This is a genomic window from Tropicimonas sp. TH_r6 (assembly GCF_033101155.1).
Taxonomy (GTDB): Bacteria; Pseudomonadota; Alphaproteobacteria; order Rhodobacterales; family Rhodobacteraceae; genus Tropicimonas.
The window spans coordinates 56707-105720 of sequence record NZ_JAWMPX010000018.1; the positions used below are offsets into that span (position 1 = coordinate 56707).

General features: G+C 61.4%; 41 protein-coding genes, 1 tRNA gene and 2 pseudogenes (1 of these 44 only partly in view). 17 read left to right on the forward strand and 27 right to left on the reverse strand.

From position 1 onward, the window contains the following. Positions 1-444: the 5' portion of a DeoR/GlpR family DNA-binding transcription regulator gene (locus tag R3X27_RS16765; protein ID WP_317710025.1), read on the reverse strand. It extends 363 nt beyond the left edge of the window; only the first 444 of its 807 coding nucleotides appear in the window; the start codon lies at positions 442-444; its stop codon lies off the left edge, out of view. A 186-nt stretch (positions 445-630) separates the two neighbouring features. Between R3X27_RS16765 and R3X27_RS16770 the strand changes: the two genes are divergently transcribed. Further along, positions 631-2733, forward strand: coding sequence for a bifunctional rhamnulose-1-phosphate aldolase/short-chain dehydrogenase (locus R3X27_RS16770; protein WP_317710026.1), 2103 nt, complete (start codon positions 631-633; stop codon positions 2731-2733). Between the two features lie 147 nt (positions 2734-2880). On the opposite strand, the gene R3X27_RS16775 is transcribed toward R3X27_RS16770, so the two are convergent. From R3X27_RS16775 to R3X27_RS16785, 3 genes are read right to left on the reverse strand one after another with little or no spacing between them, the layout of a single operon-like run. Further along, positions 2881-3732 (reverse strand): hypothetical protein, encoded by an 852-nt coding sequence (locus R3X27_RS16775; protein ID WP_411572508.1) that lies wholly within the window; start codon positions 3730-3732, stop codon positions 2881-2883. Positions 3733-3785: 53 nt separating this feature from the next. Then, positions 3786-4715: a hypothetical protein gene (locus R3X27_RS16780; protein WP_317710028.1), complete on the reverse strand. Its 930-nt coding sequence runs from the start codon at positions 4713-4715 to the stop codon at positions 3786-3788. Continuing rightward, a complete protein-coding gene (locus R3X27_RS16785) occupies positions 4652-6115 on the reverse strand; it encodes a glycosyltransferase family 1 protein (protein WP_317710029.1) in 1464 nt (487 codons plus the stop codon). The genes R3X27_RS16780 and R3X27_RS16785 overlap by 64 nt, the downstream gene beginning before the upstream one ends. A 77-nt stretch (positions 6116-6192) precedes the next feature. Here R3X27_RS16785 and R3X27_RS16790 point away from each other — a divergent pair, with 77 nt between their 5' ends. After that, on the forward strand, positions 6193-6480 hold the full coding sequence (locus R3X27_RS16790) for a hypothetical protein (RefSeq protein WP_317710030.1): 288 nt from the start codon (positions 6193-6195) through the stop codon (positions 6478-6480). Positions 6481-6488: 8 nt separating this feature from the next. Further along, on the forward strand, positions 6489-8021 hold the full coding sequence (locus R3X27_RS16795) for a hypothetical protein (RefSeq protein ID WP_317710031.1): 1533 nt from the start codon (positions 6489-6491) through the stop codon (positions 8019-8021). A 278-nt stretch (positions 8022-8299) separates the two neighbouring features. Here R3X27_RS16795 and R3X27_RS16800 read toward each other — a convergent pair whose 3' ends face one another. Beyond that, positions 8300-10594 (reverse strand): AsmA family protein, encoded by a 2295-nt coding sequence (locus tag R3X27_RS16800; protein ID WP_317710032.1) that lies wholly within the window; start codon positions 10592-10594, stop codon positions 8300-8302. Positions 10595-10952: 358 nt separating this feature from the next. Between R3X27_RS16800 and R3X27_RS16805 the strand changes: the two genes are divergently transcribed. Continuing rightward, positions 10953-12059: an AI-2E family transporter gene (locus tag R3X27_RS16805; protein WP_317710033.1), complete on the forward strand. Its 1107-nt coding sequence runs from the start codon at positions 10953-10955 to the stop codon at positions 12057-12059. Positions 12060-12182: 123 nt separating this feature from the next. Here the strand turns inward: R3X27_RS16805 and R3X27_RS16810 are convergent, their stop codons facing one another. The 4 genes from R3X27_RS16810 to R3X27_RS16825 all read right to left on the reverse strand — a co-directional run bounded on the left by R3X27_RS16810 (position 12183) and on the right by R3X27_RS16825 (position 16097). Beyond that, positions 12183-13112: an aminotransferase class IV gene (locus R3X27_RS16810; RefSeq protein ID WP_317710034.1), complete on the reverse strand. Its 930-nt coding sequence runs from the start codon at positions 13110-13112 to the stop codon at positions 12183-12185. Positions 13113-13301: 189 nt separating this feature from the next. Continuing rightward, positions 13302-14339, reverse strand: coding sequence for an Ldh family oxidoreductase (locus R3X27_RS16815; RefSeq protein WP_317710035.1), 1038 nt, complete (start codon positions 14337-14339; stop codon positions 13302-13304). 247 nt (positions 14340-14586) lie between these two features. After that, a complete protein-coding gene (locus R3X27_RS16820; protein ID WP_317710036.1) occupies positions 14587-15327 on the reverse strand; it encodes an SDR family NAD(P)-dependent oxidoreductase in 741 nt (246 codons plus the stop codon). Further along, entirely contained in the window at positions 15324-16097 is a 774-nt protein-coding gene (locus R3X27_RS16825; RefSeq protein ID WP_317710037.1) for a DUF1365 domain-containing protein, read from the reverse strand. The genes R3X27_RS16820 and R3X27_RS16825 overlap by 4 nt, the downstream gene beginning before the upstream one ends. A gap of 174 nt (positions 16098-16271) precedes the next feature. Between R3X27_RS16825 and R3X27_RS16830 the strand changes: the two genes are divergently transcribed. From R3X27_RS16830 to R3X27_RS16855, 6 genes are read left to right on the forward strand one after another with little or no spacing between them, the layout of a single operon-like run. Beyond that, positions 16272-17600 (forward strand): NAD(P)/FAD-dependent oxidoreductase, encoded by a 1329-nt coding sequence (locus R3X27_RS16830; RefSeq protein ID WP_317710038.1) that lies wholly within the window; start codon positions 16272-16274, stop codon positions 17598-17600. Further along, on the forward strand, positions 17551-18708 hold the full coding sequence (locus R3X27_RS16835) for a cyclopropane-fatty-acyl-phospholipid synthase family protein (protein WP_317710039.1): 1158 nt from the start codon (positions 17551-17553) through the stop codon (positions 18706-18708). The genes R3X27_RS16830 and R3X27_RS16835 overlap by 50 nt, the downstream gene beginning before the upstream one ends. After that, positions 18701-19195, forward strand: coding sequence for a hypothetical protein (locus R3X27_RS16840; protein ID WP_317710040.1), 495 nt, complete (start codon positions 18701-18703; stop codon positions 19193-19195). Before R3X27_RS16835 ends, R3X27_RS16840 begins: the two co-directional genes overlap by 8 nt. After that, on the forward strand, positions 19192-20457 hold the full coding sequence (locus tag R3X27_RS16845; RefSeq protein ID WP_317710041.1) for an MFS transporter: 1266 nt from the start codon (positions 19192-19194) through the stop codon (positions 20455-20457). The genes R3X27_RS16840 and R3X27_RS16845 overlap by 4 nt, the downstream gene beginning before the upstream one ends. Further along, entirely contained in the window at positions 20454-21038 is a 585-nt protein-coding gene (locus R3X27_RS16850; protein WP_317710042.1) for a DUF3833 domain-containing protein, read from the forward strand. The genes R3X27_RS16845 and R3X27_RS16850 overlap by 4 nt, the downstream gene beginning before the upstream one ends. Positions 21039-21047: 9 nt before the next feature. After that, positions 21048-21590: a DUF3833 domain-containing protein gene (locus tag R3X27_RS16855; RefSeq protein WP_317710043.1), complete on the forward strand. Its 543-nt coding sequence runs from the start codon at positions 21048-21050 to the stop codon at positions 21588-21590. A 130-nt stretch (positions 21591-21720) separates the two neighbouring features. Here R3X27_RS16855 and R3X27_RS16860 read toward each other — a convergent pair whose 3' ends face one another. After that, positions 21721-22482, reverse strand: a complete 762-nt coding sequence (locus tag R3X27_RS16860; protein ID WP_317710044.1) for a hypothetical protein — start codon at positions 22480-22482, stop codon at positions 21721-21723. On the opposite strand from R3X27_RS16860, the gene R3X27_RS16865 reads away from it, so the two are divergent. Further along, positions 22429-24222 carry an ATP-binding protein gene (locus R3X27_RS16865; protein WP_317710045.1) on the forward strand — a complete coding sequence of 598 codons (1794 nt, stop codon included), beginning with the start codon at positions 22429-22431 and terminating at the stop codon, positions 24220-24222. The genes R3X27_RS16860 and R3X27_RS16865 overlap by 54 nt on opposite strands. Positions 24223-24416: 194 nt before the next feature. Next, on the forward strand, positions 24417-26684 hold the full coding sequence (locus tag R3X27_RS16870) for a polysaccharide lyase family 7 protein (protein WP_317710046.1): 2268 nt from the start codon (positions 24417-24419) through the stop codon (positions 26682-26684). 97 nt (positions 26685-26781) lie between these two features. Here R3X27_RS16870 and R3X27_RS16875 read toward each other — a convergent pair whose 3' ends face one another. Both R3X27_RS16875 and R3X27_RS16880 read right to left on the reverse strand, forming a co-directional pair. Then, positions 26782-27765 carry a hypothetical protein gene (locus R3X27_RS16875; protein WP_317710047.1) on the reverse strand — a complete coding sequence of 328 codons (984 nt, stop codon included), beginning with the start codon at positions 27763-27765 and terminating at the stop codon, positions 26782-26784. A gap of 117 nt (positions 27766-27882) precedes the next feature. Further along, the gene (locus R3X27_RS16880) at positions 27883-28248 is read right to left on the reverse strand and encodes a rhodanese-like domain-containing protein (RefSeq protein WP_317710048.1); all 366 of its coding nucleotides are present in this window, start codon (positions 28246-28248) and stop codon (positions 27883-27885) included. A gap of 311 nt (positions 28249-28559) precedes the next feature. Between R3X27_RS16880 and R3X27_RS16885 the strand changes: the two are divergent. Further along, a pseudogene (locus R3X27_RS16885) lies at positions 28560-28752 on the forward strand (cytochrome C peroxidase); the annotation flags it as partial. 112 nt (positions 28753-28864) lie between these two features. Continuing rightward, complete coding sequence (locus R3X27_RS16890; protein WP_317710049.1) at positions 28865-29122, forward strand: hypothetical protein; 258 nt, start codon at positions 28865-28867, stop codon at positions 29120-29122. Between the two features lie 76 nt (positions 29123-29198). Here R3X27_RS16890 and R3X27_RS16895 read toward each other — a convergent pair whose 3' ends face one another. The 9 genes from R3X27_RS16895 to R3X27_RS16935 form a co-directional block, all read right to left on the reverse strand. After that, a complete protein-coding gene (locus R3X27_RS16895) occupies positions 29199-30029 on the reverse strand; it encodes an ABC transporter ATP-binding protein (RefSeq protein ID WP_317710050.1) in 831 nt (276 codons plus the stop codon). A 75-nt stretch (positions 30030-30104) separates the two neighbouring features. Next, complete coding sequence (locus R3X27_RS16900; protein ID WP_317710051.1) at positions 30105-31391, reverse strand: ABC transporter substrate-binding protein; 1287 nt, start codon at positions 31389-31391, stop codon at positions 30105-30107. Between the two features lie 69 nt (positions 31392-31460). After that, a complete protein-coding gene (locus tag R3X27_RS16905; RefSeq protein ID WP_317710052.1) occupies positions 31461-32537 on the reverse strand; it encodes a branched-chain amino acid ABC transporter permease in 1077 nt (358 codons plus the stop codon). After that, positions 32537-32803 (reverse strand): hypothetical protein, encoded by a 267-nt coding sequence (locus tag R3X27_RS16910; protein ID WP_317710053.1) that lies wholly within the window; start codon positions 32801-32803, stop codon positions 32537-32539. Before R3X27_RS16910 ends, R3X27_RS16905 begins: the two co-directional genes overlap by 1 nt. Before the next feature lie 126 nt (positions 32804-32929). Continuing rightward, positions 32930-33889, reverse strand: a complete 960-nt coding sequence (locus R3X27_RS16915) for a branched-chain amino acid ABC transporter permease (protein WP_411572509.1) — start codon at positions 33887-33889, stop codon at positions 32930-32932. A 21-nt stretch (positions 33890-33910) separates the two neighbouring features. Continuing rightward, positions 33911-34720, reverse strand: coding sequence for an ABC transporter ATP-binding protein (locus R3X27_RS16920; protein ID WP_317710067.1), 810 nt, complete (start codon positions 34718-34720; stop codon positions 33911-33913). Positions 34721-34725: 5 nt separating this feature from the next. After that, positions 34726-34971: a hypothetical protein gene (locus tag R3X27_RS16925; RefSeq protein ID WP_317710054.1), complete on the reverse strand. Its 246-nt coding sequence runs from the start codon at positions 34969-34971 to the stop codon at positions 34726-34728. After that, entirely contained in the window at positions 34968-36920 is a 1953-nt protein-coding gene (locus R3X27_RS16930) for an AMP-binding protein (RefSeq protein WP_317710068.1), read from the reverse strand. Before R3X27_RS16930 ends, R3X27_RS16925 begins: the two co-directional genes overlap by 4 nt. Before the next feature lie 186 nt (positions 36921-37106). Further along, positions 37107-37679 carry a L,D-transpeptidase gene (locus tag R3X27_RS16935; protein ID WP_317710055.1) on the reverse strand — a complete coding sequence of 191 codons (573 nt, stop codon included), beginning with the start codon at positions 37677-37679 and terminating at the stop codon, positions 37107-37109. A gap of 200 nt (positions 37680-37879) precedes the next feature. Between R3X27_RS16935 and R3X27_RS16940 the strand changes: the two genes are divergently transcribed. Beyond that, a complete protein-coding gene (locus tag R3X27_RS16940) occupies positions 37880-38992 on the forward strand; it encodes an FAD-dependent oxidoreductase (protein ID WP_317710056.1) in 1113 nt (370 codons plus the stop codon). A 69-nt stretch (positions 38993-39061) separates the two neighbouring features. On the opposite strand, the gene R3X27_RS16945 is transcribed toward R3X27_RS16940, so the two are convergent. The 6 genes from R3X27_RS16945 to R3X27_RS16970 form a co-directional block, all read right to left on the reverse strand. Then, complete coding sequence (locus R3X27_RS16945) at positions 39062-39715, reverse strand: exopolysaccharide biosynthesis protein (RefSeq protein ID WP_317710057.1); 654 nt, start codon at positions 39713-39715, stop codon at positions 39062-39064. A gap of 142 nt (positions 39716-39857) precedes the next feature. Further along, positions 39858-40850 carry a hypothetical protein gene (locus R3X27_RS16950; RefSeq protein WP_317710058.1) on the reverse strand — a complete coding sequence of 331 codons (993 nt, stop codon included), beginning with the start codon at positions 40848-40850 and terminating at the stop codon, positions 39858-39860. A 115-nt stretch (positions 40851-40965) separates the two neighbouring features. Continuing rightward, complete coding sequence (locus tag R3X27_RS16955; protein WP_317710059.1) at positions 40966-42168, reverse strand: O-antigen ligase family protein; 1203 nt, start codon at positions 42166-42168, stop codon at positions 40966-40968. Further along, positions 42168-42812, reverse strand: a complete 645-nt coding sequence (locus R3X27_RS16960; RefSeq protein ID WP_317710060.1) for an acyltransferase — start codon at positions 42810-42812, stop codon at positions 42168-42170. Before R3X27_RS16960 ends, R3X27_RS16955 begins: the two co-directional genes overlap by 1 nt. Before the next feature lie 4 nt (positions 42813-42816). Continuing rightward, positions 42817-44064, reverse strand: coding sequence for a glycosyltransferase family 4 protein (locus tag R3X27_RS16965; RefSeq protein ID WP_317710061.1), 1248 nt, complete (start codon positions 44062-44064; stop codon positions 42817-42819). A 95-nt stretch (positions 44065-44159) separates the two neighbouring features. After that, the gene (locus R3X27_RS16970) at positions 44160-45428 is read right to left on the reverse strand and encodes a lipopolysaccharide biosynthesis protein (protein WP_317710062.1); all 1269 of its coding nucleotides are present in this window, start codon (positions 45426-45428) and stop codon (positions 44160-44162) included. Positions 45429-45756: 328 nt separating this feature from the next. Here R3X27_RS16970 and R3X27_RS16975 point away from each other — a divergent pair. Continuing rightward, positions 45757-45832 (forward strand) — tRNA-Thr (locus R3X27_RS16975). 960 nt (positions 45833-46792) lie between these two features. After that, positions 46793-49014: pseudogene (locus R3X27_RS16980) on the forward strand (hypothetical protein); the annotation flags it as partial.

Consider the following 49014-nt stretch of genomic DNA (forward strand, 5'->3'; position numbering starts at 1 on the left):
GATGACACCACCGGGAACCATCACCGTATTCTTGGAATTCTTCAGCAGGTGCTCTGCGATGGGAAAGCTGTTGGTGAAGACCTGCAACCGGCGATTGGCCAACGGGTGCACCATCTGGAAGGTCGTCGTCCCGCCATTGATGATGATCGAGTCGCCATCCTCGCAGAGATCGGCCGCAGCCAGTGCAATCGCCTGCTTCTCCACCATCTTGCGGATCTCGTTCATGGCGAAGGGGTGCCCGGCCAGCCCGACGAATTTCGGCGGCGCAATGGCCTCGGCACCACCGCGCACCCGGCGCAGTTTCTTTTGCATGTGCAGGGCTGCGATATCGCGCCTGACAGTTGCCTCCGAGGCTCCGGTCAGGGTGCACAGATCTGCCACGGTAACCACCGGCCTGTCCTGGACAGCCGATAGAATGACCCTGTGGCGTTCCGACTCGTGCATTTCGTCCTCCTTGTTGCATACGTTGATCTTCCAAACGCTCACTGTCAATCATTTTCAATCATCAATTTTCGATTTTCGCTCAATCACGGCTGACAGTGATTGTTTTTGATTGACTTTGAGCGGAGAGCTTACCAGCCTTGTGTCAGCTTTGACAGGTTTCGCGCGCTCTGGGGAGGAGCAGGACAAGTGACAAATTCGACGGATAACAAGCTTCTGAGCAATCAATGGGACACGGGTCACGCTGTGGGCTTGAGCGAATCGGAGTTGCTGCTCTATCGCTCGAATTTGCTCGGTTCTGACAAGCGCGTGACCAATTATGGCGGCGGAAACACCTCGGCCAAGATCACGGAGACCGACCCGTTGACCGGCCAGCCCTGCGATGTGCTCTGGGTCAAGGGCTCGGGCGGCGATCTCGGCTCCATCGCCCGGTCCGGCTTCTCGACCCTCTACATGGACAAGCTCGTCGCCCTGAAGGGGCTCTATCGTGGGCCTGAACATGAAGACGAGATGGTGGGTTACCTGCCTCACTGCACCTTCGACCTGAACCCGCGCGCAGCGTCCATCGACACGCCCTTGCATGCCTATGTGCCCAAAGCCCATGTCGATCATGTCCACCCCGATGCGATCATCGCCATCGCGGCGTCGGCTGGTTCGAAGGTGCTCACCGAGGAGATCTTCGGCGGCGAGATCGGTTGGCTGCCCTGGAAGCGGCCGGGCTACGAGCTTGGGCTCTGGCTTGAGACATTCTGCCTCGAAAACCCCGACGCCAAGGGCGTCATCCTTGAATCCCACGGGCTGTTCACATGGGCCGATAGCGCCGAAGACTGCTACGCGCTGACAATTGACAGCATCAATCGCGCCATCACCTGGTTCGACGCCAGGACGGAGGGCAAGCCGTCTTTCGGTGGCGCAATCCATGCCTCTCTTGAAGCAGAGGCGCGCGCCGCCGTCGCGTCCGAGCTGATGCCGGCGATTCGCGGCATGATCTCCGGCGCCCACCACATGGTCGGCCATTTCGATGACCAACCCGCGGTTCTGGACTTCGTGAATGCCGCGGACATGCCGACGCTCGCCGCGCTCGGGACAAGCTGCCCGGATCACTTCCTGCGCACCAAGATCTGTCCGCTGGTGGTGGATTTTGACCCGGCCAAACCGGATGTGAGCGCCCTGCTCGACGGGTTGGCGGCATCGGTGGTCACCTATCGAGAGAACTACGCGGCCTATTACGAGCGCTGCAAACGCGACAACAGCCCGGCCATGCGCGATCCCAACGCGGTGGTCTACCTCGTGCCCGGTGTCGGCATGATCACTTTTGCCAAGGACAAGGCGACGGCGCGCATTTCAGGCGAGTTTTATGTCAACGCGATCAACGTGATGCGTGGCGCTTCGGCGGTTTCAGACTATTGCGGCCTGCCGGAACAGGAGGCCTTCGATATCGAGTACTGGCTGCTGGAAGAGGCCAAGCTGCAACGCATGCCGACGCCGAAACCGCTGGCTGGCAGGGTTGCGCTCGTTACAGGCGCCGCCGGCGGCATCGGTTCGGCCACAGCGGAGCGCTTCCTGCGCGAAGGCGCCTGCGTCGTGCTCACCGACATCGCGCGTGACACGCTGGAGGAGACACGGGTTGCCCTGGCGTCGCGGCACTCCGCCGACGTTGTCCGCGCTGTTGAACTGGATGTGACCGACGAAACCGCCGTGGACACGGCCTTCGCCACCGCTGCGCGGGAATTCGGCGGGGTGGACCTGCTGGTGTCCAATGCCGGCATCGCGTCTTCAGCGCCGATCGAGGAGACCAGCCTCGAGCTGTGGAATCGCAACATGTCGATCCTCTCCACGGGGTATTTTCTCGTCTCGCGCGCGGCCTTCCGGCTGATGAAAACGCAGTCCATTGGTGGCGCCGTAGTCTTTGTCGCCTCCAAGAACGGTCTTGCCGCCTCGCCCAATGCCTCGGCCTATTGCACCGCCAAGGCCAGCGAGATCCACCTCGCCCGCTGCCTCGCGCTCGAAGGCGCACCTGAGGGGATCCGGGTCAACGTGGTCAACCCGGACGCGGTCCTGCGCGGCTCCCGGATTTGGTCCGGCGAATGGCTCGACCAACGCGCCGGGACCTATGGCACCGACAAGGAAGGGCTGGAGGAAATGTACCGTCAGCGCTCGTTGCTCAAACGCTCGGTCCTGCCCGAGGACATCGCCGAGGCCGCCTACTTCCTCGTCTCGGAGGCCTCGGCCAAGTCCACCGGAAATATCCTGAACGTCGATGCCGGGAATGTGCAGTCGTTCACACGGTAGGCCAAAAGCGGGCCACGGCGGGCCGCGCACGAAAATGCTGGAACCATTCCCAAACGGGTTCACTCGCTTGGGAAGGTTCCCCTAAAATGCAAAGAACAGGTTCGTTCGAGACGCCGGCGCCAGTCGCGGGATCATTAAAATGAAAGATCATGCCCCGCGCTGAAGAGCCTCAAGGTCGGCCATCCAAGGAGAAAGATCGAGCCCGGTCAGGATCTGGCATCGCTCGGCATCCCGCGCCATGTTCTCGAGGAGGGCTTCGGGAAGGTCAACGAGAGCGGTCTCGTCGTTCTCGGTGATAGGTTGCTGGTTCAACCCATCGATCATTTTGAAGATGCCCGCCTTGACGGAGCCCGGCAAAAGCCCTGTCACGGCACGTCGCAGGTCGGATCGTCCCTTGTTCGCGTAGATGAAATCACGCAACCTGACAAACCGGGGCTGGCTGGCCACGTTGCTCTGTATTCCCTGTTGGAGAAGCTCCGGCCGAGGGGAGGTTCCCACGAACTGGCAGAACTGGTTGTAGCCCGATGTCTCGATATCGGACGTCAACGTGTCGGACAGAAGGAACAAAGGTTCCACCTTCTTGATTTCTCTCAAGAACCTTTCGATCTGAACGGTGTAGTTGCTACGGGCTGAATAGCTCCAGTTATCGTAGGCAAAGCTGGCATCTTCCCCGGACAGGCGATCCTGTTCGGCCAGTAGTGCTTCACGAAACGACAGGGGCTCATAGCCGCGCCGTACGCTCATGAGATATTGCGAATAGGCCCTGCGGATCGGATTTCGCAGTATGAACACGATCTTCTTTGCCGAGGTTTCCTCTGCGATACGCCATGGCGCACAAGGGGAATACATATATTCGGGGTCAATCTCGCCCGTCAGTGTCGCCGCGCGATCCGGAAATTGGCCCCGATACCACTCAGGGCCGCGTTCGCGACGGTCTGAGTGACTGAAATAGTGCGTCTCCTTGATTTTCGGAAGCCGGATGTCGGCATGCTGGCTCAAGATGTCATGAAGGCTGGTCGTTCCGGCTTTCTGCGTTCCGACAACAAGGAAATCTATTTCGAACATGCGCTGTCTTCCCGATCCGGGACCTTGCTCTCGATCCCGATGGCGCGCTCGAGAAAGGCTGCTCGTTCTCCCGCTGCTGTCGACAGGAACGACAGTCGTTGCAGCATCCGGAGACGTCGCCGAGCCAGATCAGGGTGCCCGATCACATCTCCATATGTGACCATGCTCATCGCTTCCTGTTCATACGTGAAATCGGAACTGCCCTGCGTCCCGAACGCTTGGTGATGAATCTTGATCGTCGGGAGAAGAACAGGCGGACCTAGCGCGCCCTGGAGGCGGCGGCTGAGTTCCGCTTCTTCGTAGTAGAGGAAGAACCGCTCATCAAAGCCCCCAGTGGCTTCGAAAGCGGCATGCGGGACAACCATGAAGGATCCCACCGGATAAACATATCGATGCAGGGCTTTCAGCCGATGGCAGAACCGGTAGACGCGCAGCAGCTCGGTCAGGACGCTGCGATATTCGGGCAGAAGATCGAAGGCATAGATCTTCCCGTCTTCGCCGGTCTGCGCAACGGTTCCCCATTTTGAGGTTCCGAACACGGCTTTCAACCCGCAGATATTTGACATGAAGCGCATGTCTGGATTCGCGAAGACCAGAAGTTCGCCACTGGCCAGCGCAGCTCCCAAATTGCATCCAGCGCCAAACCCGCGGTTCTCGGAAAGCTCCCATCGGGTTGCGAACCCCGCCTCCCGCAACCGACATGCATGTTCGGCAATCCGCTCGTCCCCGGAATTCTCAATGAAGACGAATTCGATCTGAACCAAGGCATCTCGACCGGAATGGTGCGTGAGGAAGCTTTCGACGTAGTCAGACAGCAGATCGTAGGACTTGTGAGAAACGGTTACGACAGAGATCATGCCGCCGAGTGTCCCAGTTCCAGAACTGCCGTCGCGTAGACATCCGCAACGTTCGACCACTGGTAGCGGTCAGCAATTTCATGACGTCTTGTTGCGGCCTGGTCGAGACAGATCTCGATATCGGCAGCAACCCTTTCGACAGCTGAAAGGAACGCTTCCTCATTTTCCGCTGGAAAGGACTCGCCTTCAAAGAGTCCGTCAAATTCAGCGAGAGCACCGCCATCGGAAACCACGCAAGGTGTACCAGCAGCAGCGGCTTCAATAACGGGAATACCAAAGCCCTCTGACTCACTTGGGCAGAGGAACAGATCCGCACGGGAATATGCCGCGACCAGGTCCCGGAAAGAGACACCGCCCTTGAGGTCGACAGACAATCCAGCCTCACGCGCAGACGCAACCTCGGCCTCCAGCCTGTCCGCGTAAGGGCCCTCACCGCCACCAATTATCAGGTATTCTGCAGCGATCCCCGCCTGTTTCAGCCTTTCGACGGCACGGATACCCCATTCATGTCGTTTGCGTCGCTCCAGCCGCGATACTGAAAGCAGTCTCAAAGGGCGTTGGCCGGTGCTGTTCCTCGGTCGTTCGGCGCTGGCAAAAGCCGGGTCGACCGAGTTGGGAGTCAGGAGGATGCTCTCGGAAGGAATGCCGAAATGCGCTTCAATCCGCTCTGCCGAATACCGGGAAACGGTCGCAACCATGGTCGAATGACGCGCTGACCAGCCAAATACCAGTTCGCGGATCTTGCGAAACGTCCAGGAGAAGTTGTCGGGATAATCCAGGAACAGGACATCGTGGATCACGCTGAGCGTCGGACAGGAACTGCGGAAGGGTCGCACATACTGGCTCACGACAAGATCCGCGCCAACCTCCGCAGCGACCCTTGGAATATCGACCGCGTTTCGCGCAATGAAGCCGGTGCGGATCGGAATGAAGGTGTACGGAGTGGTCACCGATTGGGAGATCGGCTCCGCAGCCGCGGCGGCGCAAAAGATTTCAACCTTCTGACCGGGAGCTTGCCGTTCCATGGCTTCAGGCAGGGCGTTCAGCACTCCGGCAAGATAGGTCGTCGTCCCCTGCCAGCCTGCATCGAAAGTGTGAGCATCGAAAAGAATGCGGAAGGGACGACTCATGTCGCCCCCGCTCTTCGTCCAGGACTGGAAGCTATGGAACAAATCATATCGCACATCTCTTCCGGACAATTCTTGAGCGGATGTTGTAGGGAAGATGCCCCGCATTGGAAACTCAAATAAGGTTTCCGGCGCTTGGCTGGGGGCAAAGCCGCCCTGCCCCGGTCGGTCCGCCTGGGTTTGAGCCGCTGGCAGGCCGTTTCCGTGTTCGGCGACATCGCGCTCATGTTCCGGCAGCACGGATAACAGATAGGCGAAGAGATGCTCTCGCTGCCAAGCTTGCCCAACACAGAACGCATCGGGAACGTGCAACGCACGGTTCGGTGGGATCATGTTAACGATCTCGAAGGATTCTCTCCGTGCTTTTCTGGCTGCGATCTTGCGGCCATACCCGATAGTGGAGTGATACCATGAGCAATTGGCGCAATACCGCCATAACTCTCCCAGGCTGGGTTGAGAACACGGACCTGCCAACCGACCTGAACGACCTGAAGGGTTTCGAACACCATGCCAAGGATGTCGCGCTCGACATCGAGGTCGGCGGCTCGGTCGAATTGCAGCGCATCGACCCGGACGGACTATGGGAGACATTCGAGACAGCCACTGGCGCCGCCGACATCGTGATCGTCGCGAACCGCTCCACAATTCGTTTCAATCCGGTCGATGCATGCACCTTCCGTGTGTGCTGGAATCAGTGAGGTAATTCATGTCGATTATTCGTGGAAACGCAGAAGCCTTTTCCAAGAGGTTTGTTGCGGACCTGCCGACACTGATCACCTCGGTGGAGAGCTACTCGGAAGGGGATGCCATCGTCCTGTTCAAGGAGGGTTTCACCTACGAAGTCGCTGCGTCGGACGCGGTTGATCATCATCTGGCCACGGAGTGTGGCACACGATTGCGTGTGCCGATCCAGCCAGGCCGTCGCCCAACCATGGAACAATTTGGCGTCAAAGGGGACGGCTCAGACGAAAGTGCGGCTGTCCAGGCGGCAATCGATTTCATCCACGAGAACCGTCTCGGCGAACTTGGGGTCGGGGACCTTACGATCAAGTGCAATGTCGTGATGAAATCCGACGTTCGGATCGTTGGAACATCCATCTACAAGACCAAGTTCTATCCGTTTTCCGATGCCCCGGTGTTCTCGGTGAGCGACACGGTAAGTACCGTTCGGATCGGGTGGCGGGATCTTTCCATTTACGGAGATAGCTCGATGTCGTCGCAGGACGGCATTTCATTGATTCCAATGGCCGCCTCCACCTGGGTGGACACTGTGGACATCGAGGATTGCCATATTCAGGGCTGCGGCCGCTATGGCATCGACGCGGTGGGCGCGAGTACGTCAGGTCCATTCGTGCAGAACCTTCGAACCAGAAATACGGTCGTCAAATTGTGCAAGGCGTCCGCCCTCCGATTGTATGGCACCGTCCTGGAGTGCCATTTCGACAACTCGTGGTTTTCCGGCTCGGGATCCGGCGACGCAGAGCTTTCCAATGTGGTGATACTCAGTGACGGGGCCACACAGTGCCCTGCCCGCGTCTTGTTCACGGGCGGCGGAATGGGAGGACGGTCCCATTACGGCGAGGACGTGACCGCGTTCTACAACGAGGGGCACGAAGTGCAGCTCTTCAACGGAGCTTCGGAAAACGCCGAGAAATTCGTTCACGTTGCCCGTGCGACGGCCCGGAATTTCAAGATTTCCAACTACAAGCTCGCTTCGTCCTACTCCGCGTCTGACTACATCTGGCTCGAATCTGTGGACGGCGCCGAGGTCGAGAACGTCGCATTCGTTTCCGGCAACACGTTTGATCGACATATCAACGTCTCCAACACGACGACAGCGGTCAACGTCAGGATCGGCAGCACTACTCACGGCGGCGCATTCGAACCGGATGTCGATTACATCTCGATGGACAATTTCGTGACGGTCTCGGAGAGCTCCGAGGTGGATCTGCCGAATGTTGCGACCTGCTACTCGCTGGCCTCTGTTGGCGGGGCAGGACAGAACCTGGACACGATCAACAGCATTGTCTCGAAGGGCAAAACCTCCAGCAAGCATCTTCCCAACACGACCATAACTCTGGTGGCCTATAGCGGCCCGACCGATCCCATCACGGTTCGTTCCGCCGCCGGCAACATCGTTCTATCGGGTGGGAATTACACTCTGGACGACAATCTCAAGTCGATCACGCTGACATGGGACAGCAAGAGGCGCCGGTTCATCGAAGTGTCCCGGGCCTGACCGGACTCGAACCGTTCGGTGCGTTTCGGAACGCTACGTGCCAGCTCGATGGCGAAACCGAAGGGCAAACCCCTCCTCCCCGGTTCGGGAGCGAGGGGTTTGTCTTCTATCGGCGACAATGGGAGCTGTCGCCCAGGACCTGCCCGTATCCTTTCGTGACGACGATTCAAACGGCAACCAACCCAGAGATCCAGTCATTGGCACGACCCAGCGCTCGGCGACACTTGAGGCCGGTGTCAATGCCAGTTTGAGACGCTCTGGAACAGCTTTGAGGCCGCCTAGTTGTTCCCAAACAATCCCGTTCCTCCGAGCAGATCACCAAGCCCTTCCCGCAACTCGTCGTCCACTCTCTCGCGCAGCGTGTCCTCGAGCCCCTCGCGTAGCGTGTCCTCGAGAGTCTCACGGCGCTCGAGTTCGACACCGAGTTCTTCTTCGACCCGCTCCAGAACCCGCTCTTCGGCCTTGGCCCGGAGCCGTTCGGTCTCCTCTTTCAACCGCTGTTCCGCCACACTCTCCAGATCAAGAGAGACACGCGGCGCATCCCACGTGCCGGCGATCCGGACCGGGATCAGGACGTCCTGGCCTTCATAGAGTTTCGGCGTGATCCGGTAGTCGAGGGTTTGCGCACCAATGCCCAGCTGCCCAGCACCCGTCGCCTCGAAGAGCGGCGCGGTGGCGACGAGGTCGTCATTTGTCAGAAGCCCTTTCTCGACAGTGAAGCTTCCTGCGATCCGGTCGAAAATCGTCTTCGATCCCGGCCCTACATAGGACGGGTCCATGGTTCGGACCATGCCAACGAGGTCCAGCCCGACCAACTCACCCGCGCCAATTTCGACCGATCCATCTCCCGAGAGGCTGTGGGCGAGCGCATGCACCGAATCCCCGATGCCGAGCAGATTGAACGTCACGTCGCCCGAAGCCCGCAACCGGTCGAAATCCGCGACCTGTGTCAGGAACGGCTGCAGCGCGATGTCCCGTCCTGCCAGATTGGTCCGAATTGACAACCCTCCCCGGCTATTGACGACGAAGCTTCCACCGATATTGCCTTCATAAGCGCCGAATTTCCGCAGCTCGGTCACCGCGCGCCCTGCGTCCAAACGGCTGGAGGTCTCGAACGGAGCGATCCGAAGAAATCCGAGATCGACGCTGTCAGCCGCGATCACGATGTCCGCGTCGAGCATCTGCAGAGCCGAAACGTCGATGACGTCCTGTGGCCAGCCTAAATCCCCTGCGTCTGCCTCCGCGCCGTCGTCATTATCGACGAAACGCGAGAGGTCCAGCGCGCCCGCGTCAATCCGCGCCGTCAGCATTGGGCGCTTGAACAGAGTCAAGTCGGCCGACACGAGGGCGGTGGTGTCGTCCAGGGTCACACTGGCATCGCTGAGGTTGAAGGCCGTTCCAGTGAAGATCACGCCACCGTCAATGGCGATACGTTGACCGACCCCGGCGGGCAGGCCTGGCGCGGCCTCGCCCGCGAGCCTGAAAAGCCGGTCAAGATCGGAGATCTCCGCCACAACCTGGCCCTCGACGACCGGCGCGGTGCCTACACGCCCGTCAAAGCGCCCGCGATTGCCGGCGGCTTTCACATCCGCACCGAGTGCCACGACATTGCCCGCAAGCAGTTCGGTGACCGAACCCACCCGCGCTGTCAGCTCCAAATTCTGGTCGTTTACCACGCCTGAGAACGCGAGATCGGCTGGGCCGTTGGCCGAGGGTGAATCGACCACGAGCCGGAAGCCCCCCAGCCGGTATTTCGAGCGCACCGCGTCCGGCACAACCGAGCCGTCGAGCCCCGCGACCGCGAGCAACCGGTCGAGATCGGCGATATCGGCTTCAAGCCGGCCCTCGGGCATCGCCGCGCGACCGCCCTGCCCGTCGAAGCGGGCCGTGCTGCCAGCCGCCGCCAAATCGACAGCAAGACCCACGGTGGCGCCCTCTATCAGCCCCGTAACCGAGCCGAGCCGCGCTTTGGTTTCGAAGGCTTCTCCGTTGATCTGTCCCGAAAGCGCCAGATCGAACGGTCCGTCGGCGTCCGGCATTGCCATCACCGCGTCAACTCCAGACGCCTCAAATTGCTGTCCGGAAACGTGGTCGATATAGCCAATGTCGGCATCCGAGATCTCGGCGCGGTCCAGCGTCACCATCCACGGCGCACTACCGTCCGCTGGAGTATCGCCGCTCTCCCCGCCAATATCGAACTCCCAGTTTGCGCGTCCATCCGCAGCTCTTTCCAACCGAATGCGTGGGGCTGTCGCCTCGATCCGGCGAACCCGCACCGCACCGCCGAAGAGGCTCTGAAAATCGACGCCGATGGCCAACGCGTCTGCGGAAAAGAACGCCCCACCCTCGGCCCAGTCGGCATTGGCCAGCGTTACCGGCCCGGTCGACACGCCGAGTTCGGGCCAGATCGACGGTGAGATCTCTCCGGAAATCGTCATTTTGCGCCCGGTCGCGGCTTCAACCTGTCGGGCGGCGACTTCGGCGATGCGTTCGGCCGGGATCAACACAATCACTATCACCGTCAGGACCGCAAAGGTCACCATTGCCGAGACCACCCGGAAGATCCATCGCATCGCCCTGTCCCCTGCCTTGCCAACACCCGAAGAATAGCGGCAGACCGCGCCGTCACAAACGCGCCCCACCTACACCTGTTTCCTAACGCGACATGGCTGGTGCCCTCAACACCTTCCACCGGGCGCCTTGCAACAGGCCAGTCTCCGGCCATTCAGTTCCGGTCCGATTGAGGCGGACGTCGCTTGGATCGGGACACGGCCTTTTCCAGGCACTTCAGCGCTCCTGAGCCTCCGCTCATCCGCTTGCCGCTTCGGGCCATCGTTCCTATCTGTTTGAGACCAGGCGACCGGTTGCTTCGACCTGTCCAACGTCCTTTCCTGCGTTCCGCGCGCATTCTATCCCCGGGAGACACCTCACATGCAAAGCGATCAGCAACGCCTTCAGATCTGGTTTCTGGGCGTTATCGCGTTTGCCGTGATCCTGTTCCTACTGGTGCAGGCGAAATTCATCCTGATTTCCTTCCTGATCGCTCTGATACTGTTCTCGCTGACCTCGGCGGCGATAAGCTATTTCCAGCGGCTGCGCTTCGGACGGGCGCGGCTGTCCGTTCTGCTGGCATCCATCCTTGCCGTGTCACTCATCGCGGCGGTGCTGACCTTCCTGACAATCGTGATCCTGACGCAAACGAATGTCGTGGTGTCCACCGTGCTCCAATATGCGGGGCCGGCCCGGGAGGCCGTGGCTGAGATCTTCGGCTGGCTCGGGGAGGATGTCGAAACGGCCCTGTTGTCCTGGATGTCGGAGATGAAGATCGCCCCGTGGCTTGCGACGGCGGCCGGGCAAGCGGGCAACGTGGTCACGGGCACTGTGCTCGTGATCCTCTTCATCGGCTTCCTGTTCCTTGAGCGGATCTGGTTCTTCAGCAAGCTGGAGAACCTGCTGGACGACCCTGACCGCGCCGCCCGCATCGAAGCGATTATCTCCTCCATCGTCCATCGCGTGAACCGCTATCTTGTCGTAAAGGCGGCCATCAGCTCGATTACGGGAGGTCTCGTCTATCTCATGATGCGCCTGCTCGGACTGGAACTGGCCTTCGCGATGGGCGTTCTGACCTTCGTGCTGAATTTCATCCCGAATATCGGATCGATCCTCGCGACTCTCATTGTTGCGCTCGTGGGCTATGTCCAGACCGGCGACCAGGGCACGGGGCTGCTGCTGCTTTCTGTCATCGGCGCGCTCCAGTTCTGCGTCGGACAGGTGCTCGAACCGCTCCTGCTCGGCAACACCCTCCAGCTGTCGTCGCTCGGGATCATTATCTCCCTCGCTTTCTGGGCTGCTGTCTGGGGCGTGCTGGGCATGTTCCTCGCGGTCCCGATCATGGTGGCCGTCATGATCGTGTGCTCTCACGTCCCAAGGTTGCGTCCCGTCGCGATCCTGTTGTCGAAACGGGGGCTGCCGGATATCGGCGAAACTGGCGAGGAGGCCGACTTGCACGGAGTCGAAACCGGCAAACTGGTCGCGTGACGGCCGGCACTGGCGCGAACGCAATCGCCCCCGGACCGAGGTCGACGCCGCAGATGCGCGTAGCGTCAGCGGCCTCCCGAGCGCCAATCATGACAAGGACGCGTTCGTTGATGTCCTGTTTGCTCAGCCTCCGGTATCCGCAGCGACCAGCGCCTTGTAGAGGTCCCGGATGCGCCTCGTCACCGGACGCTCGCCGGTGCCGATGGGCTTGCCATCGATCTCCGCAACGGGTGTCTGGGCGCCGAACGTGCCGGTGAGAAAGGCCTCGTCCGCACCGTAAGCCTCGTAGAGGGAGTAGTTCTTCTCGAAGACAGGGATGCCATTCGCCCGGCAAAGGTCGATCACCTTCTGCCGCGTGACGCCATTCATGCAATAATCCCCGGTTGAGGTCCAAACCTCGCCACGGCGCACGATGAAGAAATTGCAGGCATTGGTGGTGTTCACGAACCCATGCGGATCCAGCATCAGGCCTTCATCGGCGCCGGCCTGCTCGGCCTGGATACAGGCGATCACGCAATTGAGCTTGGAATGCGAGTTGAATTTCGCATCCTGGCTCATCGGAAGGCCGCGCACCTGCGGCACGGTCGCAAGGCGAATGCCCCCGCTCTGCAACCGCTCGACGGGTTTCGAGTGCTCCAGGATCGCGACGATGGTCGCCCCCCATTGGCTGAGACCGGGATGCTGGAACGGCTTGGCCTTGCGCCCCCGCGTGATCATGAGGCGGCAATGCGCATCCGTGGTCATTCCGTTGGCGTCGGCCGTCTTGTTCAGGATCTCCAGAATGTCGCCCGGCCCGATCCCGAGATCGATGGAGATCGATTTCAGGGAGTTGAACAGGCGGTCCATATGGTCATCGAAGAAGGCCCATTTTCCATTATAGAGGCGCATCCCCTCCCACATGCCATCGCCCAGCATGAAACCCGCATCATAGACCGAGACAACGGCCTCCATCTTGGGCTTCAGCTCTCCGTTCACGTAGATCAGGATGTCGTCATTGCGCGGATCATGCTCGGCATCGTGGGTCGTTGGCTTGTCGGGATCGGTCGTCGTCATGTCAGTGTCCTGAGATTTGGCCATGAAAGGCCGGTATGCGTGCGCGCCTGAAGGAACCGTCCGACGCGTCGGACGGGGATTGCGGGGCGCTCTCGTCGTCCGACATGAAGATCTCCCTGCCGGCGATGCGTCGGGCAAAGCCTATCGTGTATGGAACGCAGATCACTCTTATACTCTCATCTGCCGGGTTCAATCCGCAACAGCACCCAGCCCAAGCGCCTCGAAGCGCTCCAGCTGTTCGACCTCTTCCGCGCTCAGCCGAATGCCCTCCGACAGCGCCCGCGCCCGAGCCGCGAAGCGCCTCTGCGAGGGCAGCCGCGCGCCCTGGCCTTCGATCGCCGTGATCAACCGCTCGCCCTCGGCAATTGGATCGCGCCCCGACCGCTTCGCGAAGACACCGGGCTCGAGCGCAAGGATCAAGGCGCCGTGGCGGGGCAGGATTGACGTGGTTCCGTTGAAATCCAGAGCTTCCTGGCTCATGAACTCGCCCAGCATGGCGCCTGAGAGCAGTTCGATCATGGTGGATATGGCCGACCCCTTGTGGCCGCCGAAAGGCAACATCGCCCCGTCCAGCGCCGCCTGCGGGTCCGTCGTCGGCTGGCCATGGCAGTCGACGGCCCAGCCTTCGGGGATCGGGGTTCCGGCGCGGCGGTGCAGCTCGATCTCGCCGCGCGCTGCAACCGAGGTCGCAAAATCGAAAACGTATGGCAGCTCCCCAACCCGTGGCCAGCCAAAGGCAAACGGATTTGTTCCCAGCAGTGGTCGATCCCCGCCGGATGGCGCGACCGTCGCATAGCTCGGACACATGGAGAGCGACGCCAGACCGTAACCGGCCAGCTGTTCGACCTCGTACCAGAGCGCGGAAAAGTGCAGGCAATCGCGGATCACGAGGGCGGCGAGCCCGCTCTCGCGCGTCCGCGCTACGAGCGTCTCCATCGCCGCCTCATAGGCCGCGTTCGCGTAGCCGCCGCCGGCATCGACCTCGACCACGGATGGGCTGGACACATGCACCTTCGGCACCGCGTTGGGCACAACCTTGCCGGCCGCCAAAGCACGCAGGCAGCCTTCGATCCGGTAGACACCGTGGGATTTGCACGCGTCGCGCTCTCCCGATGCGATCCCCCGCGCCACGGCGGCTGCCGTCTCGCGCCGCACGCCCGCCGTCTCGAAAACGCGCTGGATGCGTGCCCACAAATCATCAAAGGAAAGCGTCGCTGCCTGTGTCATTTCACTCTCACCGATCCGTGTCGATATTGGTACAGACCCAGACCACCCGGGCTTCCAAATCACTCACCATCCGAAGGTCGTGCCCGAGGGACCTGGAAAAGCCGGCGCATTCACCGGTTTTCAGTTCCTCCGCAGTCAGCATTTCATACTCACATGAGTGCCGATCCGGCAAGCCGGGAGTGTCCCAGAATGCCCCTGATCACCGGCCCGGAGTGCCGGGGAAAACACCCGCCCCAAATCCTTCCCGTCAATGGGGGCTCGGCGGTCCACCCAGACGAAAGGCGAGCACATCCGGCAGCAAGCGAAGACTGCGGATCGCCCAGGAGAAGGGGGCCGGGAAATCGGTCCGGAACCTCGATGACCGCATCGCGCGGGCCACGCGCTCCGCAGCCTGCCCAGGAGACATCAGCATCGGCATGCGGAAGCTGTTCTTCTCGGTCAGCCGCGTGCGGATGAAGCCGGGATTGACCAGTCGCACCGTGATCCCGCTGCCCTTCAAATCATAGCGCATGGTCTCGGCAAGGCTGACAAGCGCCGCCTTGCTGGCGCCGTAGCCGATCGCTGCGGGCAATCCACGATACCCGGCGAGCGAGCCGACAAGCGTGATGTCGCCCCGCCCCCGCGCGAGGAACCCGGGCAAGACTTCGCCCAGAACCCGCAGCACGCCGAGATAATTGACGTCGCACATGGCTATGGCGGATGCGCTGTCCAGATCGGCCGTCCGCATCGGTTCATAAGCCCCGGCATTGTAGATCACCCCATCCACGGCCCCGGCAGCATGGGCAGCTTCCTTCACCGAGGTCGGGTCCGTCACGTCCATTGGAAGCGCACGGGCCCCCGGAAGTTCCGCGGCCAGTTCCGCCAGGCGCTCGGCATTGCGGGCCGAGAGCACAACGCGGGCCCCCTCTTCGGTCAGTTGGGTCGCCAGCGCGCGCCCGAGGCCTTCGCTGGCGCCAACCAGCCAGTAGGTTTTGCCATCGAAACTCATTGACCCGCCTCCGGCGCGCCGTGCCCGTCGGAGACCAGCGTCTCGGGGGCAGGCTGTCGTTTCAGGAAGGGCGCGCGTTTGACATAGAGGAAAATCGCCTGCCAGTGGATCAAAGCCAGCACACGCGCGGCCCCCAGCGGCCGGGCCAGCGCGGCTCGGGCCAGCGAGGCATTCGTGGCCGGGCGTCGGGGACCGCTGAGCGTGGCAATTACCCCGTCCTTCCCGTTCTCATACGCGATGCGGATATCCACCGCCTCGTCGGTCAGGTCGAAATTGAAGTGATACTGCCCTTCGATCTTCTGGAAGGGCGACACATGCATCAGTTTCTGAGCTGACAGCCGGTCCGTGCGCTGTATCGGGCGGAAATCGTCGTGGGCGCAGAAATAGCAATGGCGCTGCCCGAAGGTGCTGTTCACCTCGGCCACGAAGGCGCAAGGAGCGCCGTCACGCAGGGCAATCCAGAAGCTGACCGGGTTGAACTCGAACCACAGAAAGCTGGGTTGGGTCAGGAGCACCAGTTGTGCTCCCTCGAGCGGGAATTTGCGCGCCGCGAGGAGCTCGCGGAACCAGTCGACGCCGCGCCCGGCGCCGCGCGGGCCGCCATGGTGGCGGTCGGACAGGTGCCAGAGATTGAACCGGTTGGCGGAGAGCAATCGCGGTGTCTCGCGCAGAGGCAGATCCGCAAGCACGAAGTCCACGCTGTATTTGAAAGCGTGTTTGAGATGCCCGCGTCGGGCGTGAAAGGTCTGGCCGGCGATGTGATCAATCATGTGATGCTTACGGTCGAAACGGTCAACCGGATCGATCTTCCCTCCTTGACGTTGCGCGAAGCCATCACCCGGGTAGACTGCCTCAGCGTCACCTCCCGGGCGGCACGTTTTTTTCTGATCCGACACAGTGTGCCTGTCGTATCCTTTTCAAACAACCACTTGTTCGAGGGACCCATGTTCGACGACCAACCACTCTCCCGAAAGAAGATAGCGATTGTCGGCGCGGGTATCTCGGGCCTTGCGGCAGCGCATTCGCTCGCTCCGACCCATGACGTGACCGTTTTCGAGGCGGGCAGTCGTTTGGGCGGACATGCTCGTACAGTGAAAGCCGGCCTCCGGGGCGACCAGCCGGTCGATACCGGTTTCATCGTCTTCAACTACGCGACCTATCCGAACCTGACCCGGCTATTCGCCGATCTCGACGTGCCGGTTGTCCGCAGCGACATGAGTTTCGGCGCCAGCATCGACAATGGCCGGATCGAATACGGTCTGGGCAGCCTCAGCGGGCTCCTCGCGCAGCGGAGCAACCTGTTCCGGCCGCAATTCCACGGCATGGTCGCGGACATTTTGCGCTTCGGCAAGCGGGCCGAGTCGGCTGCACAGGATGACACCAAGTCGATCGGCGAGCTGGTCGAGGAGTTGAAGCTGGGGCGCTGGTTCCGCGAGTATTACCTGATGCCGATGTGCGGCGCGATCTGGTCGACTCCGGTTGGCGAGGTGGATCGCTTCCCCGCGCGGTCGCTTGTGCGCTTCTTCCGCAACCACGCGCTGCTGGCCGGCACCGGCAAGCACCAGTGGTGGACCGTTCGGGGCGGCAGCATCGAATATGTGCGCAGGCTTCAGGCCTCGTTGCAGGTGCGCGGCGTGACGATCCGCCTGAACGCGCCCGCCGTGGGGCTCACCCGCGATACATCCGGGGCAAAGCTCAGGATCGCTGGCGGGCATGAGGAGCAGTTCGACGAGGTGATCCTCGCCTGCCACTCGGACCAGGCGCTTGCGATTCTCGGCGCGGAGGCGACCCCGGCCGAACGAAGCCATCTCAGCGCGATCCGCTATCAGACCAACAGCGCAGTATTGCATCGCGACCCCGGCCAGATGCCGAAGCGCAAGGCTTGCTGGTCGAGCTGGGCCTATCGATCGCAGGACGGGGCGATCGGCGTGACCTACTGGATGAACAAGCTGCAGAACATCCCCGAGAACGATCCGCTCTTCGTGACGCTGAACCCGTCCTCGGAGATCGCGGAGGACATGATCTATGACCGCAAGGAGTTCGCCCACCCGATCTTCGATGGTCCGGCGCTCAAGGCGCAGAAAGGCATCCAGGCGATCCAAGGCGAGAACAACACCTGGTTTGCAGGCGCCTATAACCGCCACGGCTTTCATGAAGACGGCATCGCCAGCGCGCTGCGCGTGACGCGCCAGCTCAACCCCACACAGACGGAGGACACCCGCAATGAACCTGACTTCGAAAGCGCTGAAGACAGAATTCCTGTCGAGCTGTGAACGGCTGCGCGACGGTCGTCTGACGTTGCGCACGCCCGACGGCGAGACGTATCATTTCGGCAGTGTCGGCGAAGAAGCGGAGATGGAGATCCGCGACTGGTCGGCTGTAGCCGCGATTGCCGCACATGGGCAAGTCGGGCTCGGCGAGACCTATGTGCAAGGACTCTGGGACACACCTTCGGTCGAAGGTCTGGTGGCGATGGCGATGCGCAACCGCGACGAGCTTGGCGCTTATGACCATGCCGGCGTGCTCAACCGGATGAAGTTCCGCATGGTCGACACCATTCTGCGATCCAACTCCCGTCGCGGAGCGCGGCGCAACATCAAGGCGCATTACGACGTCGGCAACGAGTTCTACCAGCTCTGGCTCGACGAAGGCATGACCTATTCCTCGGCGCTTTTCGACTCTGGGACCAGCAGCCTCGCCGAAGGCCAACAGCGCAAGAACATGCGCGCCCTGTCACGGCTCTCGGACGGCGAGCAGGTGCTGGAGATCGGGTGCGGCTGGGGCGGTTTCGCCGAACAGGCCGCCGAGCAGGGACGCGATGTCTCCGCTGTCACCATCTCGCGCAACCAGCACAGCTTCGCCGAGGCGCGGCTGGATGGTCGCGCCGACATCAAGCTCTGCGATTATCGCGACATCTCCGGCCGCTATGACAACATCGTTTCCATCGAGATGATCGAAGCCGTGGGCGAGCGCTACTGGCCGAGCTATTTCGGCACTATCCAGCGCAGTCTTGCGGAAGGGGGTCGGGCACTTGTCCAGGCGATCACCGTTCCAGACAGCTTTTTCGAGACCTATCGCAACTCCTCGGATTTCATCCGGCAATATGTCTTTCCCGGTGGGATGCTGCTCTCGGACAAGATTATCTCCGAGCAGGCCCGCACTGCCGGCCTCGCGGTGCAGAACAGCTTCGCGTTTGGCCAGGATTACGCCCGGACCTGCCGGATCTGGGCCGAGCGGCTGCTGCATCAGAAGCGGCGCATCCACGCGCTCGGCCATGACGAGCCCTTCTTCCGCAATTGGCAGTATTACCTCGAGATCTGTGCGGCCTCCTTCGCGGTCGGTCATACGGACGTGGTCCAGGTCGAGCTGGCCCATGTTTAGGATTTTCGCATCTGCCGCCCTTCTGGCCGTGTCCCTGCTAGCTCTGCCTGTGCCCGCACAGGCCGCCTTTGCCGGTGCCAGCGAGCGCGGAAGCGCCACCTATCGGCATCTGGGCATACCGATCTACGAGGCGCGGCTTTTTACGAAAGGCGGCGCGGCGCTGGACTGGAACGAGGATTTTGCTCTGGAGCTGCGCTACCTGCGCAGTTTTACCCAATATGACCTTGTCGAGAGTACAATGCGCGAACTTGACCGCACCGGCGGCCCGCTGCCGGTGCGCGGAAAGCTGGATGCCTGTTTCAAGGATGTCCGCAAGAGCGACCGCTTCCTTGCCGTGACCGACGGGCCGAACCGGCTTTACTTCAGCCTCAACGGCGCGCGGACCTGCACCCTGTCACACGCGCAGATCACGCCGCGCTTCATGGGGATTTTCCTCGGTGAGAACAGCCGCTCGGCCCGGTTCACGCGAAAGCTGCGCGGGCAATGACCGACGCGGCGCAGGCAGATCCGGCGCAGTCCCTGCGTCGCTACCCGCGGGTGAGCCTCTATGCGCTCATGCTCGCGGCGGCGGGGATTCCGCTCTATATCCATCTGCCGCGCTTCGCCTCCGTTCATCTCGACATTGGCCTGGCCACGATCGGGACGTTGCTGCTTGCGATCCGCCTTGTCGACCTCGTGCAGGATCCCGCCATCGGTTGGGCCATCGACCGTTGGCCGACTGCGCAGCCTGCCTTCGCGATGACCGCCGCCGCCGGGCTTGCGGTCGGCTTTCCGCTGCTCTTCACGCTGGAACCCGGCGGCGCAGTGGTCTGGCGCCTGCTCGCGGTACTGGTCCTTCTCTTCTCCGCCTACAGCCTCGGCATGATCCTGCTCTATGGCCGAAGTTCCACGCTGGCCGAAAGCGCCGAACCACGCGCTTTGCTGACGCTCTCGGCGTGGCGCGAGGCGGGTATGCTGGCCGGCGTGGTGCTGGCCGCAATGGCGCCCGCGCTTCTGGCCGGCCAGGGAGGCGAAACGGGAGGCTATCGCGCCTTCGGGCTTCTGCTGGGTGGTGTTGCCTGTCTTGTCGCCGCTCTGACCCTGCCAATGTGGCGCCGTCCGGTATGGCCCGGCCAGGGGCTGACGCTGGACGGCCTCCGGCAAGCCGGCGCACTGCGCCTTCTGGCTCTGGCGTTGGTGAACTCTCTCCCGGTTGCGATCACATCGACGCTCTTCCTGTTCTTCGTCGAGGATAAGCTGCAACTGCCCGGCATGGCCGGCCCGTTCCTGATCCTCTTCTTCCTCTGTGCCGGGCTGAGCGTTCCCGGCTGGGCGCGGTTGAGCCAGCGGATCGGCCCACGCGCCGTGCTGCTGCTTGCCATGCCGCTGGCCATTCTCGGCTTCGTCGGCGCTGGCTTTCTTGCCCCTAGTCAAGGCGCAGCCTTCGCCGCGATCTGCATAGTTTCAGGCGCAGCCCTCGGCGCCGACATGGTGGTGCTGCCGGCGATGTTCTCCATCGCGCTGACCCGCGCCGGGCTCAACGCCTCCGCCGCCTTCGGCATCTGGTCCTTCGCTGGCAAGCTCGGGCTCGCCCTGGCTGCCTTTCTCGTCCTGCCGGCCCTCCAGTCCAGCGGCTTCGCGCCCGGACAAGAGAACCCGCCCGTCGCTCTCCAGGCGTTGACGATTGCCTATGCTGTCGTCCCCTGCCTTCTGAAACTGCTCGCCATGGCCGTCGTCCTGGCGCTCCCAACCGAGGACTCTCCCCAATGAAGATCACGGCCCTCCTGATCCTTCTCCTCCTAGCGCTGACCATCGTCTCGGCGCGATCCCTGCTGCTGAGCTTTCGCGCCCAACGGCCGGCAGATTACGCGGCCACCTCGCCGGAATTCGACATCCGTCAGGTGTTGAATGGCCCGATAGACTCCGAAGGGCTGATCTATGGTCCCAATGGCCGAATGACGAACAGCTTTATTGCCCGGATGCAGGGCGACTGGGACGGAGACACCGGCACGCTGAGCGAGGATTTCACCTATTCCAACGGCAATAGGATGCAGCGCAAATGGTATCTCACACTGGGGCCGGACAATACGTTCACCGCCACGGCGGACGATCTCGAAGGCGAGGGTCATGGCGTGATCTCCGGCTCGACCGTGATGATGCGTTACCGGATCCGGCTACCCGAGGAGGCAGGCGGACATGTGCTGAACGTGACCGACTGGCTCTATCTCATGCAGGACGGCTCGATCATGAACCGCTCCGAGATGCGGAAATTCGGCATCAAGGTCGCCGAGTTGGTCGCCACGATGCGTCCGGCGCCGACCGAAGCGCAGCAATCCATCGCGGCCCAATAGGAGCAGGTCATGAAACGCGCACTCATCGGAACCTTGTTCGCCGGTCTCCTGCTCCTAGGCCTGTCAGGCTGTTCCGGCCGTCCCGGACCGGACGACCCGGTACTCTCGGATCGGAAACTCAATCTCGAGGAGTTCTTCGAAGGCCGGACGGTGGCCTATGGCCAGTTCCAGGATCGGTTCGGAACCGTCCAGCGGCGTTTCACGGTTGAGATCGACGGAACGTGGAACGGAAGCACCCTGCGGCTCGTGGAGGACTTTGTTTATGATGACGGGGAAACCGAGCAGCGGATCTGGACGCTGACCAAGACGGGCGAAGACAGCTGGACCGGCACCGCGCCCGGGGTGCTCGGGAAAGCAACCGGCGTTGAACGTGGCGACAGTTTCAACTGGGTCTACCGGATCGATCTCCCGGTGCGAAAGGGAACGATGCGGGTCGATTTCGACGACTGGATGTGGCTCATGGCGGATGGCCGCGTTCTCAACCGCGCCTATGTCAGCCGTTTTGGGGTTGCACTCGGCGAGGCCATCATCACCTTCGAAAAGGACAACTGACGGCCGTCTGAGTAACCCGGCGAGGGCAGGAAGGTCCTCGCGGGGAATGTAGACGAGGGAGGCACAGCCGCACCGTCATGCATATCAATGGTTTTAGTTTGAACGGTTATTCACTTCCTTGTTGTAGGGTTCACCCGGAGACCCGGAGAAACTTGCCCAAAACATGGATGCTGACCGCGTGCGCTATCTTCCATCCCTTGTCGTGGCCGTCATTCTTTTCGTGGCGATGTTTGTCTTCGACGGCATTCAGAAACGACGCCTGGAAGACCAGCGACGAGATAAGGCGGCCGACCTTTTGCAACAGGTCCAAGTCGCCATAAATGACAGTTTTTCCCGATCCCATCGGAGCACACGCGATCTGGCGATTGCCATTGGGGGAGGCTTCGACATTGATCAGGAAGCGTTTGACGCCCTCGCCCGCAAGACGTTCCACGAGCCGCTGCGGTTGATCCGTGCAGAAATGGCCCCGGGATTCACGACCCGCTTCGTCTACCCGCTGGAAGGGAACGAGAGCCGCATTGGGAGGCCCGCAATCGGCGATCTGGCGGAAAGAGGACCGGCCCTTACCGATGAACTTGCGCGTGGATTGCCGCCGGTAGGCGACCTGCGCGTGATAGACGGAGAAATCGCCGAGCTGGATGTGCGCTTCGCAGTTCGGGACGTGGACGGGGTCGAGATCGTGACGCGCGGCATGGTAGGCGCCGTGGTCCGGTTCGACATTATGCCCCGGGAACTGCGCAGCGGAGACCTGATGTCGGAGTTCGATTTCCTGTTCCTCACGAGGTTGCAGGCGGAGCCAATGCCAGAACTGCCCGCAGAATGGCGTCAGGAAGGCGACATGGCGCCCATCCGAACCGATCTGCACTACCCGGTCGGCGAGTTCCTGCTCCATATCCGCCCGCTTGACGGATGGCGGCCCTCTTTCGACGAAATGGCCGTTCCCAGGCTACGAACGCTTGGCCTTGGTGTCCTGCTTTTCGTTCCGGTCCTGCTGGCCAACTGGTTCGCGATCTCGGGCCAGGCGACCCGAAGCCGGCTCCTGGCCACTGAAACCAAGTTGAGCGCACTGGTGAACAACCTGCCCGGAGCTGCGTTCGTCTATTCCAGACCTGCCGGAATAGACCGCCCCGGCCCGGAAGACCGTGTGACATTTCTGAATCAGGATTCCTGTCAAGACCTCTGGGGGGTGGATGCGCGTGTCGCCGAGAGCGATGCGCTCGCACTCTGGAACCGCGCCGTCAACAAGGAACGAAGCGAAGCCTTCACCCGACATCTCGTCACTGCCACGCGAGAGATGCGCCCCTGGACCCATACCTGGCAGATCCGAACCCCGGAGGGCGTCGAGAAATGGCTGACAGGGCGGGGCCACCCGGTTCCCATGGAAAATGGAATGGTCAGCTGGTTCTGTATGGTTTTCGACGTCTCGGAGGAGGTGGCCCGCGAGGCTGAACTCGAAAAGCAGCGGGATCTGGCGTTCAAGGCCCAGAAAAACGAAAGCATCGGTCATCTGACGGGCGGCATGGCGCATGACTTCAACAACCTTCTCGCCGTCATCATGGGCAGTCTCGAACTGCTGGCAGAGGAGGAAAACAGCCCGGGGACGTCGAGACTGATTCGGTCCGCGCTGGATGCAACCGAGCGCGGCGCGGATCTGACCCGCAATATGCTCGCCTTTGCCCGCCGGGCACGGCTTGCACCGGAAAGGCTCGATCTCAACGACGTCCTGCGCGACGCCAACAGCTGGATGGGGCGCACACTGCCCGACTCCATTACCGTGGAAACGTCTTTACTATCCGGCCTGTGGAAAGTGTCCGCTGATCGGGGGGCGACCGAAAGCGCGTTGCTGAACCTCATCCTGAATGCACGCGATGCGATGAATGGCCATGGCCGCCTGACCCTGACAACGAAGAATATCCATATCGACGCGGACTCTGCCGGAGAAGGTGGCGAGGAACTGGCTCCCGGCCGCTATGTCCAACTCGCGGTGACGGATACCGGGCACGGGATTCCAAAGGATCTTAGGGACAAGATCTTCGAACCCTTCTTCACGACAAAGGAGACCGGGCGCGGAACCGGTCTGGGATTGTCGATGGTCGTGGGGTTCATGCGGCAAAGTGGCGGCACGGTTCGGATCCGGTCCTCGCAGGAAGAAGGCACCACGATTGCACTGTTTTTTCCGGCCGCTACGGATCAAAAGAACCTGCTGAAGAGCAGTCGCCCCGACACCTCGCTACAGGGAGGTACGGGCGCAAAAATCCTTCTCACGGAGGATGAACCGGGAGTTCGGGACGTTCTGGAGGCGATTTTGGAACGTGCCGGCCATATCGTGACGCAGGCACGGTCCGGAGATCACGCGCTCTCGATCTTCCACTCGGATCCTGGATTCGACCTTCTTGTGACGGACATCGTCATGCCCGGAACACTGCAAGGTACGGATCTTGTCAAGGCGCTCCGGGAGATCCGCACTGAACTCCCGGTTATCTTCATGTCGGGTTATACAGATCAAGCGACAGCGCATGGTATGAGCCTCTGTGGTGAAGACATACACCTCATGAAGCCAGTACATCGCTCAAAGCTCCTCGAGGCCGTCATCACGGTTCTCGACCGCACGGCGAAAGATGCTGACGGCTGAAACCAGGGGCTACGACACGGCTGCGCCGCCTACTCGCATTTTGTCTCAAGGGAAGACTTGAAGATTACCCGGCCGATCTTCCGGATCGGTCGAACGTCCCGTCACGGAAGTGGGTAAAAATATGGAAATTCGACTGAGTTTGGGATAACAAATGTTTACAAATGCTGCGAAGCTTTGCTCAAGGGAGGAAAAACGTGAGGAAAAGCAAATGGATCGTCATGGGCGTATGCGTCGCTTCCGTGATCGGCTCTCAGGCCATGGCCAATGCTGCCTGTGATGCCGACGAGAGCCTGACCATCGTCTCCGCGACCGATGACGGGCTTTATGAAGAGACTCACGGTCCGGAAAACACCATCGACGGCGATTTCCAATCGGATTCGCGCTGGTCGAACCAGGGTCAGGGGGAACCGAAACCCCTCCTCTTGGATCTCGGCGCGCCGCAGACCCTGAAGTCTCTCTCCGTCGCCTGGCACAAAGGGGACAGCCGCAAGTCCGCGTTCTCCATCGAAACGTCAGTGGATGGAACCGGGTTCACGGAGATCGTGCCCGCAGGTCAATCCGGTGGCACAACACTTGAACTGGAGGCCTACACGTTCGAGCCCACGGAGGCTCAATTCATTCGCATCATCGCCAATGGCAATGAGAGCAATGACTGGAACAGCATCGTCGAAGTTGTTGCCACCGGTTGCGGCGTGCCGGTCGAGATGCCGGATCAGCCGGTCCTGACAGAGCGCAAGGGTACGGGCCTCTTCGGACTCGACCCGGAAAAGACGCCGGGCGAGAATTTCGACCTGCTGGGCTGGTACGTCACCACGCCAGCCGATGACGATGGCGACGGCAAGTCCGACAGCGTCTACGAGGCAGAGCTGGCCGCAGGCTGGACTGACCCGCGCTTCTTTTACACCGACCCCGCCACCGGCGGCATGGTGTTCCGCGTGACCCCGGCCGGTGCCAAGACCTCCAAGAACACGAGCTACACCCGCACCGAGCTGCGCGGCATGTTGCGGCGGGGCGATTACGCGATCCAGACCCGCGTCGATGGCGGCTACCCGAACAAGAATAACTGGGTGTTTTCCTCCGCCCCGCTCTCCGCGCAAACGGCAGCCGCCGGTGTCGACGGCAAGATGACGGCGACGCTCTCGGTCAACCAGGTCACGCGCCAGGGCAAGGCCTACCAGGTCGGCCGCGTCGTGATCGGACAGATCCACGCCAAGAATGACGAACCGATCCGGCTCTATTACCGCAAGCTGCCGCAGAACAAGTTCGGCTCGCTCTATTTCGCGCATGACCCCGAGATCGGCAAGGAAGTCTGGGTCGACGTGATCGGCAGCCGCGGCGACCGGATCGACAACCCCGATGACGGCATCGCGCTGGACGAGATCTTCTCCTACGAGATCGAGGTCAAGGGCGAGCCGGAGGGCGACCAGATCATCCCGATGTTGCACCTCAAGATCATCCGCGACGATGGCAGCGAGGTTATGGCCGAACCATTCGATATGCGCGACAGCGGCTTCTCCGTCGAGGACGAGTTCATGTTCTTCAAGGCGGGCGCCTATTCGGGCAACAATACCAGCCCCGAACCGGAGACGGATTTCGACCGTGTGATCTTCTACAAGCTTGACGCCACGCATGACCCGGCCCCGACTGATGGCCCGGCGCTGGAGATGAAGGCAAACGCTGCGCCTGTCGAGATCGCCCCTGCTGTGCCGGGCGTGATCTTCGAGGATGACTTCGCCGATGGCAGCCGCGATGCCGGTGGCGCGAGTGACGCCAACTGGTGGACAACCAGCTCCAGCAGCGCCATCGAGATCGCCCCGGGCGCGCTCGGGCTGGTCTCCGGCGGCTCCGGTCGCGGCATCCGCACGACCTTCGCCCCGCAGGCGCTCGCCGACGGCCAGACCCTCGTGGCGAGCTTCGACTTCACCACGCCGGAGTCGATCGGCACGGATCGCGATTCCGCCTTCCGCGTCGGGCTCTACGACAAGCTGGGCCGGGCCGAACTGGAAGGCGATCTCTCCGCCTCCTCGAAATCGCCCAACCCGCTTTATGACGGGCTGCCGGGCTACATGATCGATTTCGATATCGGACTCGGCAACCCGGACGCCGCGAATATCGATGTGCGCAAGCACAAGGACGACACTCATGGCCGCCTGCTCGGAACCACCAAGGGCTATGAGCGTCTTGGCGGCGGTGGCGCGCCTTACCAGTTCGAGCCTGGCACGAGCTATACCGGCACGATGGCGGTGAAGAAACTGGCCAATGGACTCGAAATCTCGGGCTCACTGACCAAGGATGGCACGGTCCTCACCGAGTTCTCCCAGCTCGACGAGGGCAGCGATGTCAATAATTTCGGCATGCTGGCCTTCCACGTGAACAGCAAGACCTTCGGGACCTCCAAGAAGAAGGACACGCCGGATAACGGTCTGGACTTCTCCAGCGTAAGTGTCGAAATCCTGCCCTGACGGCATCCGCCAGCCGGGCGGGCTGCCCAGACAAAACGAGGCCCGGAACGGTTCCCACCGTTTCGGGCCTTTTCTCGTTCCGAAGCAGGACGCAAGGTCAGGCCCCGGGCAGGAAGCCGCGCCGCCGGGACGCCTCCAGGATCGGCGCCCAAAGCGCGGGAAGCGGCAGTCCCGCCTCCGCCTTCACGCTCAGCCCGATGAACTCCGCCCGCGCCACCAGCGCCGCCGCCTCCGCCGCATCGGCATGGGCGAGGTAGAGGTCGCCGCCGATCCGGGCGCAGCCGAGCCCCTCCGCCCGAAGCGCGAATTGCGGATAGGGCGCGATCAGAAGCACGCCGGGCCGCGCCTGCAAGACGATCCGGTCCTCCAGCGCGGCTAGCTTCTCGGGGTGCCGCAGGGGACGAAAAAGATATATCACGTCATAGGATTTATAGTCCTTGAAGCAGGTCGCGTCCGTTTCCTGCAGCGCGAGATTTCCGTAAGGCGCGCGCGCCAGAAGCGCCCGCCCGGCCCGCGCATGCCCCGGATCGAACTCCAGCCCCTCTGATCGGTCGAAGAATGGGGCCGCGGAGAGCAGCTTGAGTCCGGCCCCGCAGCCGACATCGAGAAACCGCGTGCCCGCATGCCGCCCCTGCGCCCGCAACACCCGGAGAGCGGCCTGCAGATTGGTCATGAAACGCCACTGGCTGAAAGAAAGATCACTGAAACTGCCTGCTGCCTGCATCGCTGGATCCTGCTGCGCCGGGCTCAAGACATGGTGCAGCGCGCCAAACATCTCGTCGACCATCCCTGCCCGGCTCGCATGGCCGGCGAAGCCTTCTCCGCCCTCCTCGAAGAGCGGTTGGGCACGGGGTGGGAGCTGTGCGGCCAGCAGCGCGTCGATCCGTGGCCAGCTCTCGGCCCAGCTGCGCAACCGCCGTGCCGACACAAAATCCGGGCTGGCAATGCCGCCGCCCCGCAACGCCCTGACCGCCCGGCCCAGCTCTTGCCGCGCCCGTTCCGCGGGAGCAGCTCCCTGGCGCGGCGGCAGGTCCAACGTTCGCGCCAGCTCGGAAACCCTGCGCCGGATCTCCGTTTCCACCCTGCTTTCTGTATAGTTATCGTGTTCCGGCTGCACCCTGGCGCTTTCTCATGCCCTGTTCGGCCTCAGCCTATGCCATTGCGGGCCTGCGACCAAATCCCGATGCCCGGATTGGGCTCAGCGCTGCACGCGCCCGCCGGCATTGCTCCAATCCGACAGGCTTCCAAGATTGTAGACCTCGCCATGGCCGAGCTTGCGGAACATCTTCCCCGCCATGCCCGAACGCGCGCCTGAAGCGCAGTAGAGAATGACCGGTTTGCCGGCCTTCAGCTCCGGCAGGCATCCGGCCCCCGACGGGTTCGCCATCCGGGCCACCTGTCCCATCGGAACGTTGACCGCTCCGCTCGCGTGCCCCCCGGCAAACTCACCGGTCTCGCGAACATCGACCAGCACCGCCTGGCCCTTCTTGATCATCGTCACCGCCTTCGTCGGATCGATGGTTTCGCCGCCGGCCCCAAAGGGGTTGAGCATGGTCAGGAGCATCTGTTTCGCCCTTATGAATTCTGGTTATTGAATATATTGATCGCTTGAAGTCCTGATTTCAATAGTCTCCTTGAAAAAGCACCGCCCGAGGAGTGATCCAAGTGATTGTCAGGCCCGAGCAAAACCCAACCAAATAGCCGTATTTGCCATCTGTATTTATATTCCATTTGGCCCCTGACAAAGTGACAAATCCAAACATGCTGGCCCTGCTGTTGTAGAACGATTCTAAGCGGTCAGGAATGAACCGCATCCTTTTCGCCAACACGGCCCGCACATGTGTCCTCGCAAGCCGCCTTCCCCGATGACGGCGCCCGGTCAGCTTCGACAATTTCGCCAGGGCCATCGAGGCCTATGAAGTCACTCTGGCCGCCCCCCGCGCCTTTCGACGCCTTCCTGAACGGCAACGAGGACGCGCTCACCGAGACGGCGGATGACGAATTTGTCTTCCGCGCCGCGCCGCTTCGCAATATCGGCCTGAACGCCTCCTTTTTCCACTCCGGAAAGGGAACGGAACCTAGCTGAAGACGGGCCATGTCACCTTGCCGGCGCGGCCCCCTTTTCCTGTCAATGGCGGCCGCGCCGCGCTAGGCTGGGTGGGACCATGACGGAGGACAGCATGCTCGACATTTTCGGAATTATTGCCGCCAACATTCTCAGCCTACCCGGGTTTCTCGGCCTCGGCCTCGGAATGATGACCCGGATTCCCATTCTGGGCATTCTCCTCGGCGCCCTTGTCGGGCTGGCTGAGACGATCGTCTTCGCCAAGTTTGATTTCGCGGCCGTAGAGCCCTTGGAACTTGGGATTGCTCTGGTTGTCGGTGCGCTGGCCGGTGGGCTTGGTACATTGATCCGACGCTATGGCGCCACGGTCTGAAGACAGAAAAGGGGCCGCAACCGAAGCTGCGACCCCTCGAATGGCGGCCGGGCCTCCCCTCCCGGCCAGCCAGATCTCAGCTGAGCCAGCGCTTGCGCCGCCGATAGGAGCGCACATCGCGGAAAGACTTGCGTCCGTCGTCGCCCATGCCGAGATAGAACTCTTTTACATCCGGGTTTTCGCGCAGCTCCGCGGCAGGCCCGTCCATCACGACGCGGCCAGATTCCAGGATATAGCCGTAATGGGCGAAACGCAGCGCCACGTTGGTGTTCTGCTCCGCCAGCAGGAAGCTCACGCCCTCGCCCTCGTTCACCGCCTTCACGATCTCGAAAATCTGCTCCACCAACTGCGGCGCCAACCCCATCGAGGGTTCGTCGAGCAGGACCGTCTCCGGTCGGGACATCAGCGCCCGCCCGATGGCGCACATCTGCTGTTCGCCGCCTGACGTGTATCCCGCTTGCGACCTGCGCCGCTCCTTGAGCCGCGGAAAATAGGTATAGACCATCTCGAGATCCGCCTCGACGGCCCCCTTCCCGTCGCCGCGCGTATAGGCCCCGGTCAAGAGGTTCTCCTCGACGGTCAGATGCTCGAAACAGTGGCGCCCCTCCATAACCTGGATGACGCCCTTCTTGACCAGCTTGGCCGGGTCGAGATCCTGCACAACCTCGCCTTTGTATTTAACCGAACCCTTGGTGACCTCGCCCCGCTCCGAATGGAGCAAGTTGGAGATCGCCTTCAGCGTCGTCGTCTTGCCAGCGCCATTGCCGCCCAGCAGCGCCGTGATCCCGCCCTTCGGCACCGAGAGCGACACGCCCTTCAGCACGAGGATCACGTGATTGTAGATCACCTCGATATTGTTGATCTCGAGCAGCGTCTCGGGCGTCTCAATGGGGGAAGAGTCTAACATCAGGCTTCTTCTGTCCAAATTAATCCAGATCCCGCCGGCAGCTGAAAAAGCTGCCGGAGGTCCGTGAGTGGTGGCCTATTCACAGGCCTCATTCATCGGCCAGGGAGCGTTCGCCTCGGCATATTCGGCCGATTTGGCTTCCTCCAGCGGCGCGATGAATTCCGCATCCGACATCAGGAGATCCGATGCCTTGACGAATTTCTCGCCGTCCCACTCCAGCATCCAGGCGCCGGAATGGCCGGTATGGTTGGAACAGGATGTCGAGAAGGGCGGAACCATGCCGGTCATGCCCAGCTCGGCGAGCCGTTCGTCGGTGATGTTCAGGTTCTCCAGCCCCCAGCGAAGCTGCTCGGCATTGATCTCGCCGGTGCCAAACTCACCCTGCGCGGCGGCGATCCCCTCGGCAAGGAACATCGACATCACGAGCCCCCGCTGGTAGAAGACCGAGTTCGGATCCTCCGTCGAGGAAAGCCCCTTGTCGAGCACATGGGCCTTCAGATCGGCCATCATCGGCGCATCGGGCATTGGGAAGGACCAGGAGATCGACTTGTATCCCGTGCCGGCCTCGCCAACCTGCTTGAGATCGGCATCATGCCCGGCCCACCAGACGCCGATGAACTGATCCATCGGGTATTTGGTCTTCACCGCCTCGGCTATGGCCGACGCATTCATCGCGCCCCAGCCCCACATGATCACGTTATCCGGACGCATCCGGCGGATCTGTAGCCACTGCGCGGACTGGTTCTGCATCTCCTTGAGCCCAACCGGGACCAGCTCCAGAGTGAACCCATACGCCTCAGCCATTGCCTCCAGAACCGGGATCGGCTCCTTGCCGAACGGGTGGTCGAGATGCAGCAGCGCAATCGTCTTGCCGTTCAGCGAAGACATGTCGCCGCCGGCAATATGCTGCACGATCATCGAGGCGCCATCCCAATAGGAGACCGGCGGGTTGAAGGCCCACTGGAACACCTTGCCATTGGCCATGGGCGAGAAGCCGTAGCCCGGTGCGAGGATCGGGATCATGTCGGTATTGGTCTTGGGCAGGACCTGCAGCGTGATGCCGGTCGACCAGGGCTGAGTCACGATGGCATTGGCCTTGGTGCGCTCATAGCACTCGACGCCCTTTTCGGTCGAATAGCCGGTCTCGCACTCCTCGAAGTCGATCATGACCCCGCCAACGCCGCCATCGCGCTCGTTGAGCATGGTCATGTAGTCCTTCTGACCGTCCATCAGCGGGATGCCGGTGGAGGCGAAGGGACCGGTGCGGTAGGTCAGGTTCGGGGCGAAAAGCCCCTCGGCCATTGCGGATGCGCCGACGAGGCTCACCGCGGCGGCAAGCGCCAGCTTGTTGAAAGTCTTCATGTTTCTCCTCCCTGATGGAACATGTTCGACGTTTTCGGTTGGTCTTGTTCTTATTGGTCTTGGGCCACCCTAATGCGGGAAAGGCCAGATGATGAGTTTCTCCCGGATCAGCCGCCAGAGCTGGTTCAGCCCATGCGGTTCGATGATCAGGAAGAAGATGATGAGCGAGCCCACGATCATGATGTTGAGATGCTCCAGCAGCGCCGATTCCACGTGGAAGCCAAGCGCCGAAGGCACGGTGTTGAGCACGACCGGCAGGCCGACGATCAGGATCGCGCCGAGATAATTGCCCATGATCGAGCCCAGTCCGCCGATGATCGCAATGAACAGCACCCGGAAGCTGAGCGGAATGTCGAACAGGTTCGGCTCCGCCGCCCCGCGCCACATGAAGACGAAAAGTGCGCCCGCCACGCCGACGACATAGGAGCTGACCGCGAAGGCCGTCAGCTTCGATTTCATCAGGTTGATGCCGATCAGCTCGGCCGCGATATCCATGTCCCGCGTCGCCTTCCAGGTCCGGCCGAGATTGCCGCGCGTGAGGTTGATGCAGAGATAGGTGAGCAGGCTGACGATGAAGAGCACGAGGTAGTATTGCGTCATCGAGCTGGCCTGTGGGCCGGAGACGTAGATCCCGAACATGTCGAGGTTCGGCACCTGGATCGCGCCGGAGGCGTTGTAATTGTAAAGCCAGGCCCATTTCTCGAAGAGCCAGACGAGGAAGAACTGAGCTGCCAGCGTCGCGATGGCGAGGTAGAAGCCCTTGATCCGCAACGATGGGATTCCGAACATCACGCCGACCCCCGCCGAGAACACGCCCGACAACAGGATCGCCAGCACCGGGTTCATCCAGGGCATCAGCGTTATCATCTTGTAACAGGCATAGGCCCCGACACCCATGAACGCGCCCGTTCCCAGCGAGAGCTGGCCGGCGAAGCCCGTAAGGATGTTCAGCCCGAGGGCCGCAAGCGAATAGATCAGGATCGGCGTCAGGATGGTCTGGAAGGTGAATTCCGACGCCGTCAGCGGGAAGATCACCCAGGCACAGATGAGGATGATGCCGAGCAGGAAGGAATCCTGCTTGATCGGGAAAAGCGCCTGATCCGCCCGGTAGGACGTCTTGAACTGGCCGGCTGTGCGGTAGAGCATCAGGCGTCTTCCTTTTCTTCGTCGAACTCGGGAGTCCGGTGTTGCTCGGGCACTGCGCGCCTTGGAGGTTTGGCATAGCCGGTCGCCTCAGTGTGGCGGACAAGCCAGAGATAGGCCCAGATTCCGCCGCCCGCGCCCAGAACGGCGAGGATGATCGCGGTCATGAGCTGGCCGGTCGACTCCTTGTCCGCTGTCAGCGCGAGGTAGCCAAAGGCCCAGAAACCGGCCCAGGCCACCACGTTCAGAATTGCAATCAGCTTCGCCAAGTCCCTGTCCTCTCCTTGCCTTCCGGCTCTCCGCCGGGACGGTTCGCGCGCCGTCCCGGCGGGGTCAAAACCCTAATCTTCCAACCGCGACGTCGCTATCAGCGCTTTGCGTCCCGAACGCGCGCATCACACCCTCTCGATGATCTTCTCGCCGAACAGCCCCTGTGGGCGGAACAGCAGCACGACCAGCGCCAGCACATAGGCAAACCAGCTCTCGGTATTGCCGCCAAGCAGCGGCGCGCCCCAGTAAATCTCGAACATCTTCTCCAGCATGCCGATCATCAGCCCGCCGATAATGGCCCCCTGGATCGATTCCAGCCCGCCGAGCATCAGCACCGGCAGCGCCTTGTAGGCGATCACTTCCAGCGCGAAAGAGACGCCCGCGCGGCTGCCCCAGGCGATGCCCGTCACCAGTGCGATGATCCCGGCGATGAACCAGACCAGCACCCAGATCGTCTGCAGCGAGATCCCGACCGAGAGCGCCGCCTGGTGATCGTCGCCAAGCGCCCGGATCGCGCGGCCCATCCGCGTCTTGTTGAGAAAGAGCAGCAGTGAGACGACCAGCGCGGCAGCGACGAGTACGGCCGTGATATCAATATGCTGCAGGATCAGCAGCCCGCCGAAGGGCTCCAGAACGATGTCTCCGGTGGGAATACCCAACTCAGAGGTGATCATCTGCTTGTTTTCGCCACCGAAGATGATCTCGCCGAGGCCGATCAGGAAGAGCGTGATCCCGATCGTTGCCATGAAGAGAATGATGTCCGGCTGGCCCACAAGCGGGCGCAACACGATCCGTTCGATGGAGACCGCAAGCCCGAACATCACCGCCAGCGTCAACGCCACCGAGATCCAGGCAGGCACGCCCATCTCGTGCAGCCCGACCAGCGTCAGCGCAGCGAAGACAACCATGATGCCCTGCGCGAAGTTGAAGATCCGGCTGGAGCGGAAGATCAGCACGAAGCCGAGCGCGATCAGCGAATAGAGCACGCCGGAGACGAGCCCCTCCCAGAGCACCTGCATCAGGAAATCCGGCGCGGCGACCATGTCCACGAAGGGCGCAATGAAGATCTTGTTCAGCAGGTCCATATCGCCCCCCGTTTCAGCGTCTTATTCATGCGGCACCCCCAGATAAGCGTCGATCACGTCCTGATCGTTGCGCACCTCGTCGGGCGTGCCGTCGCCGATCTTCTTGCCGTAATCCATCACGACCACGCGGTCGGAGAGATCCATGACAACGCCCATATCGTGTTCGATCAGCGCGATGGTGGTGCCGAATTCATCATTCACGTCGAGGATGAAGCGGGACATGTCCTCCTTCTCCTCGACATTCATCCCCGCCATCGGCTCGTCGAGCAGCAACAGCGACGGCTCCGCGGCCAGCGCCCGCGCCAGCTCGACCCGCTTCTTCAAACCGTAAGGCAAGCGCCCCACCGGCGTCTTGCGGATCGCCTGAATCTCGAGGAAGTCGATGATTTTCTCGACCTGATCGCGATTATACACCTCTTCACGCTCGGCCTTGCCCCACCAGAGCGCCTGCTGCCAGAGCGACGCCTTCATATGGGTGAGACGCCCGGTCATGACATTATCGAGCACCGACATGCCTTCAAAAAGCGCGATGTTCTGGAAAGTCCGCCCGACGCCCTGCCGCGCGACCTCGTAGGGTTTCATCGACGGGCGAATGCTGCCCTTGTACCAGACCTCGCCCTCCTGCGGATGATAGAAGCCGCTGATAACATTGAGCATCGAGGATTTTCCGGCGCCGTTCGGGCCGATGATCGCGCGGATCTCGCCCTCGCGGATGTCGAAGGAGATATCCTTGATCGCCACCACGCCGCCGAATTTCAGCGTTATGTGTTTCATCTCCATCAGGACACCGCCAATGGTGCGGCCATCGTCGGTCACGTAACCATCTGTCATGACATTCATGTTTGCCCCCAGAGGAATCCTGCAGCGATCGCGCCGGCAACCATGGCCAGGATAAGCAAAATCGCATGTATCCAGACCTTCATCGGGCGGCTCATCAGGGACGGGACCGGGATCGCGAAGGCTGCCCCGATCAACGCCCCCCGGACCCCGGCCGGCGCCTCACCCATCAACGCGAGCACGACAACGACAAGGCTGATCGGCACGGTGACCATTGCCGGAAGGGATTTGCGCGGTTCGGTCATTCCGCCGCAACCTTCTGTCCCGACACCGCGACCGTTGTCGCGTCGACAATCGTCAGATCTGCGGAAATGCTACCTTTTCGGCCATCCTCGTAGGTCACTTCCGTTTCGGTGTGGATCGTCTCGGAGCCGTCATAGAGCGCGGCCAGCAGGTCGTCGTATTTCTCTTCGATCTTGCCCCGGCGCACCTTCCGCGTCCGGGTCATCTCGCCATCATCGGCGTCCAGTTCCTTGTGGAGTACGAGGAAACGGTGGATCTGGCAGGCTGAGAGCATGTCGTCCTGCGCAACCGAAGCGTTGACCTCCTCGACATGGGACCTGATCGCCCCCAGCACGTCCGGGTGCCCGGCCAGTTCCTGATAGGAGGCATAGGCGATATTGTTGCGTTCCGCCCAGTTTCCTACTGCCGTGAGGTCGATGTTGATGAAGGCTGTGCACATCTCACGGCCATTGCCGAAGACAACCGCCTCCAGCACGTCCGGGTAGAATTTCAGTTTGTTTTCAACATATTTGGGCGCGAACATATGGCCATCCGCCATCTTGCCCACATCCTTGGCCCGGTCGATGATCCGCAGATGTCCGGAGCCTTCCTCGAAGAAACCGGCATCGCCCGTGGCAACCCAGCCTTCGGGGTCCTTGGTCGAGGCGGTGCTCTCGGGGTTGTTGTAGTACTCCACGAAGGTGCCGGGCGAGCGGTAGAAGATCTCGCCATTCTCCGCGATGCGGATCTCGACGCCGGGTGAGGTCACACCCACGGTGTCAGCGCGGACCTCGTGATCCGGCTGCTGGGCGATGAAGACCGAGGCTTCGGTTTGCCCGTAGAGCTGTTTCAGGTTGATCCCCAGCGAGCGGTAGAACTCGAAGATCTCGGGCCCGATCGCCTCGCCGGCAGTGTAGCCAACACGTACCCGGCTGAAGCCGAGCGTGTTCTTCAACGGCCCGTAGATCGCGAACTCACCCAGTGCGTATCGCAGCCGGTCGATCAACCCGACGGATTTGCCGTCAAGGATTTGTGGTCCAATCCGCTTGGCCAGCTCCATGTAATGCTTGAACAGCCAGCGTTTGAACGGTCCGGCATCATGCATCCGGATCATCACCTGCGTGAGCTGGGTTTCGAAGACACGCGGCGGGGCGAAGTAATAGGTCGGCGCGATCTCCTTGAGATCGGTCATCATCGTGTCCGCACTCTCCGGGCAGTTGACGCAGAAGCCGTTCCAGAGCGCCTGACCCATCGAGAAGATGAAATCGCCGACCCAGGCCATCGGCAGGTAGGCGAGGATTTCGTCATCGGCGCGCAGGTGGTCGAACTCGGAGGAGTTCTTCGAGGTTTCGATGATGTTGCGATTGCTGAGCACCACGCCCTTGGGTTTGCCGGTCGTGCCGGAGGTGTAGAGCATCACGCAGGTGCTGTCGTAATCCAGCTCCGCCTCGCGCAGCTCCAGCTCGTGCTCGTGCCGGAAATGCGCCGCCTTGCCTTCGTCGCGGATGTCATGGAGCCAGTTCAGGTGCTCGTGGTCGTATTTCCGCATGCCCCGCTTGTCATGATAGAGTACATGGTCGATCTGGTGCAGATCGTCCTGAATATCGATGACCTTGTCGACCTGCTCCTGATCGCCGCAGACCACGAACCGCGCGCCGCAATGGCCCAGCACGTAAGCCATCTCCTCGGCAACAGCATCCGCGTAGAGCGGAACCGGTACCGCGCCGCACATCTGGGCGGCAACCATCGCCCAGTAATGGTCCGGCCGGTTGCGCCCGATCACGGCGACATGGTCGCCCCGCTCCATGCCCAGCGCCAGGAAGCCAAGCGCCAGCCACTCGATTTCCCGGGCGGCCTCCGCCCAGGTCCAGCTCTGCCAGATCCCGTATTCCTTTTCCCGATAGGCCGGGCGCTCCGCAAACACACGCGCATTGCGGCGCAGGAGTGCGGGCATGGAACACAGTTCGCCCATGGGCGTTGCATTCGCGGTCAAGTGATGTCCTCCCCTCGGTGTCGTTCGCGACACCTCAGCCTTTGCGGCTTGGGGATACTATAGGACGGGCCTGCGGCGACTCGTCAAACAATTTCTGAACAGATGTTCAAATAAAATACGCCGCAACGCAGCGTACAATATACTGCAATCGCAGCGAAACCGCGTTCAGGTCGCAGGACGGTGGGTCTTCACGCGGGTGCCGATCGGAACCCTGTTATAGAGGTCGACAATCGCCTCGTTGGTCAGCCGGATGCAGCCAGAGGAGACGCCCCGCCCAATGGTCCAGGGCTGCGGTGTGCCGTGGATTCGGTAGCGCGTGTCGCGCCCGCCGCGATACAGATAGAGTGCGCGAGCGCCGAGAGGGTTGTCCGGTCCGCCCGGCAGGCCACCGGCCCATTTCTTGTAAACCTCGGGTTCACGGCGGATCATGTTGGCCGTGGGTGTCCAGCTTGGCCATTCCTCCTTGCGCCCGACAACAGCGCTGCCGGAGAGGTTGCGTCCCTCTTCGCCAAGCGCAACGCCATAGCGGATCGCCTTCTCCGGTTCGAGAATATAGTAGAGGAAGAAGTAGCGCATCTCGATATGGATCGAGCCCGGGGCGAATTGCGGATGAACCTTGACGACCTTTGGTCTGTAGATTTTCTCCAGCTTGAACTTCTTTTCGCCCGCCGCCAATGCTGGCGCCGCGATCCCGGCTGCACCGGTTCCAAGAAATACCCTGCGTGTGATCTGCGACATGGCTTCCCCCCGGCTGATCCTTTCAATGAGCCTGACACGAGAGCGCGGTGAGTGACAACCTTGGAGCCCGCCTCGCGCGGAGTTTATCCGTCAGTGGCTGGAAATTGCTGCGAAAACCGGCAGGCTTATGCAATCGGGCTGGTCCCTTGCGACGAGAGGCGACAGTGTAGGCTCATATTCCCGCAACCCGGAGGTCACGCATGCAAAGCTCGCAGACCCAGGAAATCGTCCTCGTCGGCGGCGGTCATGCCCATGCCCTGCTCCTCCGCGACTGGGCGGAGGCGCCACTGGACGGCGCGCGGCTCACGCTGATCAATCCGGGCCCGGTGGCGGCCTATTCCGGCATGCTGCCCGGCCATATCGCCGGGCATTATCCACGCGACGCCATCGAGATCGATCTCACGCACCTCGCCGCACAAGCCGGGGCGCGGCTTGTCGACGGCACCGCTGTGGAGTTCGACCGGGAATGCGTCCGGCTCGCGGATGGGCAGGAGATCCGGCATGATCGCCTGTCGCTCGATATCGGCATCCATACCGGCCTGCCGGACCTGCCCGGATTTGCCGAACACGCGGTACCGGCCAAACCTCTTGGTGGATTCGCGAGCGCCTGGGAGGCGTGGCTGGCCCGGCTGGAACGGGGGGAGGTTGCGCCCGAGATTGCGGTGATCGGCGCCGGGATCGCCGGGGTCGAGCTTGCATTGGCGATGCAACACAGAACGACGCGGATGCAGATGCCGGCCGCCGTGACGCTCCTCGACGCGGGTAAAGCGCTGGCCACAAGCCCGCCCGCGGCACGCCGGAAGCTCCTCGCACGGCTGGACAAGGCGGGCATCGCCTTGCTGGAGCAGAGCCGCCCGAGCCAGGTCACGCCCGACGGGGTGCACCTAGCCGGTGGAACGGCGGTCTCCGCGTCGCTCGTCATCGGGGTTGCAGGGACCCAGCCGCATGACTGGATCGGGCGGTCCGGACAGGAGAGCCATGAGGGCTTTCTTACCGTCGACCCTTTCCTGCGCAGCCTCTCCGAGCCCCGGATCTTTGCCGTCGGGGATTGTGCGCATCTCGGATTTGCTCCGCGCCCAAAGGCCGGCGTCTACGCGGTGCGGGCCGCCCCGATCCTGTTTCACAATCTCCGCGCCAGCCTCACCGGCGCGCCCATGCGCCGCTTCCACCCACAGGCGGATTATCTCAAGCTGGTCTCTCTCGGCGGGCGCGATGCGCTTTTCGAGCGAAACGGAATCGTGGTTTCTGGAGGTTGGGTCTGGCGCTGGAAAGACCGGATCGACCAGCGTTTTATGGTCGGACTGAAAGCCTAGGGACATACCTGTCTTGTCGCGAGGCATTGGCCGAGGCTCCGGAGCCGGATCAACGCGGAGCAACTGTCCTCAGTGGATCATGGCTTCAAAACCAATTGAAATCGAAACCAGGAGCACGACCGTGAGCAGGACTGACAGGACGCCCATGACCAGACCGGCCGCTGCGACCAAACCGTCCTGTTCGACGAAGCCAACGCCGACGATAAGCATCGAGATCGCTGGGAACCAGCCGCTGAAAGGCACCGGCAGAAACAGCGCGAAAGAGATCACGAAGAGCAGCAAGCCAACCAGGCGCTCGTTTCGCGGCGCGAACAGAACGGAGTGGCGCGGCTTCAGCACACGCTCGAGCCTTCGGGTGATGGGTCGGAGACGGAGAATCGTGCGCCGAAACTTTTCCTGATCGAGCTTCATGCGCGCCATGGGGCCGGGAAGCCGGACAAACGGGTAGCCAAGCATCATCTGGACCGTCGTCACGAGAAGCGGAATTGCGGTCAGGATCGATGACCCCGGGGGAAGCGGCAGGAATGTCAGCAGCGAGAACAGGACGATTGCCCAGCCAAAGGACGCCTCGCCGAGCGACGAGATGAGGTTGCCAAGCGTCAGCGTTCCGGCACGATGGTGGTCGCGCGATGTCCGGAGGAGAGGAAGGGAAAGCGAAAGCCTCTTTCCTTTCCCATTCTGGCTGTCCATGGTTTTCCTTTCGCAGGCTGATGCGCATATCATGCCTCGACGGCCCTAATGCAACGTCAAAAACCGCAATTCAGACTCAGGCGCAGCGATTGGCTCGCGTTCGCGGGCTGCATCCGACGTGCATATCCCTGTCCATCAAGCCTCCCGTCGGCACCCGCCAAGGGGGACCACTCCCTTAAACGCCAGACTCCGTGAGATGTCCTACGCCGGTCTTTTCCCGGGAGCCGGTCATACGTATGTCGACACCGAATTCCGCAAACAGCATCTCGTTGGTATCGGCAAAACGCTCACGAACCCGGGCTTCGGCATGCCTCGACGCAGAAATCGATCTTCGTCCAGTCAGACGTTGCACGCCGCCGGCCAATGGCAGGACGGTTTTCTTTGCGGCGCGATTTGCCTTGCTCGGAGTGCCGTCGGTTTTCATTGCAGGCAGAATGCTGTTGATCGCTCGCAAGACATTTGCGTCCATCAAGGACAATGACATGTTTTGAGACCGGCCCGTGTAGTCCATTTGGCCAGAAAACCCATCCAGCCCGGCAGCTTCCATAAAGTCTCGGCGGATATCACGCCGCTCCTCTCTGAGTGTGTCGTAGCTGCGATAGGACACCTTGTCCTTGCCGACCGCCTTGGCCCACCGAACCGCGAGAGCGTAGAGATCGTAATAGGCCGCCATCTCGGTGTTGGAGTGGAGATACTCTTCAAAGCTCTCCGATCTCCAGGCGCGTACGGCAGTTGAATACTTGGACCGGCACAACGCCAATTGATTCCGAAAATAGCATATGACCTGAATGTCAGAGAAGACGCCCCTGGCAAAACGCAGGAAATGACCAATCTCCTCGGAACTGGTCAGCCGGCTGTGAAAATGCTCCGATGTCAGGATTGCCGTATGAACAGAGGCATCCTGGGACAGGATTTCACTGCTGAAACCCGCCAGGATTTCATCCCGGACCCTGTCGCGTTCGTCGAGAGTCCGGATACCTTGATGCAGGAAGTACTCATCGATTTCCTTTTGAAAGCAATGGACAAGACTTCGGTTATTGGGTGTCGACAAGACTTCGCTGAGGAAAACCCCGTTGTCCCGGAGCCGAGCCTTGTTGTCGTGCAGCCAGCCTTGGATTGACGTGCTGCCGGTCTTCTCCGTTCCGATGTGCAGAACCAGTTTCATCATTCAATCACTTTGCTGCAAATCCTGAGGCTCTGCGCCTGTACTCGGCCGGCGCGACGCAGGCTGGTTTCTGAATTACTCCATTCGAAGGCTCCGACCCTGCGTGGTTTCGCACCGCTCAGGCAGCTGTCTGTGACGATGCACGCGCGATCAGGGAATGCCGGTACGCCAGCACACGGGCGCGTTGGAGCGCCCCGAGTGCAAAACCGAAAATCAACGTCACGCCGTCCATGCTCTCCTTGTTGAGAGGCCCGGAAATAACAACAGTGCTCAACAGCAGGATCAATGACGATGTGGTCGCCAATCTTGCCGCCAGCCTTGCATCGGACCCGATACTCGCAGTGATCTGAATGAACGGAGCCGCCATGAAGTAGACAAAGAGCGCCACGCCCACGAGCCCGGATTTGACCAGAACCGTGAAATATCCGTTATGGGCAAAGGGAAGCTCGGAGACCTCTCCGGTCCCAAAATAGACGGACGATCCCAAGCTGATGTTCTGACCGAACCCTCCGCCAAAGAGCTGCTCAAAGAAGTTGAAGCCTTGCCAGGTTACCAGGGCCCGGTACGCTTCGAACCCGCGCCAGTTGGCATACATCGACAGTCGGTCCGAACCGTCCTCGAACGAGATCTCCGCGATACTGTTTCGCAGTTTCCCTCCCAGTGTTTGGGCTCCGTACTCATATTCCGGAAGAAGCGGGAACAGGAAAGCAGCCAGGGACACGATCGCGACGATCCACAATGTCATGCGCGCCTTGGACAGGTAGACACCGCGCGTACCAAGATAGGCGATCGCCATGACAAGAAGGCCGGTCCGTGACTGCGCCAGAAAAATCGTCAGAAGTGTCGGCGACACCAGAAACCAGCGGGTCCAGAGGCTGCCCCTGTAGTATTTCAGGATAAACGGGGTCAACGTCAGAGAGACAAAGGCAATATGACGGGCATTGTCGCCGCCCGCCCCCAACAGTGCTTGTACCACCTGGTCGATCGAGACCAGCATTGCCGCCCATGCAGACACCTTGATCCAGTCGGTCTCGAGAGGCGTGTAATACCCGATTAGCGCACCGGCCTGCACCACGAGCAGCATCTTCAAGTAATACCAGCCGTCCTTGCCCAGCCCGACCAGATCGCTGAACTCACCGAAGACAATGCCCTGGAGCAGCAACAACAGGGCGGGATATGCCGGTTTCAGTGCGTAAGGAGACACCTGCCCGCGTCTGAGCAGCAAGATGAATCCGATCCAGGGGACAAGAAGTGCCGAATAGATGGTGCTCGGCAGGAGCGCAAACACGACCATCAGGAGCGCAAGCTGTCTTTGGAGCATCAGGAGCATCCTCCGTCCGGATGACGCGTCCGAACGCGCTTCGCCGGAAGGCCGGCATAGAGCGACATCCTTTCCGTCCTCGTGCCGGTGAGGACCGCGCCTGCGGCGAGAACGGTTCCCTCTTCAAGATGGCTCCCGTCCAGAATTGTCGACTTGGCACCGAGCCAGCAATCCCGCTCGATTGCGATGCCAGTCCCCTGGACAGGTTGCGCCCGGATCGGAACGTCCGGATCGAGCCCATGTTCCTCGGGATGGATGGAGACATAAGGCCCGCCGATCACGTCAGCCCCGATTGACAGCCCGAAGCCCCCGCCAATGTTGCAATAGGGCCCGAAACTGACATTCTCCGCCACCTCGACCCTGGGACAGGTGAAGCTCGAAGATCCCGACGCCCGGAAAATGCTGAAGTCCCCGAGGGAAAAACCGGGCCCAACGTTGCCGGCTGCCGTGAACCGGAGATCCATCCTGGAATGTCGGCCGAGCTTGATCAGGCCCGTCAGACGCACACGGCGATCCAGACGGATCTGCGCCCCGCGATCCATGAGGACAATCGCGCCAAACCGGAAATGCAGCACCTGCCAGATCATGCCCCGCAACAGCATGATCAAATGCTCGGGGCGAACAGAGCGCAACTTGGCAAGCATCGGCTCAGCTCCTTCCATAGCGGGCCATGGTGTCCCTGTAGATACGCATCCAGTCCTCGGCACGCCGACTCCAGCGATATCCTTCGCGGCAAGCACAGGTTCCCCGCTTCAGCGCCGCGAGTCGGTCCGGAGCCTCGATCAGGGTCATGATCGCTGCGGCGAAAGCATCGCAAGTTTGATCCCAAGTGCCAAGAGGCACCCGAATTCCACAGGACGGGCAGACCACGTCATGCATTCCATTGTGATCCAGCGTGATGGTCGGCACACCCGCCGCCATCGTTTCCCAGAGCGTCGTCGGGTTTCCCTCGGACATGCTGGTAATCAGGTGGGTATCGGCCCTTCCCAGCAGTGCCTGCACCTGGTCGCGGGGAATCTGTCCGTGAAACCTTATCTGGGTCTCCAGCCCACGGTCCCGCACCATGTCCTGCGCCACCCCGTCAAGCGGACCACTCCCAACAATGTCCAGATGCCATGCCGTGCTGATCAGGCGAGAAAGCGCATCGATCAGCAGGTCTGGCGCCTTGCGCGCCTCCAGCGAGCCGATCCAGATCAGACGCAAAGCCCCCCCCTCTGCTCGATCGTGATCGACCGCTGGCCGCTGTTCCCCCGAGGCCAGCCAGGTGTCCGGAATGGCGTTCTCGGCGAATTGCAGCGCGCGCACGCCAAAGCGATCCTGCAAGACAGCCTGATTTTCCGAGGTGGCCGCGATCACGGTATCAGCGCGCCTGAGCGCTTTGCCGACACGGGCCGAACTGCGAAGCTGCAAAGCGTTGAGAGCATTCTTCAGCCGTACTTTCAGGTCATCTTTCCAGCCCCGCGGCGCACCCGCCAGCCGCCGCGTGGGGATCATGCCCCCCACCGGCCCCCAGATATAAGGTTTGTCGAGTTTCCAGAGATAGCCCGGTTCACGATAGCCGATCGGGCAGAGGTAGTGGATCAGGTCAACCTCCCGCTCCGCCACGATGTCCCGGGCGCGCGCCGCCGCCTGCCTGTGCCACGCGCGGTAGGCGAGATAGAAGGAATAGACCCAGAAGCCATTGCGGTTGGGGGCATTCAACAGCTGCGCCCATCTATTCGGCCGGATCGGCTCGAAGGTCACTCCCGGGATTTGACCGTTCTCAGCCAGGAAATCCTCAATCTCCTCAAGATCGCCCATATGCGGCCCGGCCAGCCCGTAGAGGACGGTCAGATCACAATGACTGGCCATATTGGTGACGTGGTTCCAGCCGACCGAATATTCCGATCCTCGCACTGGAGAGATGCTGTAGGCTAGGACCAGGACATGCGGGCGACGTGGACTGGGAGAGGTCGGATCGGAAGGTTTGCTGGTCTGCATGTCAACAATGCCTACAGGATGCCGGGGGAAAAACCGAGGCGGCGGAAGACCATCACGGACAGGAACGCCTTCAGCACGACAATGCCGGACGCCACGCCAATGGCGGCGCCGACCGGCCCCATGCTCGGGGCCAGGGTGACCACACCGATCAGGGTAACGAGGATCCCAATGGCTTGCCCCGCAAGGCTGACCCGCTCATGGCCGCACATCGCCAGGAACATGCCGCCCGACCCCATGGCCAAAGACAGCAACTGGCCGGCGATCATGATCAGCATGGGGATATAGGCCGTGTCCGAATAGGCCTCGCCAAAAGTCAGTTCGATCAGGGGGCGTCCGAACAGGACGAAGACCGCTGCCAACGGAATGGCGGTCGCCGTCGAGAGCCGGGCCGACTGGCGTGCGAGCTTGCGCAGCGAGTCCGGTCCGCCCTCCTTGTGCGCCGCGACGATATACGGACCCAGGATCGCGTTCACGAACATCAGCGGAAAGGCGACCAGCTGTGCGCCACGCTCGGCCACCCGCAGATACGCCAATTCCTCGGTTTGCCCCAAACCGCCAAGCAGCAGGGTCGCCAGTTGCGTGCCGAGCGTCGTCATTCCGCCGATCATGGTGAAGGATATGAAGGACACACCCCAAGCGCGCAGTTGCGAATTCGAGGCAAGGGCGACTCCGGGCGCGACGGGAGACTGCTGCGCGACGAACGCGAGTCCCAACAGGGCCGCGATCCCGAAGGAGGACAGGTGCAGGCGCAAGGCAATGCTTGCGTCGATCCCGCCAGCCTGATGCAGGACGATGACGCCTGAAACGAGCAACAATGGCACGATGACCTGCGGCAGCACCTCCGAGAGGACAGGCATCCCCAACCCTTTCAAGGCCCCCCGTCCGAACCCGACCGTCCCCATCGCCAAGGGCAGAAAGCAAACGATCGCGAGGAGCGGAGCCATGTCGGGCGCGAGCAGGGTCGAGGTGGATGTGCCCCACAGGATGGCGCCCACGATGCTCGACGCCACGAGGATCCAGATTGCCGAGGTGGACAGAATCGCCTTGAGGCGCTCCATGTCCCGGCCCTGCTTTGCCTGCGCGACTTCGCGCGTCATCAGCATCGGAAGACCGACCGAAATGGGAATGGCTGCGAAGGTGGCGATGGCGATGGCAAAGGAATACCGTCCGAAATCCGCAACGCTCATCCACCGTGCCAGAAGCACGTTTGCCGTGATGCTGAAAACAAGGCCGAACGCATAGACTCCGGAAACCGAAAAAAAGGCTTTGGTGATATTCATTTAGATCGAATCTTCACTGTCTATCCGCTGGAGACCAGAACCGTTGCCGTTCTTAGAGGAGAATGAGCGGCGTATGAAGCCGCCACGCGACATTGCCTGCCGGACAGAAACCACCAAGGGCCCCGGACACCCCGTCCGACCTCCATACCCGCCCGGTTACGGGGAACCGTGATCGTGGCAAATGCTGTCTCGCGGAAGTTTCTCAGAGAGATGAACCCGGCCAACGGAAGAATCCCGCCAGCTGGTTCTGTCGGACAGGCTCGACGAGATTCTGTACTGATTCAGACTTGAAGAGACCGGCCGTTGCGTTTAAACGGGCCACCGGTCCGCCTCAATAGCTCAGCTGGTAGAGCAACTGTTTCGTAAATAGTAGGTCGGGGGTTCGAGTCCCTCTTGAGGCACCACCATTGTCGCAATTTGAAAACTAAATCAAAAGCATGCAGCGACATGGGGCCTTTGGGCGTGTCACCATTGGCGACAGATGACCGTCGCAATCCATCACATCGGAACCTTCATCCGCTTGGAGCGCTACATCTGAAACAAGGATGACAAGGGAATTCGGCGGTTCAGACGCCGCGTCCCCAAAGGCGTTGTCGAACGTTCTGCCACCTGTCCGTCTTCAAAGATCCTGGACCAGTTGGCAGCTATTCGTTTTCCACTGGTTGAAGCGAGAGACGATCGAATTGGAAAACTATCCGTGCGGTCTTCCAGATGTGGCCTCGCCTTAAGGACCACGAAGCTGAGGCCGCCCCATCCTCGAACCTGCTGACACGAGTTGAACCGTTCATCCAGGTGATGGCGCTGGATGTTGAAGCGATGAAAGAGCGCGGCGGATGTCCTTGAAAACCGTCTCGCCATAGCCCGCGCTCTCCCGATGCCTGTCTCATCGCCACTCGTTGGCGGTTCCGACGAGCCGGAACCCCTCCCCTACAAAATCACTCTCATCTGCCTCATTGGCGCAGACGTCAGACCCATCAAGACTGTCCCGGGTAACAACCGGTTCGGGGCTTGGGACGGCGGGACATGGCGACCACCATGGAGGATTTGGCGCATTTCGGTGACAGAAAACATGGCACGAAACGCAACTCAGAACTGGGGCTCACGCATCTCAAGTCCGTTTTTTTGCGGTATACGGGTCCGATGCTGTAACCGCCCGCAGTTAATCCACGAATCGGCTGCACTTGTTCAGACTTTAGAAACCATTTTCGTAAAACTGTTGGGGGGGTAAACGTGAAGCGACAAAGACTTCCGATCTCAACAAAAGCTGGCCTCAATGCGGCACGCAGCATTGACTCAGGTGGCCGCCCCCAACTGGAAGACCCACGCACAGAATGTGCGCGCCTGAAAATGCGAGTCCCGCAGAGATGCCCGCCCAGACCAGCTCGCCCCTCGGCCTCGATATCGACGGTTTCTCCGAAGGGCAGCTCTATATCTATCGCATGCTGCAAGGAGCGGTGTTTGCGGATATCGGGAGCGCGGATCAACAGGATGTCGAAGACTTTCTGACCGAGTCCTATGCTCTGGGCCAGAAGGTCTTCTTCTTTGCCACTGCGAGCGAGCTGGCCGGCGCACAGATCATGATCGATGTGCACGATTATCTCGGGCTGACACCGGAAGGCCAGCAGGGATGGAGCAGTGTCTGGCTCAATGGCGGTCTCGGGGTGGAAACAGGTCTGGGCGACATCGGCTTTGTTGTTCAGGCATTCAATGACGGAGAACCGGACCCCGCGATGGCGGCGTCCCTGTATTCTCAATCCGTCGACGGCCTGACGCGATCCTTCCGTATCTTCGGCCTCGCCCTGCAGGACGAGGAATCGCGGTCAGACGGCCATTTCGACTTTGACATCCGGGACTCGCACGCCGTCGGCCTCACACTCGGGGACTGGAGCTTCGATCTCTGGAAGGGTGAACTGGATCAGTCGCTTGTCGATCTGGCGCTTCTGTCGGCCATTAGCCATGTCTCCCTGGAGGCACCTCCCGGCGAAGCCGCTCATGCCGTCGCCACGTCCCTCCAGACCACAATTCTCGATGAAATCGAAGCGGAAGTATCCGGGCAGATCAGGGGGTTCACCGTCTCCGATGACGACGTGTCCGTCGGAACGACGATCGGTCAGGGGCTGATCTTCAGAGAAAGCGGCGGGCTCGATGTCGATCTCGACGGGACGGGTGACCTGATCTTCGACCTGACGGGCGATACACAGCAATCAATGCTCCAATTGGGCATCCTCAACACGGCCCTGGACGATGACCTGGCGAATTCCTCAGGCGATTTTTCCATCCGCTTCTCCGCGGAAAATTCCACCGATGGCTGGAGCGTCCACGCACTGGATGGCTGGACCAACGATGTCGCAACCTGGGCGGCGTGGGTGACATCCGGTACGGTGAGTTCGCTCCCTATGGACATGGATTACGAGGTTCAGGGACTGGATGCCGGCGCAACAGCCCAAACCTGGTGGAGCGTCGACAGGGCGGACGGCGCGGCCTCCGTCGGCATTCTTGCCTTCGAGCTTGTCTATAATGGCGACCTTCCGGACGGCCACCCGAGTGCTGAGTCCGGCAATGTGCTTTCCGTCATCACCCTGTCCGTGTCTGAGCGCGACTATCTCGGCGACACAACCAGTGACGCGTATTTCGGCTCGGGCCGGAGTGACCGGCTGATCGGCGACAGCGACGACAATTCTCTCTACGGCTTTGACGGTGACGACATTCTCATCGGGTATCACGGGACCGACAGGCTCCTTGGCGGCTCCGGGAACGACCTCTATATCTACTCTCCGGATAGCGGCCTTCAGGCGATCGTGGATGAGGAGAACAAGGGCGGTCATGATATCGTCCAGTTTGGGTCGCCCTCCGACGTCATGGTCAGCCTTGTCAGCTACAGCCTGTCCGATGATTTCAGGGATCTGATCATCACCTTCGGCAATGACGTCGACGACACCCTCCAGATCCGCAACCAGGGGGTCGAAGGATCCCAGGTCGAAGAACTGCACCTGTTTGACGGCGAGAACGATCTCCTGCCGGCCATTGACCTGGTGAGCAAATACCGGGAGTTGCTAGACGCGATTGGTGCCGCGATGCCCGCGCCCTCTTCAGAACTGTCGGTAATCAGCCCGTACCAATATGTAACCGGAACCCCTCTCGGCGAATTTCTCGCCCGGAATGGAGGTGAAACGCTGCTTGGGGGGGGCGGCGCAGACCATCTGAAGGGAGGCACCGGGGACGACACACTCTTCGGACAGGCGGAGGACGACATCCTGACCACCGGCGAGACCGGCACGGAGATCCTCCATGGCGGTTCTGGAAACGACCTCTACGTGATCGAACGCGCGGCGGGTACGGAGTATCGCGCCCAGAGCACCACCGTGAATGAAGATGCCGGCGGCGGCACCGACACGCTCGACCTGACCGGTTTCGTCTCCAGCCTGTCGGCGCTGGATTTCGAGACCTCGGGCTACGACCTCGTCATCCACGCGACACACGGGCTCGGAAATCACCTGAGCGCCGTGACCCTCAGCAACCATTTCTACAGCTCAAGCGCCCGCATCGAGACCCTCACCTTCGACAGCCAGAGCTGGGACATCTCCGC

Excerpts from the sequence above, each read along its gene's own strand:
- R3X27_RS16860 (WP_317710044.1), bottom strand. The coding sequence starts at position 22,482 with ATGGAGCAGGAACTCGCCGACCGGGTAGTGCAGATCGGTTCGGATGGG.
- R3X27_RS16800 (WP_317710032.1), bottom strand. The coding sequence starts at position 10,594 with ATGCGATGGATCTTCCGGGTGGTCTCGGCAATGGTGACCTTTGCGGTC.
- R3X27_RS16850 (WP_317710042.1), top strand. The coding sequence starts at position 20,454 with ATGAAGATCACGGCCCTCCTGATCCTTCTCCTCCTAGCGCTGACCATC.
- R3X27_RS16845 (WP_317710041.1), top strand. The coding sequence starts at position 19,192 with ATGACCGACGCGGCGCAGGCAGATCCGGCGCAGTCCCTGCGTCGCTAC.
- R3X27_RS16810 (WP_317710034.1), bottom strand. The coding sequence starts at position 13,112 with ATGACGACGACCGATCCCGACAAGCCAACGACCCACGATGCCGAGCAT.
- R3X27_RS16900 (WP_317710051.1), bottom strand. The coding sequence starts at position 31,391 with ATGAAGACTTTCAACAAGCTGGCGCTTGCCGCCGCGGTGAGCCTCGTC.
- R3X27_RS16905 (WP_317710052.1), bottom strand. The coding sequence starts at position 32,537 with ATGCTCTACCGCACAGCCGGCCAGTTCAAGACGTCCTACCGGGCGGAT.
- R3X27_RS16955 (WP_317710059.1), bottom strand. The coding sequence starts at position 42,168 with ATGCTCCAAAGACAGCTTGCGCTCCTGATGGTCGTGTTTGCGCTCCTG.
- R3X27_RS16805 (WP_317710033.1), top strand. The coding sequence starts at position 10,953 with ATGCAAAGCGATCAGCAACGCCTTCAGATCTGGTTTCTGGGCGTTATC.
- R3X27_RS16815 (WP_317710035.1), bottom strand. The coding sequence starts at position 14,339 with ATGACACAGGCAGCGACGCTTTCCTTTGATGATTTGTGGGCACGCATC.
- R3X27_RS16920 (WP_317710067.1), bottom strand. The coding sequence starts at position 34,720 with ATGACAGATGGTTACGTGACCGACGATGGCCGCACCATTGGCGGTGTC.
- R3X27_RS16925 (WP_317710054.1), bottom strand. The coding sequence starts at position 34,971 with ATGACCGAACCGCGCAAATCCCTTCCGGCAATGGTCACCGTGCCGATC.
- R3X27_RS16785 (WP_317710029.1), bottom strand. The coding sequence starts at position 6,115 with ATGATCCCACCGAACCGTGCGTTGCACGTTCCCGATGCGTTCTGTGTT.
- R3X27_RS16970 (WP_317710062.1), bottom strand. The coding sequence starts at position 45,428 with ATGAATATCACCAAAGCCTTTTTTTCGGTTTCCGGAGTCTATGCGTTC.
- R3X27_RS16830 (WP_317710038.1), top strand. The coding sequence starts at position 16,272 with ATGTTCGACGACCAACCACTCTCCCGAAAGAAGATAGCGATTGTCGGC.
- R3X27_RS16915 (WP_411572509.1), bottom strand. The coding sequence starts at position 33,889 with ATGGACCTGCTGAACAAGATCTTCATTGCGCCCTTCGTGGACATGGTC.
- R3X27_RS16960 (WP_317710060.1), bottom strand. The coding sequence starts at position 42,812 with ATGCTTGCCAAGTTGCGCTCTGTTCGCCCCGAGCATTTGATCATGCTG.
- R3X27_RS16935 (WP_317710055.1), bottom strand. The coding sequence starts at position 37,679 with ATGTCGCAGATCACACGCAGGGTATTTCTTGGAACCGGTGCAGCCGGG.
- R3X27_RS16950 (WP_317710058.1), bottom strand. The coding sequence starts at position 40,850 with ATGATGAAACTGGTTCTGCACATCGGAACGGAGAAGACCGGCAGCACG.
- R3X27_RS16895 (WP_317710050.1), bottom strand. The coding sequence starts at position 30,029 with ATGTTAGACTCTTCCCCCATTGAGACGCCCGAGACGCTGCTCGAGATC.
- R3X27_RS16945 (WP_317710057.1), bottom strand. The coding sequence starts at position 39,715 with ATGATATGCGCATCAGCCTGCGAAAGGAAAACCATGGACAGCCAGAAT.
- R3X27_RS16930 (WP_317710068.1), bottom strand. The coding sequence starts at position 36,920 with ATGGGCGAACTGTGTTCCATGCCCGCACTCCTGCGCCGCAATGCGCGT.
- R3X27_RS16865 (WP_317710045.1), top strand. The coding sequence starts at position 22,429 with ATGGCGCCCATCCGAACCGATCTGCACTACCCGGTCGGCGAGTTCCTG.
- R3X27_RS16880 (WP_317710048.1), bottom strand. The coding sequence starts at position 28,248 with ATGCTCCTGACCATGCTCAACCCCTTTGGGGCCGGCGGCGAAACCATC.
- R3X27_RS16835 (WP_317710039.1), top strand. The coding sequence starts at position 17,551 with ATGAACCTGACTTCGAAAGCGCTGAAGACAGAATTCCTGTCGAGCTGT.
- R3X27_RS16855 (WP_317710043.1), top strand. The coding sequence starts at position 21,048 with ATGAAACGCGCACTCATCGGAACCTTGTTCGCCGGTCTCCTGCTCCTA.
- R3X27_RS16795 (WP_317710031.1), top strand. The coding sequence starts at position 6,489 with ATGTCGATTATTCGTGGAAACGCAGAAGCCTTTTCCAAGAGGTTTGTT.
- R3X27_RS16890 (WP_317710049.1), top strand. The coding sequence starts at position 28,865 with ATGCTCGACATTTTCGGAATTATTGCCGCCAACATTCTCAGCCTACCC.
- R3X27_RS16840 (WP_317710040.1), top strand. The coding sequence starts at position 18,701 with ATGTTTAGGATTTTCGCATCTGCCGCCCTTCTGGCCGTGTCCCTGCTA.
- R3X27_RS16790 (WP_317710030.1), top strand. The coding sequence starts at position 6,193 with ATGAGCAATTGGCGCAATACCGCCATAACTCTCCCAGGCTGGGTTGAG.
- R3X27_RS16940 (WP_317710056.1), top strand. The coding sequence starts at position 37,880 with ATGCAAAGCTCGCAGACCCAGGAAATCGTCCTCGTCGGCGGCGGTCAT.
- R3X27_RS16825 (WP_317710037.1), bottom strand. The coding sequence starts at position 16,097 with ATGATTGATCACATCGCCGGCCAGACCTTTCACGCCCGACGCGGGCAT.
- R3X27_RS16820 (WP_317710036.1), bottom strand. The coding sequence starts at position 15,327 with ATGAGTTTCGATGGCAAAACCTACTGGCTGGTTGGCGCCAGCGAAGGC.